The sequence below is a fragment of the Jeotgalibaca sp. A127 genome (assembly GCF_052266745.1).
Lineage (GTDB): Bacteria > Bacillota > Bacilli > Lactobacillales > Aerococcaceae > Jeotgalibaca.
Window position 1 is genome coordinate 403,700 of record NZ_JBQPRC010000001.1, and the last position, 41,961, is coordinate 445,660.

Consider the following 41,961-nt stretch of genomic DNA (forward strand, 5'->3'; position numbering starts at 1 on the left):
ATGGATTTGTAGTGTTTGATTCAATACCTGTCTTTTGGCTTCATCGGCAAAAATAATCGAACCTAACTTTTTCCGGTTTAAGGTGCCATCCATATTTAAGATAGCAGGACCAAAATGGGAAACGATACCTGCCAGTCCTTCTGTTCCCGGTTCAACGACTTTCCGTGCCGCCAAATCAGCATCCACCACCGGAATGCCCTTTTCGGCAAAATATCGCGACACCGTTGATTTACCGGTCGCGATACCGCCTGTTAAGCCTAGTATAAATGTCATCCTTTGGGCTCCTTTTTTTCATACAAATCGATGGAACCTTGGCAATGCGGGCAATAGTGGGTCCCACGCTGCGCCACTTTTGTCTTTTCAATCGGCGTGCCACATCTCGGACAAGCCTGGTTTGTTTTACCATAGACGTTCAATTTTACCTGGAATTTACCCGCTTCACCCAGCGTATTCTTATAGGTACGGATAGTCGTCCCGCCGGCTTCCACCGCATTGGCAATGACGTCGATAATCGCATCACGAAGGCGCTTGGTCTCCCCTTCGTTCAATTGATTCGCTGGTTTCATGGGGTTGATTTTTGCCTGAAATAACGACTCGTCTGCATAAATATTTCCGACCCCTGCAACCACATGTTGATCTAGAATCACTGTTTTAATCGAGCGTCCGGTCCGCGAAAGTTTATCGTGGAAATTATCCAAGGTAAATTGGATAGGTGTCGGCTCAGGACCCAGATTCTCAATGGGTGCATATTTTTCTTTTTTATCAATCGGCACTAAGGAAAAACGGCCAAATTTTCGAACATCCAAGTACCGCAAATCGCGGTTATCCGCTAAATGAAAAACAACATGGGTATGTTTTTGATACGGCTCGCCCGTTTTCGTAACGGTAAATTTGCCTTCCATCCGTAAATGGGAAATCATCGCCCAGTTATCCAATAAAAAAATTAAATACTTGCCACGCCGTTCAATCGTATGAATCTGCTCCCCGATCAATTCTTCCTGAAAGCGTTCAGAAGAAAACGGAGGGGTAATCATACGATTCCAAAAAACATCCACACTCGTAATGGTTGCGCCCGCCACGAGTTGGTTCAAGCCTTTTCGAACCGTCTCAACTTCTGGTAGTTCCGGCATATGCATCTCTTCTTTCTTTTTCAAAATTCGTGATTTGATACTTTTGACTCAACTTAAGGGCTGGTAGCCACATCACCAATACCAGTGAAGCCAAGACTATAAACAATGTCCAGGCTACTTGATATCCTCCGGTTAAATCGAAAATCGTTGCCACAGTAATCGATCCCAGGGTCATCCCTGCTTGTTGGGCACTTTGTACCATGCCATAGGCGCCCGCGTAATTTTCTGGTGTATACAGTGAAGCCACCAATAAGGGTCCCACTACGGTTCCAATGGAATTGGCTGTCCCGAACAAAACAGCGGCTAAAACAGCAGCCCATGCCTGGCTCGAAAATAACATAAATGCATAAACCAGTGCCAGTGAGCCCGCACTGTATATGATCGCTACTTTAATGCCAAATTTATCATCCAGCCAGCCCAACAACAATTTACCAAAAATTCCGACAATCGAATAAATCGAGATTAATAACGACCCAAACGCAGCACCGTGCCACAAAGTGAAAGCCCGGGGAAATTGTCCCAGTCCCCCACCATTTATCAATCCCGCAAATAACATGCCGATAATCAACAAAGTGAAAAATGATTTACCTACTGACTCCCGTCCACTCAGATAAATTTGCAGACTATCAAGAACCGGGGATTTATTTATTTTTCCGTTGCCAGTCAACTTCGTGAGCCCTTTGTCTTCTGGTAGGCGCTGATAAATAAAAAGCGAAACAGGTATACCAATTGCAAGCAACATCATCCCATAAATCAGATACGTATTTCGCCAGCCATAGTTTGAAATCCATTTGGAAACGAGTGGACCAAAGATGGCCCCACCCACGCTCAAGCCAGTCATGGCTAGGCTCATGGCTTTTCCACGTTGAAATTCAAACCAATTACTGACCATCATGGCAACCGGAATGATACCGACAAAAACATATGAAATGCCCATTAGAATCGAGATTAAATAATAGACCAACAGATGATTCGAAAAACCCAGCGAGGCAATGGCAACACCATAAACGATTGTCATTGCCAAGTGAATTTTCTTGAAATGCCTCGTACTCAGTAAGCGAGATGCGACAGGTGCCAACAATATACCGACACCTTGCATCATGGTATTCGCCAATGTAAATTGGCTTAGTGAAACACCCGTGTCTTCTGTGATGGCTGTGGCAAATAATCCCGTTAAAGAAACAGCGATTGGTGCCGAAAGAGCTAAATATATGACCGCTCCTAGAACAATCATCCATCCGTAAAAAGGTGATGCCTTTTTCATTTGAATCTCCTCCTTGGAAACGACCCCGTGCCTTTAACTACTTCGCTTCGTACCAGCTATTTCCATAATGACTATCCACCAACAAAGGTACCGATAAAGAGACTGCGTTTTCCATAATTTCCGGCACCAGTTTTTCAAGTGTTTCAATTTCTTCAGGTGGACATTCAAAGATCAACTCATCGTGTACTTGCAGTAACATGCGTGTTTTCAGATTATTATCTTTTAAAGCTTTGTTCATCCGGATCATCGCTACTTTCAGAATGTCCGCCGCTGAACCTTGAATAGGTGAATTGATTGCCGTTCTTTCGGCAAAAGAACGCAAGTTGAAGTTGCTGCTATTGATATCCGGTAGATAGCGACGACGGTGGAACAAGGTTTCCACATAGCCTTTTTCTTTCGCTTCCGCAACGATATCCGTCATAAATTGTTTAATACCGGGATATTTTTCAAAATAAGTGTCGATGAACGCCTTTGCTTGTGGTCTGGAAATGCCCAAGTTTTGGGAAAGGCCATAATCGGAAATCCCATAGACAATCCCGAAGTTTACAGCTTTGGCCTGACGACGCACATTGCCGGTTACTTCCTCTTCGTTTTCAATACCAAAGACGCGCATTGCTGTAGAGGTATGGATATCCTGACCTTCAACAAACGCCTCTTTCATGTGTTCGTCTCCAGAAATATGGGCTAATACCCGTAACTCGATTTGCGAATAGTCAGATGCAAAGATTTGCCAGCCCGGTTCTGATGGCACGAATGCCTGACGGATTTTACGTCCTTCTTCCATCCGGACCGGAATGTTTTGGAGGTTGGGATCATTGGAACTCAAACGACCGGTCTGCGTCAGTGTCTGTGTATAAATGGTATGGATTTTTCCAGTTTCAGGTTTGATGAATTTCAACAGCCCTTCAACGTAGGTTGATTGCAATTTGGCCAATTGGCGATAATCCAGAATCATTTGGGCAATCGGTGCCGAGGCACTTAGTTTTTCCAAAACATCCACAGCTGTTGAGTAGCCTGTTTTTGTTTTCTTGATAACCGGTAAGCCCATTTTTTCAAAGAGGATCACACTCAGTTGCTTAGGCGAATTGATGTTGAATTCTTCACCCGCTTCTTTATAAATATCGGCCTCAATATCAGACAAACGAATGGCGAATTCTTCTTTCATGGTTTCCAGTCGTTCTGGTTGAACAGTAATACCGGTCATTTCCATTTCCGCTAAAATAATTGCCAAAGGTAACTCCATATCAAAGTACAAATCGGTCAAGTTATTCTTTTCAAACTCGGCAAGCAATTGTGGTCGGAGAGTCTGGATAGCCTTGATTTTACGGGCCAAATGTTCGAAAACAATAGCTTTATCTTCAGGAACAGCTTGTTTTGCCCCTTTACCGTAAACCGTTTCGTCATAAGAAACTTCCGTGTAGCCATATTCCTGTGCAATCGCCGCAATATCCCGACCTGTGTCTTTGGTATTGATGATGTAGGAAGCCAATACCGTGTCAAAGTCAATCCCGTTCAGTTCGATGCCTGCATAGTGCAACATGACTTTCGTGCGTTTTGCATCATAGACGGCTTTTTTCATTGTGGCATCATTCGCCCAAGTTTTGAAGACCTCACTATTTTTGACAGTTTCGGGTGTAGCGGTATAAATGGTGTTTTCATCTCCCCATGCCACAGCCACAATCTTTCCATAGTGATAATTATCTTCCAACATTTCAACATACAAAGTCATTTCTTCCGTAAAATGTGCCTCAGTAATAGCATCCAGTGCAGTGTAAGTAATGGTTTCGAAAGAATCGGAAACATCCTCTTCCGTATGATCCAATTCGCGCAGGAACGTGTTAAAGTTCATTTCGCGGTAGAAAGTAGCTAATTGCTCTTTATCTTCCCCTGAAAGTTTTAAATCTTCAAGTGCGTAGTCAACAGGTGTAGCGAGGTCGATGGTCGCCAGTTTTTTACTCATGAAGGCTTGCTCTTTATCGTTGATCAGGTTTTCCTTCATCTTGCTTTTTTTCATGGCGTCGATATTTTCATAAAGGTTTTCGATACTGCCATATTCCTTCAATAGTTTCAATGCTGTTTTCTCACCGACTTTGGTTACGCCGGGGTAGTTATCGGAAGAGTCACCCATCAGGCCTTTCATATCAATGATTTGAAGGGGTTCTATACCCATTTCTTCACGGATTGATTCCGGTGTGTAACTTTTTAAATCGGAAACGCCTTTGACAGTGATATCAACCCGCGTTTTATCGGTCGCAAGTTGCGTCAAATCCTTGTCGCCGGTAATGATTACGACTTCGTAGCCTTCTTTTTCAGCCATGCGGGCATAGGTTCCGATAATGTCATCAGCCTCGTAATTGGCAAGTTCATAGGTCTTGGAACCCTTGGCTTCGATCAAAACATTAAAGTAGGGCCACTGCTCTGCCAATTCGGATGGCATGGTCTGGCGACCGCCTTTATAGTCTTCAAAAAACTCGGTCCGAAACGTTGTTTTACCCGCATCAAAAGCGACCAACATATGTGTCGGTTCTTCAACTTCGAATAGACGAGTCAAGATACGGTTAAATGCGTATAGTGCATTGGTATGGAGTCCGTTTTGATTTTTGAATCGGTTCAGATCCAAAAGTCCGTAAAACGAACGGAAAGCAAGACTGCTCCCATCCAACAATAATAATTTCTTTTTATCTGCCATTTTATTAACATCCTAACTTATTTATTCTGATTTCTATTCATTGGGTAAAATCAGTTTTTGCGGGGTTGCAACAATTAATTCCGCTTCAACCAAACGCGTCCCTTCCAAACTATTTCCTTCGACAAAAATGGTCACTTGTTCACGCCTTTCGTCAAGCCGTTTCACCGTGAAGTCAAAGGTGATGGTTACGTTGTGGTAAATAGGTTCGATCAGGTCAATGGACAGGTCCACAATGTGTGAACCAGGTCCAGGTAGGTGCTTGGAAATATTGCTCGTAATAATGCCAACCAGCAAGACGGTTGGTACTAACGGTTTATGATAAGTCGTTTCCTGAGAATAATCGTACTGGATGTACAACGGATTGTCGTCGTTGGTCAGTCCCAGATAGAGCAGCACATCCCGGGTCTCAATTATTTCAGTTACCGTCAAGGAATCCCCTTCCTGAATTTCGTCAATTGTTTTTCCAATTTTTATATCTTTCAGTGCCATGCCATCCTACCTTTCCGTACTCAATGAGATTACTTCTATTTTAACAAATAGCGAAGGGGTTTCAAAGGATGTGAGTTGATTTCATTTTGAAGTCTGCATGGCTATGCCCATTTTCCATTACTACGTGCAGACTTTTTTAAATAGTCTGCATGATGCGGGCTATTTTAGCAAAAGATGCGCAGAATTAAAAAAAGCCAGGACATTTTTGCCCTGACTCGAAATGCTGTTTATTAATTTACACGTTTGATGCTGTGATTCAATAATTCTTCATATGCTTTTCCGAATTTTTGAACGTCGCCCGCTCCCATGAATAGGATAACCGCATTTTTGTATTGCATTAACGGTGACAGGTTTTCCAAAGAAAGCACTTCTGCTCCCTTTTCAACTTTGTCAGCCAAATCCTGAATCGAAACGGTACCGCTTTGTTCCCGTGCTGATGCAAAAATATCACATAGATAAACAGCATCTGCCACATTCAATGATTCCGCAAATTCGCTCAACAATGCGATGGTACGTGTGAATGTATGCGGTTGGAAAACGGCAATAATTTCTTTTTCTGGATATTTTTGTCTCGCTGCATCCAGTGTAGCCTTGATTTCTTGGGGGTGATGCGCATAGTCATCAATCAAAACCATGTCCCCTACAGTCTTTTCACTAAAGCGGCGTTTTACGCCCCCAAAAGTGTCCAACTGTGCCTGTACGGCATCTTTTGGCAAACCTTCCAAATAAGTGAAAGTGATAACTGCCAATGAATTCAAGATGTTGTGGTTTCCGAAAGTCGGAATAGTGAAACGACCGTAGAATTCGCCACGAATCGTAACATCAAAAGTGCTACCTTCTGTTGTTTTTTCGATATTCGATGCCACGACATCATTGTTTTCACCCAACCCATATAGATAGATGGGCGCTTCTGCTTTGATTTGGTCCATGTAAGGATCATCGCCGCATGCAATCAAACCTTTACCAACTTGATGTGAAAACTCTTCAAAAGCCGAAACAACGTCATTAATATCTTTATAATAATCAGGGTGGTCAAAATCAATATTGGTAATAATTGCATAATCAGGAGAATATGCCAAGAAATGGCGACGGTATTCACAAGCTTCCAAGACAAAGAAATCCGCATCTTGGCGACCGAATCCTGTTCCATCCCCGATTAAGTAACTTGTTGGTTCAATCCCACTTAAAACGTGTGACAATAAACCAGTCGTACTTGTTTTACCATGTGAGCCAGTAATAGCCACACTCGTAAAATCTTTAATAAATGTTCCGATAAAATTGTGGTAGCGAACGACTTCCAGTCCCAACTCCTTCGCACGAACAATCTCTTCATGCGTATCAGGAAATGCATTCCCAGCAATCACAATCATACCTGGTTTGATATTTTCTTTTGTAAATGAGTAGATAGGTATGTTTAAATCGTCCAGACCTTTTTGTGTAAAAAAGTAGGTTTCAACATCTGAACCTTGTACGTTCAATCCTTTGCCATGCAAGATGATAGCCAATGCACTCATACCGGATCCTTTTATACCAACAAAGTGGTATATATTTTGATTATTCATTCGATTCCTCCACTAAACTAAAGCCAACTTCACTGATAAAATTTCCCACGAAATTATAACACTTATTTTGCAAAAAGCAAATGCTAGTTTTCATTCATTTCATCAAAGAAAGATTTTACTCCATTGGTTACCGATGGTTTTTGAACGACCTGGCGCTGTGTCCACGTACGCGCCTGTTCTTGTTCCATAATCAAACCAAGTGAGCGATGCAGTGCTTTATTAGTTCTTTTATTTACTGTTGCCGGTCTTTTCTCTGTCTCTCTGGGCGGATAAAGATCAATCAAAATTAAGTCATCCGGAGCAACATACAGTTGTTCCTTGATTTCGCCGTAGTCAATTCCGCGTTTCTCTTCCCGTGAACTTGCATTCCAAATGGAAGGGAGTTCCGAAGCTCTGAAGGGACGCCGACTTTTATAATAGGCATACGATTGCTTCGTTTTTTCCCGACGCTCTTCACGTTGACGAATGCGTTCCTGAGAAGCAAGTTCTTTCCGGATTTGCATGTCAAGATTTTCCTTTTGATGGCGTTGAAAAGAATTTTTATGCTCACGCAAAAATGGAACGGAAGGAGTAACACTGTGCATGCCAGACGCAACGAACGATGATGGTTGCTTCTGTAGGCCACCTTTTTCAGGTTCTTTATTATCTTCTGTATTCATTAAATAGTTAGGAAATTTTCCTTTATTTTTGACCACTGCACTTACTCCTTCCTGTTTCATTTTTACTCAAAAAAGGCTTTCCCAGTCTCAGTATCCGAATCAAGTACTAAAATACCTTTTTTACCCGTTGGATTTTCAACTCCGAGCTCTTTAGCGGAACAAATCATGCCATGACTGGCCACGCCGCGTAGTTCTCCTGGCCAAATGACCAAACCATTAGCCATGACAGCACCCGGTTTAGCCACAACAACTTTTTGGTCTTTCTTGATATTGCTGGCACCACAAACAATTTGTAACACTTCGCCGTTATCGACTTCTGTTTGGGTGATGTTCAGATGGTCAGAGTCTTCATGAGGGACACACTCTTTTACGTAACCAACCACAAACTTAGGCGAACGGTCAATTGTAATCGTATCATTGAAACCAACAGCCTGAATGACCGTATTTAGTTTTTCAACTTGTTCATCAGTCAAGAAAACTTGACCGTTACCGTTCGGTTCAAAAGTTTCTGAAATGGAAAAAACATTGTAACTGACTGTTTCCCCGGTTTCCGTTCTGAAAATGCGCGTTACATTTCCTTTTGATTCTGTCGAAAGTTCGGAGCGTGTAATATCTCCATTCGTCAACATCAATGTATCGCCAACTGCTTCTTTGTTATAAAAACTTAACCACATAATCCTAAACTCCCTTAAATTTTTTCGCGTGTTTCTGAAAAATAATTTTCAATTTCTTCTTGTGTCTTGCGATCGCCATTTACCCAACGGCTGACTTCTTCACCATTATTATACGTGATAAAACTTGGAATGCCCATCACACCATGCTCTTGTGCAAATGGCATAAACTCATCACGGTCCACTTCGATGATGTTAAAGTCAGAAAACTGTTCTTCCACTTCAGGCATGAAAGGCTTGATATAGTGGCAATCACCACACCAAGTCGTGGTAAAGAGAAAGGTTGTTTTCTCCGCTTGCTTTAATTCTTGTAGTTTTTCCAGTGTTAATTTTTCCATATTTATACCCCCTAGTTTCGTTCCATGATGGTTTCGTATGTGCTTTTATCGAGTGTTTTCGCCACTTGGATGACCATTTCTTTTGCTGCTTCATAGTCATCGATGTGGAACATGGATTGGTGCGTATGGATGTAACGTGCGGAAACGCCGATGACCGCACTTGGCACCCCATTATTCATGGTATGCGCTGCCCCAGCATCCGTTCCACCTTTGGAAACGAAATACTGATAAGGAATTTTATGGGTTTCGGCGGTGTCCAATAGGAATTCACGCATGCCCCGCAAGGTAATCATGCCCGGATCCTGGATGCGAAGCAAGAATCCTTCACCCAGATGGCCGAAAGTACCTTTTTTCGTTTTCGAATCATCTGCTGGTGAACAATCAACCGCAAAGAACAAATCGGGATTGAATTTATTTACTGAACCGCGTGTGCCCCGTAGCCCCACTTCCTCTTGCACGTTGGAACCGGCAATCAGTGTATTTGGTAATTTTTCATCTTTCAAGGCTTCCAAAGCTTCCAGTACTACCACGTTTCCGTAACGATTATCCCAAGCTTTGCCGATGATTTTCTTTTTATTGGCTGTCCAGATCGTTTCCACTTGGGGCACGATTGGGTCACCAGGACGCACACCAAACTCTAGCGCTTCTTCGCTGGAATCAAAACCAGCATCAAAGAGGATATCCTCCACTTTTACTTCCGCTTTGTTGGCCCCGCCACGTAATAAATGCGGAGGGACAGAAGATGAGATTACAGGGATATCTTGGTTACGGGTTTGCAAGGTGAAGCGTTGTGCTGAGACCACATAAGGATTCCAGCCACCTAATGAGACAACTTTTAACATGCCATTATCGGTAATTTGGGTGACCATGAACCCTACTTCATCCATATGGGCTGCAACCATGATACGTGGCGCTTCTTTGTCTTCATTTTCGCGAATACCAAATACCCCACCAAGTCCGTCAGTTTCTACTCGGTCGACGAAAGGTGTCATTTTTTCATGCATATATTGACGAACGTTGCGTTCATTTCCGCTCGTACCTTGTATTTCGGTTAAGTCTTTGATCAGTTGAAATGTTTTATCTTCCACTTTGACAACCCTCCTGTTAATTCTTCTTTTCATTATACATAATCTAAAGAAAACGGGCAATGATGCGGTTTTCAAATCATTAACAAACGAAGTTCTTTTATGCTATACTTATGTTAGAGAATTCACAGTTAGCAATCAGGAGGGATCATGATGTTTTGCAAAGAAAAAGAAACTTTTTATGACCTAAATAGAGAACGCATTCTATCAGGCATCCTATTAACATCAGGGATTGTCATTGGTGCTTCCCTTACCGCTCTTTGCATGGGTAGAAAAAGAAAAGTTAACGGCGACAAGATTCTGGAAACAGTAAAAAAAATGTTCTTGGCAGACGGCCCCATCGAAGGCTCCTGGATTGAATTGCACCCCGTACCACTCACACGTTTCTCTTCCGAAACCGATGTCTACTACGGTGGTATCTCACGCAAAGAAGATGATGAGTTAGTGCAGTATGAATTCATTGCAGACGCCTATACAGGTACTGTTTTGGATATTTATAAACTATAAGTTCGTTCCCATTAAAACGGCCTCGGTAAAACGAGGTCGTTTTTTTCTATCTAGGTGCTAGGTGCGGCGTTCCCGTGAGTTGTTTCCGCGTATCGCCGCACTTCTTAATAAATAAACGCAAAAAAATTCGTCCCACATCAGTAGGACGAACTTTTTTTATTCTGCAGGAAAATGGGCCTCAACACGATAAATCGGTTGGCCTTTTGCTGCAAATTTTTCTTCGTATTCCGTTTGAACATTACCTTCAAAATCAGAAGCATGTAAATCCAACCATACTTGGTCAATGATCATCCCAAATTGTGAGAAGCTGGCCAATGAGTATTCGAACAAGCCCATGTTATCTGTTTTAAAATGAACTGCACCATTTGGTTTCATGATGGTGCGGTAGTTTTCCAAAAATGATTTATATGTCAAACGACGTTTCTCATGACGGAATTTTGGCCATGGATCGGAGAAGTTCAAATAGACACGGTCAATTTCGCCGGCTTCGAAATAATCGGATAGCAAGCCCCCATCCGTATTCAACAACTTCACATTTGGTAAACCAGACTCCAACATTTTATCCAATGCTGTTACTGCTACACTTGTTTGCAGTTCAATCCCTATATAATTGATACCTGGGTTTTGAGCAGCCATTCCAACGATGAACTGACCTTTACCTGATCCAACTTCGATGTGAATCGGCCCCTCATTTTTGAAGCTTTCTTGCCACTTACCTTTAAATGACATCGGTTCTGTGATGACGTACTCCGGATGTTCGGCTAATTTTTCCGCAGCCCACGGTTTATGTCTTACGCGCATAATATCCTCCTTACTCTTTTCAAAAAGAAATCCTACTCCAATGACGACTTAGCGGAATAGGATATTATAAATTTTTATAAAATCTGTCTTCATATGATTTCTTCATTCCTAAAATCTGTTGGTTCATTTTATGATAATCGCCTGTTGTATGGAATCGTTTTGCCAATAGCAAGCGATTCATCAAATTATACCACTCCAAACGAGCATCAATACCTTCCGTACGGGTAATACCATATTCCCTTAACCACTCCGGCCAACCCTCAGGCTCTATATATTGAATCAACAAGAGCGAAATATCAGCCATTGGATCAGCAATCTTAACACTTTCCCAATCCACCAAATATAACCGTTTATTATCAGTCAGGAAAAAGTTTTTCCGGTTCAAGTCACCATGGCAAACCGTATATTTAGCACCTTTCACCAAATACAAGGTCGCTTCCAGATAAGCAACAATCGTGTTCAAAAATGAGTTCGTTGCCAAACTTTCATCCAAATCCAACTTGTACTCCTCCAAGAAAGTTTCGGGGTCGTATACCTCGCCCTTCACTTTCCGGAGCATGCTCAACAAGTGATCGGAATGATGAATTTTATTAATGATATCTGTCACGCCTTTGGAATGCATTTCCTGCCTTGTCAGAACTCGGCCGTTCAGCCACTCCTGCGCGGTCAGGACATCACCATTGCCAATCCGCTTCGTCCAGATGAGACGCGGGGTTATCCCCTCAACGGAGAGCGCAGCTAAAAAAGGTGAGGAATTGCGTTTCAAAAACACTTTTTCCTCAGCCCGAATTCCCATATAAGCATGACCGGTATCTCCGCCGATTGGGTGCAGTTTCCACCCCGAATCCATCTTATAGTCCATTTATTTCAGTCCTTATTTGTTGTTTAAATTAAATAACGTGAGCATAGAAAACGAGATGCGAAAGTGACCTCCCCTTTAAACATTCTACAGGAAAAGTCACTCGGTTCCATGTTGTTCAACTAATTGCTCACTTTTGTAAAAATCGTCCTGAATCCAGAATTTTCCTATTCTGAATACACTACTGTTATTTTAGGTTCATTTTCCGCTTCCGTCAAGGTAAACATACAGATAATTAAACAACTTTAATGACTATAGACTGACACCACGACGTTTTTTGATACGATTCACCACATAAATTTTTGCAAAAAAGAAGATAAAAACACTATTTACCACCAAAGCAATGGCACCTGTCATCAAATTCGTACCCCAGACGGTAGCCAAAGAAAAAATAAATCCTTGAACAAACAAGATGCCCATCATTAACCTTGAGAATCCCTCTTGTTTCTTTTCTTCCGGCTGCGGATACAAGCGCACCATCACATTTTCCCCAACGTGCCTGAAGAGTGGCAACATCTGAAATCCAGTTAAATACACTAAAAGTACACCTAAAACGATATTAAAAGCGGGCATTTGTGACATCGCCAAAACCAACGTCCCGATCAGTGTCAGCCGGACATAGAGACCGAAATAGCTGCTTCCCCGCATGAAAACTCGTGCGAACAAATATTGATACGGATTCAAAGAACCCGACAAAATCCGCACTACACCGTCCAAATACAAGCGGCGTTTGCTATTTTCTTTTCCAGTCGGAGCATCAATGAATAGATTGATGAAACGGTTGATTTTTGCCATGCGCGTTGTTTCGGTCGTAACCATTTTTTCCCAATCCAGTAAACGAGAGCGTAAGGGACGCATCTGGCTTTCAAAAATGAAAACACCGACCAAAGCGAGCGCCAGGCCCCCTATTGGATGAACGAAGAACGCCAACAAATAACTCGCCACACCCCATCCATACAAAAACCATTTAAAAGATTTCACCTTGGCTATGGTACCAAACCGCAGTGCCACTTCTTCAATGCCGAGGTGCACCCACTTCAATGATAAACCTATGAAAAAAATAACCGTGACATCAGCCAGCGCAATCGCTTGCCCCACAAATATAATCGGCAGGAACACTGCAGTCAGCAATAATAACAATACCCCAGGCACCACCATACTGCGCTTCTTAGCCTCTTTGATGACTGTTTGCCACTCTGCTTCCTGGGTGACCAAAAAGACCTGGTCAGCCGCCGTTGCCATGGTAGCGATTCTGCCGAAAAACAACAGGATTGCCAAAAGAAAAGCGGCCACTATTTTTCCCCAGAAGAAGTCGGGTGTTAAGGTTTTAATGAAGTTTGAATATTGATAAGCCAGAGCACCCAACAAAAACATTAAGGCAATAACGAAATGGTCATTCATGACGTATTTCGCATATTTACTTAATTTTTTTTGATAAGTCGAGCGGCGTTTCGCTAATACTGTTTCCAAGGTCATAACGCAATCACTTCTTCCGTCAAACGGAAATATAAATCATCCAGGCTCGCACCCGGCATATCAAGAGCCGCCTGCATTTCTGCCAATGTTCCGCTTTGGTTAACCTCACCCTTGTGGAGCACCACAAAACGATCACAATCCCGCTCTGCCGCACTCAACACATGCGTGGACATCAAAATGGCCGCTCCTTGTGCTTTTTTCTCTTTGACGATTTCACGGAAAGTGTAAATTCCCAGTGGATCCAGTCCCAAAAATGGTTCGTCAATTACATAAACAGGTGCATCCACCATAAATGCACACACCAACATGACTTTCTGCTTCATTCCTTTGGAAAAATATGCCGGAAACCAATCCAGCTTTTCTTCCAAACGAAAAGCTTTGATGTAGCGAATCGCCTTCGCCATGGCTGCTTCTTTTTCAATGCCATAAGCGAGCGCAGTCAGTTCAATATGTTCTTTAAAGGTTAATTCTTCATATAAAACCGGTGTCTCCGGTACAAACGCAAAAGATTGGCGATAGGCCTTCGGATTTTGTTTAATATTCATATCATTAATGGTGATGGTACCTGCAAACGGCTGCATTAAGCCGATGATATGTTTGATAGTCGTACTCTTTCCTGCGCCGTTCAAGCCGATTAATCCTGTTAATTCGCCTGCCTTTACAGAAAAGGAAATATTATTGAGGACGGGAATGGCTGAATAGCCACCTGTCAAATCCGTTATATAGAGTGTCATAATCTGTAACCACTTCCTCATTTTTTCTTGTTTCATTATAGCATAGCCCTTTTTGGTATGGTAAAGTAAATACAAATCGAAGAAAGAGGGATCCTTAATGACAGATTGTATTTTTTGCAAGATCATTAACCACGAAATTCCAAATTATACGGTTTATGAAGATGAGAATGTTTTAGCCTACTTGGATATTTCTCAAGTGACAAAAGGCCATACATTGGTCATCCCCAAGAAACATGTCGCTGACATTTTCGAATACGATGAAGAGTTGGCCGCTCAAGTTTTTGCCAAGATTCCGATGATTGCTCGGGCTGTAAAAAAACATGATCCGACTATCAAAGGGATGAATATTTTGAATAATAATGGTGCATTTGCGCACCAATCCGTTTTCCATTCCCATGTGCACTTAATTCCGCGTTATGAAAACACATCAATTGACGGATTCGGTTTGAAATGGGAAACTCATGGTGAGGACTATTCGTCCGAAACATTTAAATCTGTTGCTGAGGCAATTCAATCAGANGATGATTGCTCGGGCTGTAAAAAAACATGATCCGACTATCAAAGGGATGAATATTTTGAATAATAATGGTGCATTTGCGCACCAATCCGTTTTCCATTCCCATGTGCACTTAATTCCGCGTTATGAAGACACATCAATTGACGGATTCGGTTTGAAATGGGAAACTCATGGTGAGGACTATTCGTCCGAAACATTTAAATCTGTTGCTGAGGCAATTCAATCAGAATTGGAGGAAGCATAATGAAAGATTTTACTCAGGGATTACTTTTCGGTGTGATTGTCGGCGGTTTGGTTACGTTACTGAACACACCGCGTAGTGGGAAAGAAAATCGCGTACGTCTACAAGAATACATTGAAGACAATACGGAATCGTTTGAAGTGTTAAATGAGGACCTGGTGCGTTTGAAAGCATCCATCAATCGTTTGACAACGGAAGGTTTTGGCGTCGTGAATACAGCCACACAGGAAATTACCGCCTCAGTGGAGGATTTCACAGTCAAAAATGAACCGCGGATTCGTCGGGTTACGGATCGTTTGACTGAGTTAACGGAAACTGTAGAACGTGAAACTGCGAAGTATGAAATGCCGAAAGCGTAAGTATGACCACCGACTTCCCTGCCCTGCAGGGAAGTTTTTTTAATAAAAAAGTTTGAAGAAACCTTGAATTTTTACCAAATGAAAGTTGTTTGTGATATAGTTAAAAAGGTTATTTTATAAAGAAATGGAAGTGTAGAAACGTATGAAAAAATGGGCTTTATCGGCTTTGACATTTGCAGCAGCAGCTACTTTGGCTGGTTGCGCGGATAACAGTGAAACAGTTGCAACTTCTAATGGTGGAGATGTAACAAAAGAAGAATTATATACAGCAATGAAAGATTATATCGGTGAAGAAACATTACAACGTTTGATTATCGTTGATTTGTTGGAAGCTGAAGTTGGCGAAAATGAGTATCTGGCAGAAGCGGATGCTGAGGCCCGTTCAACAATGGCGAACTACGGTGGCGAAGAACAATTCATGTACATCTTGAGTCAATCAGGATTCTCTTCTGTTCAAGATTATACGGATCAACTTTACATGAATAAATTATTGGTTGACGTTGTGGAAAGCCGTACTGAATTTACTGATGAAGAAGTTCAAGCGTTTTATGATGCAATCGAACCAAACATTCAAGCTTCTCACATTTTGGTGGAAGATGAAGCATTGGCAAAAGACATCATCAAACAATTGGATGGCGGCGCTGATTTTTCTGAATTGGCAAAAGAACATTCATCTGATACAACCGCTGAAAAAGGTGGCGATTTAGGTTCATTCGGTCGTGGCCAAATGGTTGCGGAGTTTGAAGAGGCGGCATTCGCATTGAAAGATGGCGAATACACGAAAGAACCGGTTCAATCACAATATGGCTATCACATCATCAAACGTAACGGAACAGATGAAAAAGAAGCCTTTGATGCAGAAGCTGTGAAACAAAAAATGATGGATGAAACGTTGGCTGACTATGCAAAATTACAAGAAGTAATGGTTGCATTGGTTGAAGAAGCGGACATCAAGATCAAAGATAGCGACTTAGAAGGCGCAATGGATTCTTACAAAGCAAGTGAAGAATTAGAAGAAGGTTCTGATGCAGCGACTGAAGAGTCTGCTACTGAAGAATCAGCTGAATAAAATTTATTTTAAATCCCCGGACTAGGTTCTGGGGATTTTTTGTTTTGTCCTGAGTGGTTCCCGCATAAATCACTGCAAAATCAAAATAATTGTGCAATTGTTCAAATAACAAAACTCCCCAAACCTTAAACTGGTTCGAGGAGTCTCATCTTACTCATTTTCTGGTTTTACATGTCCCAATGGTTTGTAGAATGAACGGTTTTCGAGGCCAAAAATACGCTCGCTGAATGTTCCTTCTGTCGTCCGTTGCAAGGCGGTGTCAATCATGTTGATGGAAGCATCCAGCAAGTCCAAGTGATGGATAATTTGAGCTTCCAATAGATGTGGAACCACAGGCGAACCGAATTCCAGCTTCCCATGATGCGCCAGCACGATATGTTTCAACAAAATCACATCTTCGTTGTCTTCACTGATTTTCAAAACTTCACAGGCTTTGGTAATTTCCTCGTCCATCAAAACGATATGCCCAATTAGATTTCCTTTTAACGTATATTCTGTCGACATACTGCCAGACAATTCAATCGTCTTTCCGATATCATGCAAAATCACGCCACCCAATAAGAGCGACTGGTTCACGCTTGGATAATTATTAATGACTGCTTTCGCTAGCCTTAAAATCGACACCGTATGGTAACTTAACCCGCCTGGAAACGCATGATGGTGGCGTTTTGCCGCCGGAAATTCGAAAAATGCTTTGTGATACTTATTCAAAATATGGCGCACAATGCGGTTCACCGGCGCACTCGTAATCTCGAATAAAGTTTGGTTAATTTCCTCTACCATATCTTCCGTCCGCATCGGTGCGCGTTCCATGAACATCTCCGGCGTATAGGGTTCGCTATCTGTAATCGGACGTAGTTTCGTAATACGCAGTTGCGGATTATTTTGATACAGTTCCCGTTTACCGGTCACTTGCACAACGGTCCCGGCCTGGAAACGCGCAATATCCTCATCCTTGGCATCCCAAAACTTCCCATCAATCTGTCCGCTCTTATCCTGAAACGTAAAGGCGATGAAAGGTTTATTATTTTTAGCTTTACGCACATCGGCCCCTTTAATCAATGCAAAAAGTTCCAAAGGCTCATCAATCTCAAATTCATATATTTTCTTGGCCACACTACCGCTCCTCTCTCATCTTTTAACTTAGTTTAGCACACTGATTTGCTCGGACGAAAACTTTTCTATCACCGTTCGATCAAATGTAAAGAAGAAAACTTGCACCTTATCACTCAACTCACCCAGCAATTCATAAACAACGCCTTTTCGCTTCACATCGAAGTTCACGAAGCCATCATCGACCAATATCGGCAAGTTGGCAATATCCGCCGTATTCTTTATAAACGCAAACCGCATGGCAATGTACAACTGCTCAATCGTCCCTTGCGATAATTCAAACGGTTCGAACACCGTGCCATCTTTTCGGCGAATTTTTAAACCCGATTTTTGGAAAACAATCTGCGTATACGCACCTTCCGTTAATCTTACAAAGTAGGCAATCATGTCTTCCAGGATGTGCGGCAAACGATCCTCTTTACCGTGGCGCAGGGTATCTTCCAACCACTCAGCGGCTACAATTTTCTTGCCCCACTCAACAATCAAGTCATACACTTCCGTTTCCAAAATCGCATACTCTTGCAAGAGACTACTATAGGTCCCACCATCTTCCAGGATACTGATTTCGTGGCGTAAGGACACTTCCTCTTCTTGCAAAGCAGTCCGGTTTTCCTGGAAACTTCTGATTTGACTTTGGTTTTTCAGTAGTTTATTTTCGGCTTTTTGCTTGTCGGGATAGCGTTCGAGCAATCGCTCTTTCCCCGCCAATTGTTCTGCCAGAAAATCGCGACGCTGCTTTTGCTTAGCCTGTTCTTCCTTGGCTTGCATCAATTGGTAGAATTCAGCTTCGTTTTCCACATTGGCATTGTCCAACATAGTTTGGCGCTTGGCATTTATTTCATCCAAACGGTTTTGGATTTCCTTACGTTCTACTTTTAAATCACTGATCTTATCCGAACTATTCTTGGCCTGTGTTCTTTCCACTTCCAATTTACGGTGCAGTTCCGGGAAACGTTCAAAGAACATTTTAGGTTCCAGATGATTCAATTGGAAATGTTCGCGAATAAATTCCGTACGCGTTTGCCAATCGGCTAAAGATAACTCGACTTCTTCCAAACGGGCCACTGTTCGGGCAAGGTTCGTTTCAAGGTTTTCCAACTGGACAGCCGGATTTTCTTCCAGCACACGCCGCAATGAGAAACTCGTTGGATAATGTGCCTCTGCCAGCCAAGTCCGTTGTTGCTCCTGGAGCTGCTCCATCTTCGTTTCCAATGCTTCTTGCTCATTCAAAAATTGTAGCAGGCGTTCTTGCGCAGCCTCTTCGTCTTCACGTAAATCACGCAAACGGCTTTCCCGCGTTTGTTGGGCGATATAGGCTTCCGTTTCGGTAGGTGGTTTAGGCTTGACGAACGATGCTCCAACAGCGACCGCCGCCACCAGCAAAGCATATATGCGCAAACTTGGTAACAAGACCGCCACCAGTAAAGCAGCGATGGCAAGGCCCCACCAGGCAAAATTGGCTTTGTTAGTGGGTGTTACTTGGGGTTTGATTGTCTCACTTTTCCCGGTTACTTCCTTGATTCGTTTTTCCAATGAGTCCAATTCGGTATAACAGGTTGCAATTCGTTGATTTACTAATTCAATCTGACCGGCAATTTTTTCTTCTTCAGCCAATAATTCCCGAATGATTGCTTCGTTTTCCGCATCCACTTTCACCATATTATCCCCGAACCCGTATTGGCGTTTGAACATGACCAAGGCGGCTTCTTCTTGATTCATTTGATTGGTTAACGCATAGGCATTCGTAAATAAGTCCTGTGTTTTGGTATAAGCGTCCTGCAAAGCATGCCAGTCATGCCGATGTTCGTCGTACCAAATGGCATTCGTAAATGCTGCATACACTTTTTGTTCGTTTTGTATTTGGGCGTTCACTGCGGACAATCGTTTTAAGTCATCCGTAATGGCGGTTTGCAGTCGTTCCCAACGTTTCGCCGCATCCGGTGGCAAGAATCTGGTATCCACTGCTTCAATTTTTTCTGAAAGTTGTAGCCATTCTTGATAGTAATCCCCCAGTCGGATTGCTTCACTCAGTTCACGGTTCTCCCGTTCAAATCCAGTGATTTGTTCGTTGCCCTGTTGCAATTTTTCCTGAATCGATTCCAGCCGCAACAACAAGGTCTGGTATTCATTGTTTTTACGTTTGGCTACTTGCAGCTGTTCCCACAACTTTTCCGTCTCTGCCAGTTTTTTGTTCAACTCAGGATTTTTTCCGGAAGGCTTGAATTCTTTCTGGCCTTCCTTGCGATAGCCGTCAGCTAAATTAAGGAAGAGTTCACTTCCGGTCGCGCCGATCCCCATCAAATAGCGATTGAGCTCTTCTTTTTTTACATGCCGTAAGTGTAGGAGGCGGTCGATTTGAAAGGTGTACAAATCATCGTACGTGGCACTGTCGACCCCCAATAAATAACGCGGCAAGTTCTCGACGATTTCCTGGACCCCGTTTTGATGGGTCAAAGTAGCCCGGTCACGATCACGGTTTTTAATTCGTTCGATGGTCACGTTTCCGAAACGTGTGTTTGATAGCGTGAGACGGCCACCGTAACGTTCGCCCAGCTTTGGTTCATACGTATTCGTGTCTTTTTTTCGACGGGAAGGAAAACCAAAGAAAATCGTATGGATAAAGGATGCAATTGTGCTCTTGCCGGCTTCATTGCTGCCGAGGAAAATTTGTAGGTCCTTTAGGTCAGTGAATGTAGCTTGGGTCCATTTGCCATAGCCGTAGATTTCGATTTTTTCAATCTTCATTAATTGATTCCCCCTCCTCGAAAACGATATCCTCGAGGAGTAATTCCTCTGCTTCCTGTAAAATCGTGGTTTTTAAGTGCCTATCTTGCTCCAAATCCGCAAAGCGCGTGCGCACGGTTGGATGTTTGAATAAATCCTGGAGCACGCGGCGATAAGTTTCGTCGTGGGATAAATGCTCCTTGCTGCGGTTGAAACTTTGTTGCATGCGATCGTCCGCAGAAAAGACGAGGCGCTCTTTTTTCGGTGCCAAGGAAATACGGTACAAGTAGACATTTTCCGACTGGGAGATACCAGCCAGGAGGTCCCCGTTGTGGATACGCGTGATAACGTCGTCAGGCAATGCTTCGCGGTCATCGAGTTTGAGGGACAACAGAATGGTCTGGTCCGGTTTTTCTGCACGGGCAATTTCCTCAGCAATCTTAGTGTAGAGCACATCAAGGGTGTGAATGCCCAACAATGAAATTGTCTTCTCTTTCCACCATATCGGTGCGGTATTCACGAAAGTTAAGGTCGGTTCCATACCTTTTTGTAAAGTGACCAAAAAAGCACCTTTTTCGTCCAATTCGTTTGGATTGCGCCCTTGCGTGTTGCCGGGATATACGATAGGTGGTTGTTGGATGAGTACTTGCCGCTTGTGGATATGGCCAAGTGCCCAATAATCGTATTGTTTATTGAGTAAATCCGTGATGGTAAAAGGTGCATAAACGTCTTCGGCCGAGGCAGACCCTTCAAGGTAGCCGTGTAAGAGGCCAATATGAAATTCGGTATTGGCGCGTTTGGGATATTTATCGATCATACGCTCGGTGACCCAGCGTTTTGGATAACTGAACCCCGTGATAGCTGTATTGTTAAGGTAATGTGTTTCAGGCTGGTTTCCAAGTACCGTGACGTTTGATGGCATTTGCAAACGCGACGTGCCGTTATCCATAAAATCATGATTTCCGTGTGAAAGGAAAACCGGAATTTGGGCCGTCTTTAAACGTGTCATTTGGTCGCGAAAAAATGCCTGAGCCTTGACACTTTGGTTATCACCATCGTAAATGTCCCCTGCTATGACCATGAAATCAACCGCTTCTTGGATAGCAAGCGTCACAAGACGCTCGAAAGCTTGAAATGTCGATTGATAAACCCGATCATATAGTTTTGGATGTAACTGCTTCAAGCCTTTGAACGGACTGTCCAAATGCAAATCAGCAGTATGTATAAAGCGAATCAAACCCTTCCCCCCAATCTTGCATCAATTAAACCATTTCACTCGTATTTTTTGCTTGAAATGGTTTAATTATGGTTTATTAAACCATTTGTGCTTCAAAATTTAATCGAAATGGTTTAATAACTGTTAATTAGACCATTTTAATGAATTTACAGTTATAAAATGGTTTAATTCCAACAAAAAAAGCTTTGTCTCCTTTGATCAGCTGGCTTTCTTGCTACCAACTTTGATCTCGAAAGACAAAGCCCGCTATTTTAATAACGATTAATTTTCATTTCCAGGATTTTGTGCGTACATTTCTTGAAGTGGACGAACAATAATCTTGTTGATATCTTCAATAACCGTGCTCAATTGTTGCTCAGCAGTCATCATTTTTTGAATCATTTCGTTTTCGCCGGCACGGCCTGCGATTTCTTGTGCTTTTTGGATGAACTCATCATCCAAGCCTTCACCTGACATTTGTTTCATTTGGATTTGTTGTTGAATTCCTGTGAACTCACCAAACAATGAACGTGCTACTTCATCTGCTTGAACAGCAGTATAAGCTTCCGTCAATGATTTAAATGCAGGTTGCTCGCGCAAGTTACTTTCTAATTCATAAGCAATATCATAAATGTTTTTCATGTCTTCATTCCTTTGTCTTTTACTAGTTCTATTTTAACATTAATACCGTCAGATGCAAAGATTTAATCGAAAATACGTTCGTTTTATCTAAACCAACCCGTCGCCCAGTCCAGGAATTTCTGCGATTCTTCCTCTATTTTCTGACCAAAGTCGTTCAGGTCATCCAGGAAGCCCCCGCTCGTTTCTGCCTGTTCTTCAATGCCCGCAACCGCGAATTCGGTTTGTGGGCTGACGCTCAATAGATTCCCGGTTTCCGCACTGAATAAATCATAGAACATGTTCCCGGTACTGCTCAAGTTATGTTCCGCATCGGTATGGTCGAAGCCGATCCATGTCGCAATCGCGATATCCGGAGTGTAGCCAATCATCCATTTCGTTCGGTCATATTCGCCCCCGTCCCCTTCGGATGTCCCGGTTTTACCAGCCAGCAACATGCCATTATAAGGCTGGGCACCATAACCGGTACCGCCCGGAGCATACGTCCCCATCATCATACTCGTCATTTCATCGGCCGTCTCTGTGGAGGTAATCCGTTTCGTTTTCGGCTTGGTATTATCCACAATGACCGCTCCCGTCGCATCCACGATTTTGGTGATGAAACGCGGCTCAGCCTTCACCCCACCGTTGGCAAATACGGAATACGCACTCGCCATCTGTAAGGGTGACACACCGTCCATTGCCCCAAGAGCAATGTCGCCTAATTCTTTTTCATCTTCTTCACGTATGGTGAAGCCAAATTCTTTCAGTTGTTTGAGTCCTTTTTCAATACCCATTTCATTCAATAAATAAGCAGCCGACGTATTCTTACTTTCCACTAATGCTTGATACATCGGAATGCCTTGGTACTCACTATAGAAGTTGTAGTTGGCAACGAAATAATCCTTGTTTTCACCATATCCGATGGTGTCATCATCCATGATCAAGGAATCCACTTCGTAACCATTTTCCAAAGCTGGCAAATACACCGATAGTGGTTTAATCGTCGAAGCTGGTGGCACCCGCATTTGAGTAGCCCGGTTAAAGCCACGGAACATATGCTCACCGCGTCCACCCACAATAGCCATGACATCACCTGTCCCCGGTTCAATGGCAACTGACGCACTTTGAAGCAAGGTCCCATCTTCTGCATCGGTGAAATAGGCTGTTTCATAGGTCAAATCCATTTGTTGCTGGTATTGTTGATCCAGGCCGGTATAAATTTTGTACCCTTTGTTCAACAAATCTTCTTCATCAATATTGTATTCCGCGATGGCCTCCTCGATCAACGCATCGAAATAATACGGATAATTATAGGCATCATTATTGTCGTAACCATCTGTCAAATAAATACCTTCCGCAATCGCTGCATTAGCCGTTTCCTGGTCTGTAAAACCATTATCAACCATCAATTGTAAAATTAAATCCCGGCGCTCGATACTATTGTCATAGTAATCAATCGGGTTGTAGTTTGACGGAGCTTTCAAAATACCCGCCAAAACCGCTCCTTCCGCCAAGGTTACATCTGAAGCGGGTTTGCCAAAATACTTCCAGGAAGCATCCTCAACGCCCCACACGCCACTACCGAAGTAGGAATTATTTAAATACATTTCCAAAATATCGGCTTTTTCATACTGTTTCTCAATTTCTAAAGCCAGGAATAATTCCTTCGCTTTTCTAATCAGTGTTTGATCGAGAGTCAGATAGGCATTCTTCGCTAACTGCTGGGTCAGCGTCGATCCCCCTCCCACGATATTTCCACGGTTCATGACATAACCAACCGCTGCCCGTCCAATCCCAATCGGGTCAAAGCCATTATGGGAATAGAACCGCTTGTCCTCAGTCGAAATTACCGCATCCTGGATGTGGGCCGATATTTCCTCAATCGAAACGAATGTCCCTTTTTGCGCATACAACTCACCGGCTTCCTCACCATAGCGGTCATATACCACGGTTGTCTGTCCCAACCCAGCCTTTAAATTTTCAACATCCGCTGTTTTTGCTAAAAAAACCAAATAAGTGCTACCGATGAGCACTGCTACCAGCGAGAGCAGGACCATCAATTTATTAATGCGGTAACGACGCCAGAAGTTTTTGAGATTTACCATTTGGCGATGGTACCAATTTTTAATTTTTATTTTCCATTCTTCTTTCATATTCATCATTCCTTTACCTTACTGTTAGCTTACCAAAACTTAGGTCATCTGGTAACCCATCTTAGGTCTGATTCCTTCAACATTGCAAAATTGTAAATTTGATTTATAATTTTATCATAGATACCAATGTTGCGTGGAAATTTTTTATTAAGAAAGAGGTGAAGCCTTTGGGACAGAGCAATTCAGACGATTATTCTCTATAGACCAAAAGATTACATCCAAGTTATCTTTTGGTCGCATCCATCGCTTTACCAAAAGTATGCTTGTGACTACCCACTAATAGGAGGCACATATGAGTATTACGACAGGATTAATACTATTCTTTATTATTTTAGCAGTAGCCGCTTTTTTTGTTATGTCAGAATTTGTACTGGTCCGCATTCGCCCTTCGCGTTTGGACTACTTAATCGAAAACGGCAATAAAACAGCTGAATTGTTAAAAACAATGACGGTTAAATTAGATACCTATTTATCCGCAACCCAGTTAGGTGTAACCATCACCTCACTTGCTCTTGGTTGGTTAGGAGATCCAACCTTTAAACGTATTTTTGATACGCTATTTGCGAATTTCGATATCCCGGAAGGTGCTTCAACGATTTTATCATTTGTCGTTTCCTTCGCTATCTTGACAGCGCTGCAAGTTATTATTGGTGAATTAGTTCCCAAAAATCTTGCGATTACCAAGACTGAGAAGCTGGGCATGAAAATTGCTCGTCCCTTGCATATCTGGTACAAAATCATGTACCCGTTTGTTTTTATTTTGAATAAAGCAGCAAATGGTATTTCAAAAGCTTTGGGACTGACCACTTTCGCCGAATCGGACGATAATGTTTCCGAAGAAGAGCTACGCTTGATCATGAGTGAGAGTCTAAAAAGTGGTGAAATCAATTTCGAAGAATATCAGTTTGTGGAAAATGTATTTGAATTTGACGAAAGAATGGCGCGGGAGATTATGGTACCGCGGACGGACATGGCAGTTGTGTGGAGCGATGACACGTTGGAAGATATCGGAATGCTCCTTCAAAAAGAAAAGTACACCCGCTATCCGGTAGTCGAAGGCGATAAAGATAATGTTCTGGGTGTCATCAACGCCAAGGAAATTTTTGGTGCTTATGTGGCCGCTACGCAAGGGAAAACGACGGAAACCTTTAATATCCAGGATTATCTGCGCCCGGTCATTACCGTAATCGAGACACTGGCTATCAAGGATTTATTATTTAAAATGCAAAAAGAACGCCACCAAATTGCGATTTTGGTTGATGAGTATGGTGGGACCAGTGGTTTGGTTTCAATGGAAGATATCGTCGAGGAGATCGTTGGGGATATTTCCGACGAATATGAATCCGAAAACATTCCCGACTACATCCACCTGGGCCAAAACCACTACCGCCTGGGAGGCCGGATGCTAACTGACGATGTAAATGATGTCTTCGGGCTGGACCTTGAAGAAGACACGGTTGATACAATCGGTGGCTGGATTCTAAATGAAAAGTACGATATCAAAGTCGGCGAAGAAATTGCTTACAAGAATGTAATCTTTAAAGTCATTCAAAAAGAAAAAAATTCAATTGAAGCGATTGATGTGTTTTTAGAGACTAATAAAGATACAATTACTGAAGAATAATAGAAGCGCGAACTACTAGTAAAAAGTAGTTCGCGCTTTTTATGTGCCAGATACGGCGATTAAAAATATTTGTTGGGCTAAACGCCGCACTTTGGCTCTAAGTGCGGCGTTCCCATTTCACATTTCTTCTAATCGCCGCATTTTTGGTCCAAATGCGGCGTTCCGGCCTCGAGATTTTTCTAATCGCCGCATTTTTTCAAAAATTGCGGCGTTCATGCGTTTATTCTGAGCTAATCGCCGCACTTGGGGTATATATTTCGTTTACCACTCAAATCCGGTATTCTCTGGGTCACGGCCGTAGCGGGTTTCCAGATTAATTTTGGCGATGGCTACCAAGTCTTCATCGTTTAGCTTGAAATCAAATAATTCAAAATTCTCGTGAATCCTGCCTGGGTTCACGGACTTAGGAATCACGATTGATCCGCGGTCGATATGCCAGCGCAAGACAACTTGAGCTGGTGTCTTTCCGTATTTTTCACCGATTTCTGCCAACAAGGGATGCAGCAATAAATCCGATTTTCCTTGGCTCAGTGGGCCCCAAGACTCATGACGGATATTTTCTTTTTCCAAATAAGCTCGTAATTCATCTTGTGGGAAATACGGGTGGGTTTCAACTTGATTCACCATCGGCATGATAGTCGCATATTCTTTCATCGCTTCCAGATGATTAATGGAAAAATTAGAAACGCCAATCGCTTTTACTTTACCCGCTTGGTACAATTCTTCCATTGCACGCCAGGTGTCCTTCACATATGGACCATGCCAGTGAATCAAATAGAGGTCCAGATAATCGGTTTGTAATTTTTCCAGAGATTCCAAAAAAGCTTGCTTCGTTTTTTCATAGCCCTGCATGTCATTCCAAACCTTTGAAGTCAGGAATAACTCTTCGCGTGCAATCCCCGCATCTTTAAGGGTCTGCCCTAAAACAGCCTCATTCCCATAAACAGCAGCCGTGTCAAAATGACGGTAGCCAACTTTCAAGGCATGCTTGAGGGCCCATACCGTTTCTTCTTCGTCGGTCATCAAAAAAACGCCAAGTCCTACTTGTGGAATTTCAACGCCATTTGTCAATGTAACGATCGGTGTCACCATGTAGCAGCCTCCTTATTTTCTGATAATATTTTCGCGGTCCAAAGCGCCCTGTTCCATGAAAAATGGCATGATTTGCTCAACTAAAGGCGTAATTTCCCCTGCCTTGTCACTTTCCAACGTCCAAACCAACAACGGTTCATGCAGACTCATCCGCAAGATAAACCATCCGTCCGCAAAATTAGCCCGTACCCCTTCTAGATGATCAGGAATCAATTGAATATCAGCCTGTTCAGCCAAAAATGCCTTAAAGCGATCAATCACTGCCAAACCATTTTCCTGAATCGGTTCTTCAACAATCACAAAACGATATTCCGTAGTTTCTTCAGGTTGTTTCAAATCTTTTATCAAAGCCGGTAAGTCCGTATTTGCCATCAATAATTTGGCGACCAAATAAGCCCCGTCATCCAAATAGTAATTTTCTTTCAAAGCGGCATGTCCACTCGTTTCAATTGCCAAAGCCGCGTCAAGTGCGATTGCCCGGTTGATGACGTTGCGATAGCCGGTTAAATAACGATCCTGTTTCCCGCCTAAACCGACGATAAAATCTTCCACATGTTGGGAAGTTGCGGAGTTGGTTACAATCGTTGCACCTGGTTGCTCTTTCAACAACACTGCTGAAATCAAGGCAATCAAGTTATTACGGTTCAAAGCTTGCCCCTGGGAGTCCACTAACGCCGAACGGTCAACGTCGGTGTCAAAAATGATCCCTAAATCAGCCTGATTACTTAAAACGGCATCTTTTAAAGCTTGCATGGCAACTTTGTTGTCGGGATTGGATTCATGGTTCGGGAACATCCCGTCTGGTTCAAGGAATTGGCTACCTGTGGTATTGGCACCCAGTGGCTGCAATACTTTCTCGACAAAGAAACCACCTGCCCCATTTCCGGCATCCACAACAATATGTTTCCCTTCCAAAGGCTTAAATCCTGCATCAATGCCCTCGCGGATTTTTCCCACCAAATCTTCGGCATAAACCGTCAACAAATCTTTTTCTACAATCACAGCCTGATTACCCGCTTGGAAAGCAGATTCGGTAGCCAGTTCCAGAATTTCGTCGATGTCCTCGTGCTCGGCCCCGCCTGTTGCCGTAAAAAACTTCAAGCCATTGTATTGAAACGGCAAGTGACTCGCAGTGATCATAATGGCACCGTCTACCCGGAAATCATCATACAGAGTTGCCATAAACATGGCAGGAGTCGTTGCCATCCCACAATCGATAATGGTGACAGCGGCATGCGCCATCCCCTCGAATAATGCTTGTTTCAAATCTGGACCGGAAATGCGGCTATCCATTCCGATTGCGACAGTTAATTCCTTGCCCGGAACCCGTTTTTGCAACCAAGTAATGAAAGCTTGACCAATCTTTTTCGTTCTTTCCACCGTTAGGGTTACTTCTTGTTGCGGTGTTGAAATAGCGATTCCGCGAATATCGGAACCGTTTTGTAAAGCCAGCATTGCTTGTTTTTCAGACATACTCATATGACCTCCTAAGGAAATGTTAATTACATTATAACCTTTTCGCCATACCATTTCACTGCCAACCTGTATAATAGAGGTAAGATAAATATTTGAAGGAGGTTCACCATGGCTTTAACAAAAGAACAACTTCAAGCAGTCCGGAAAGTCCACCTGCTAATCGAAACGGTGAATGCAATCATTATCGGAAAAGAAAACATTACGAAACTAACCATTACCGCGATGTTGGCAGGCGGCCACGTCCTTTTTGAAGATATCCCCGGCGTCGGCAAGACGCTCTTGGTAAAAACAATTGCTACTTGTATGGGGGCCGATTTTTCGCGGATTCAATTTACCCCCGATCTCGTGCCAAGTGACATCATTGGTTTCTCGATGCCGCAACGTGGAGCAGAAACGTTCCAGTTCCGGAAAGGGCCTTTATTTTCTTCGATTATTTTAGCGGATGAAATCAACCGAACTTCCCCACGTACCCAAGCTGCGATGCTGGAAGCAATGGCTGAGCATCAAGTAACAAGCGATGGGGTTACTTATGATTTACCAGATCCCTTTTTTGTCCTGGCAACGCAAAACCCGATCGAGTATGAAGGAACCTATCCCCTACCGGAAGCACAATTGGACCGTTTTTTGATGCAGTTGTCCTTGGGCTACCCAACCCCTCAACAAGAAGTCAGGATGTTGGCGGCACCTGATAACCGAGAAGCTTTGGCAAATTTAGAACCGATTTTGGATAAACAAACCTTTCATCAATTAAAAGCACTGGTACCTACGATTCATGTGGAAGAAGCCTTACTTGACTACATCGTCCGATTGGGAAATCAAACGCGGGAAGACCAACGGATTCGTTTGGGAATCAGTCCCCGTGCCAATCAGTTTTGTCTGCTTGCGGCCAAAGCCTATGCGCTTTTGGAAGAACGCAACTACGTGATTCCAGATGACATTTTGGCCGTTTTGCCAGCCGTATATCGCCATCGTTTGTTGTTTTTTGAAAATCTGACGACAAAACAAATTGATGATTATATCGCATCTCTGGTAAGGAAAGTTCAACCCCCGATGAGGAGGTCTTAATATGGTTTACAGGAGAATGGCCAAGCAAATCGCTATCCTCTTAGGCTTCTTCATTCTGTTTATATACACAATGGCATTTCCCGGAACAACTTCCTGGTTTATTTTATTGTTTTTTAGTTTGGTGGTCGTAGTATTGTGGCTATCGACCCTGATAGTTTGGCAACGGGTGGAGGCTGATGTGAATCGGCTCCGCTTGGTAGCGGTCTGGCCTTTATTTTTACCGGATTTAAAGATTCGGGTGGAAAATATGGAAACGCAAATGTCCGCCCTCCTCAGTCGGCGCTTCGATTTGGCGATGAAGTTACCACGGGGGCACTATGATACGTTGACAGTGGAAACAGCGGGAGACGATTATTTTGGTTTTTTCCGGCATCGGGTGCTTAAGCGCGTGCCAGTAAATTTGGATGTTTATCCAGACATCGTGCCCATTCATAAGTTATCCCATCACCCGGAAATCAGGCGTTATTTGAAATTAAGCGCACCAGAAATCCGGCAGATCCGGGATTATTTGCCACAGGATCCTTTGAAACATGTGGATTGGAAGGCTTCGTTCCGCCGTGAAAAATTGATGGTCAAGGAATTTGAAAAAGAAGTGGAACCCCGTTTGCATCTGGTGTTTATAGGATTTCAGACACCACGTTTCGAGCAGCTATTGGCGCTTAGCTATAGTGCCAAAAAGGAATGGGAAGAACAATTGGTTGTGCGGGTTGATTTGATTGGTGGGGATTCATTTTTGACGATTCAACCGAGTTGGGACAAAGCGGCTTTGTTGGCCCAATGGCAACAGCTTGATTTGAAGCATGGCAAGGCGATTGTCTTTGTTCCGGAAGCACTGGTTGATGAGCTCCGTTTGAGTCGCCATGAGCCATTTATGATGGTGACGGAAGCAGGTGAAGCGCGATGAAATTTGTGAAACGCCTGTTTTTGGCAGTCGGGTTCGTGGGATTGTTTTACCCGGTTTTGACGGTTTATGTACCTTTGAGTGAGTTTAGTGATGTGGGCGGCATTCTCTATTATTTGGTGGGAACAGCCTTGGTGACTTTATTATTGCCGTTTTGGTTTACGTGGATTCCATTTCAAATTGGCTTGGTGATTGTCTGCTACCGGTATTATCTGCCCTCGGATTTATCGGGAATGGCCTGGTTTCAGAATGAAATTTCACAAGTTGGAGCGAGTTTGGCGCAATTTTTTACCGGTGCTTCCGCAATTTTTCCAACCAACGTGAGTTTGGTGATGATGCTATCGTTAATCGCATTGTCGGGATATTTGCTGATTGTGCATTTGCGACCCGTAGCTGGAATCATGGCGGCAATGATTTATGTGATGATTTTGCAGGTCTTTACCAAATACGATTATTTTGCAGCGATGGTCCAAATTTTGGGTATGGGACTTTTTGTACTGGGGGTTTCGGGGATTTCAACGACAGTGGGCTGGAAAAAAGCGTTGGGCTCCTTGTTGATTGTCACCGGTATGAGTGCGGGCTTGACCCGGGTGGCGGTTTGGGCGACCGAGAGTTTGGTCTCGCAACAACAATGGGTTGAAAACCAAGCGAAAAATGTCAATCGGTCGCTGGATGAGGCTGGGCTGTTCGATTTGGTGGATTATTACAATTCCGGGGGTAGCTTGACTCGGATGGGCTATGATGAGGATGATTCCCAATTGGGCGGTCCTGTGCAACAAAATTTTGACCCCGCATTTGCGGCGTATGATGATGAACCGCATTACTGGCGTATTTCAACGCGTTCGGTGTATACCGGCGTTGGCTGGGAAAATCCCGATACGTTAAATTTGCTGCCGGTTGAGTATGGTTTTGTAGAATCAACCGGGGAAGAAGAGACGGTTGAAATAACGATCGACCGCGAAGGTGATTTCCCTTATTTTCCATACACCTATCAGATGGTGGGTGCAAATATCGAAGGGGGTGCGTTTGAGTACGTAGTGCCTTCGAACGAATTGTACGTTGATAATGTTGGGGGTGTGGTGCCCTATTCATTGACGTTGGTGGACCTTGAGATTGATTTTGCCGGGTTGAACAGTGTTTCGATTGAGAATGAGTTGGGATTGGAAGAGTATTTGGTGGTACCGGAAAGTGTGCCGCAGCGCGTGTGGGATTTGGCAGCCGAGTTGACGGCCGGTCCGGGAACGATGTACGAAAAAGTACGGGCGTTGGAGCAGTATTTGAGCTCGGACGGCGGCTTCCGGTATAGTTTGCGGGAAGCGTCGGTGTTGCCGGACGGAGCGGATTATGTGGACCATTTCTTGTTTGAATCGGGCGTGGGTTATTGTGATAATTTTTCCACGGCGATGGTAGTAATGGCGCGGATGGCTGGAATTCCGGCACGATGGGCAAAGGGATTTAACAGTGGAACAGCGGCGGTTGACGCGGATGGTGTCGCTTATTATGAGGTAACGAATGCAAATGCGCACTCATGGCCGGAGATTTATTTCCCTGAACATGGATGGGTGCCGTTCGAGCCGACACCTGCATTTAACCAACCGCTTACTAGTGTGGCCAGCAATGAAGATGCGGTTCTTCCGGATGAGGACGATGTTTTGAATCCGGATGAAGTTTCAAAGGAGCCTGAAATGCCTGTTTCCGAGTCTTCATCGCGCGAAGTGCCGGAGAGTACCGAGGTTGGTGAAGAAGCACGTGCTACTGAAGAGCGATACCTGCCGGAATTAGTTGGTGTGTTGCTGTTGGCAGGGATTATAGCGGTCTATTGGTGGCGGCATAAATTATATCCGTTAGCGGCCGAATGGTTGTTGCGACTCCCGCGTATGGATAAGCGTCGGGTGATTCTGTGGCTGTTTGATTTGGAGCAACCACGTGCCAGTGCGCAGACGTTAAGGCAGTATTTTGGCGAAATTGAACGTCTGGCACCGATGCACCGTGCGGTTATTGAACGGTTTGTGGCATTGAATGAAGCAACCTTGTATGGACCTGACGAAACGATTATTGTGGATGATCAAATCTACGAGGATATGATTGCCGTGTATCGGGATATCCAGAAAATGAAAGAGAAGAGTAGTTTTTAAATTGAAACCCTCGCAGATGGAATTAAACCATTTGCGAGGTTTTTTTAAGTTGAAATGGTTTAATTAATCTTTATTAAACCATTTCAACGATATTTTTGGGTCCAAATATTTTTATTATCACTAATTAAACCATTTCACTCGTTATTTTAGGGGCAAATGGTCTAATTATGAAATAAGCTCCCTTGGTCGTACCCATTTGCTCAAAATGTTTACGCAAACTTCGTTGAATTCTTCTAACTTCAAACTGATTATCACAAAAATCACCCACTAGCCTACTCGTCACTTTCACTTTCGGAAACAACAACTGCAATTCCACTGCCCACCTCACGATTGCAGTTTCTGCCCTTTCTTCGCAACCACACTCAAGGCAACGAACCCGCTGCCCAGCTACTCTTGTCCCAAACCCGCCACAATTCTGACAGTCCATTCCTTTCTTCAATTTCTTAAATGTATACACAGGTAGCAAATCATAGTCGACTTTCGCGGGGCAATGACGAGCAACCAACAGTTCACCCAAGCGACGATGCGACTCCCCAATCCAACCATCAAAGCGATTCAGGGCTTTTACCCATTCATTCAACTCGGGGACAAATAAAAATGGCAAACCAATCGGGGCGTTGTACAAATAAAAAGTCGGATCGATAAACACTACCCGCCCCACCACTTCGAAATCAAACCCCCAAGTCTTTAATAAATACTGTAAATTCACGACACAACGATTTAACTGCTCGCGCGGATTTTTGTAGGGCTTGCCCGACTTTTTGCTCACAATCTGTCCATCCGCATATTCAAACGCACCACCCCAATTTTTCACCTCAAATACAATCACTTGTTTGCCCGTCAGCAACAACGCATCTATTTGAAAAAAATTTGCATCCAGACGTAACCGTACATCACGCAACAACACATGCGCACCAACCCTTCCAAAACCTCTCTAAAGCAATCTTCCCCACCTAACCCCCGATCCAAATTTGCCAAATAGGACTGTAACTCCGTCGGCAGCACAAACCGCCGTTCTAACACATGCAAAATTTGATGTATTTCCGTCTTTACGCCATTAACCAAAAAAATCACCCCTTTCTACATATATATATATGCAAAAAAAGGCGAAAAGTTTTATTTTAATTTATCTTTTTCATAAACATGCGTTTTTTCCAAATTTGGGAACCCTTGTTGACGCAATGCCTCATAAACAATCATGCAAGCCGTGTTAGACAAATTCAATGAGCGTACGTGTGTATCATTCATTGGAATCCGTAAACAATCCTCCCGGTGCTCCTGCATGAACGTTTCCGGCAACCCAGTCGTTTCCTTACCGAATATAAAGAAAACATCCTCGTCCGCAGTAAAATCAGCATCCGAATAAACGGTCTCAGCAAACTTGGAAATCAAATATAATTTCCGGTCGCCCAAATAGGCCATGAACGCATCCAAATCCGCGTGTTTCACAATATTAACATCGTTCCAATAATCAAGACCAGCCCGTTTCAAATGCTTGTCATCCGTCGAGAATCCCAGCGGCTCAATCAAATGCAACGGCGTATTCGTCGCCGCACAAGTCCGGGCGATATTTCCCGTATTCGCCGGGATTTGTGGTTCAAATAAAACTATATGATTCGTCATCTATTCCGTTTCTCCTTCAAGCTTCGCGAGCGCCATTTCCATTTCCGCCCGCGCTTCCGCGTCTTCTTCTTTTTCAATGCATTCCTGGAAAAAGGCCAACAGCTCCGCATTCACATCGCGCACAATCTGACCGATGGCCCACGCTGCCGTCCCTCTTAAAACCGGCCGCACGTCCGTCTCCATCACGCGCAGCAATTCCGGCACCGCACTCCGATCGCGGTAGTTTGCCAACGCAATAATCGCATTCCGTTGCAACGGCTTTTTCCCACGCCACGAGCCGGCCAAAATACCAAACTGACTCTTAAATTCCTTATTCGACATCGTCAACATCGGCTGCAGAACCGGTGTTTCCCGGTCCGGCTCTGGTTCCATCTCGGGATGCAGATGGAAATTTTTCCCCGCATTATATGGACACGCCTGTTGGCAAATGTCACAGCCATAAATCACATGCCCCATCTTCCGGCGAAACTCAAGCGGCATATTCCCTTTTGTTTGCGTTTGGAACGACAAACAAACCTGTGCATTCAACCGACCGTCCCCCAACAATGCTCCCGTTGGACATGCCGTCACACAACGATAACAATCCCCGCAACCAAACACGCCCGGAGCATCCGGAGCAAGTTCAATATCGGTGATAATTTCACCTAAATACACATAGGTCCCAAACTCTTCTGTTATCAACAACCCATTCCGGCCGATAAACCCGAGCCCGGCCCGTTGCGCCACCACCGTGTCCATCAATTCACCCGTGTCGACCATCGGCTTAAAGCGTGCTTCCGGCATCTTTTCCGCCATGAACGCCACCAACTGGTCCATTTTTTCACGTAAAATGAAGTGATAATCCACTCCCCACGACGCACGCGCGAAAGAACCGCGACGCACCCCTTTTTCCCGCTCCGGTTTTACGAGCGGTTTGGAAGGATAAGCGAGGGCAATTGAAATAATCGACTTTGCCCCGGGGAAAATAAGTTCTGGATACAGCCGTTCATCCAACACCTGATGTTCAAAACCCGATGTATGACCGTTGGCTTTTTGTTCTAACAATGATTCTTTCATGTCATCAAACGGATCGGCAGTTGTAAAGCCAACTTTATCGATTCCGATTTCTTGACACGCTTCGATAATCTGTTCTTTCAAAGTTGCGTTTACCACCCTGCATTCCTCCCTTTGTTTTGACTAAATTATAGCATAAAAAAAACGTATAGACTCGGTGGCTAGCACGGCGAATCAATACGTTGGATAAGATCATTTCGACTAATATAAAATGGCAATGATATACTCCCAAAATGATACATCTAATATAACACCGTTATGTTCATTTGTAAACCTTTATGGGTCCACTTATCAACAATGAAACCGCAACAGAAATTGTTTTCAATGGTTTTTTTATTATTTTTTCGATGTCAGCATCGGTTGCACCCCATGTGAGTGGTGTCATCTCAACCAACCAACGGAAAGTTGACTCGGTGAGTTCTACTTCGTACCTCACATGTTCATGTAATGCTTCCGGATATATTTCTTTGAAACGCTTCACCACATCCTGATTATTATAGCTACGGTCTCCATACAATAATTCACGCAGCTCGATCAAATAATCCGCATCCGGTACAACTTTGTACACCCGACCATCCGGTTTTAAAACGCGATTAAATTCCTGGTAATGGGACGGCGAAAAGATATTCAAGATGGCATCGAACTGTTCTGCCCCAAAAGGTGACTGGGCCAAATCCGCCACACACCAAAAAGCATCGTCAAAGAAGTGGGCTGCTGCCAGTTGAATCGCATCCTTGGAAATATCAAAACCAATTTTCTCCCCTGATAAACCTTTTTCGGTCAAATAATGTAAATGCGAGCCTTCGCCACAACCAACATCCAAAATCGTCCCTTCTTTGGGGATATGATTCAAGATGGCATCCAAAATCGGATGGAAAAATCCCGTATCCGCCAACGCCTTACGACTCGACAACATTGCCTTATCATATTCGTTTTGGCCCCCTTTTAACAATAAATGAAGCGTCCCTTTTTTGCCCAAATCAAAGCGGTGATTATTGGCACACACCACACCTTGACCTGACACGTCCTGGAACGCTTCTTTACAGACTGGGCACTGGAACAGCGCCAGATTTTCTTTTAAGAATACTGCACTACGTTCAATTTTTTTCACGACTCACCCTCCAACTTTATTCTATCACATCAAGTCCTTGACCGCTTGTGGCAATTCGAATCTCTTCATCTGTCAATTCCACCAAAGGCCGCATCATCGTCAGAAAATAAGCGATCAAAGCCGCCACCACCATGCAACTGATGGCAACAAATAGATTCCCGGAATCATCCACAAAGGCAGGCAATGAAGTGATATTTGGATTGACAAATTGATAGATCCTTAAATCAAACAACCCGGCCAACAATCCTCCGGCCCCGCCACCGATCATCACATACCACAGCAAATTCTTTAAAATTAATTCGCCCCCGTACATAATGGGCTGGGTTACACCAAAGAGAGACAATGCAAAAGAGAGCCCCGTATAATAACGATAAAGTTTTTTCCGGCTCTTCATTGTCAATGCGAGTGCCGCCCCTGCATGGGCAGCATTGGAAATGAGCATACCTGGTCCCAATAACATATCATAGCCGGTTGATTCAATCGCCTGAGTCGCTGTCTCAAAAAAGGAATAATGCGACCCCGTCAAAACGAATAACGGCCCCAAAAAGCCCATTAATGCCGTTGCCAAGAAAGGGATTCTTTCCGCCATCATGATGAACAACGAGACGGAGATATGACTGGCCAAAGCCATCAATGGCAACAAAATGATGACGCCAAAAATCAGACCCAATCCCATCAGGATACATGGTCGGATTACAGGCAACAGGGTCCCAGTCATCAGTTCAGTTAGCTGACGATTAATATAGGCTAAAAACGGAACCAGAATCAAAACAGGTAGAATCGTGTTGAACTGGTGGTTTTGGATAAGAGGGAATTTAAGGAACTGATTTAAAATTCGGTCTGCAACAAAATTGGTAATGGTTGGCTGGATCATAATCCCTGCGATTGCAGCAGCTATATAAGGGTTTGTTTTAAAATAGCGGGCACTGGAAAAAGCAATGAGGACAGGTAGGATCATAAAAACGAGGGTATAAATAACTGAAAGGGTTTCGGTGGCGCCTACAGCTGATCGGTAAATGGCGAATGACAATAACAAGACCATAAAGCCCTGTATGACGCCACCGGCCATAATCGTAGATAATAGTGGAATAAACAATTTACGCAAGAGATTTGTAAGCTTAAACGGCGGATCTTCTACTTCCATCCTGCCGGTTTCTGATAAACGTAACCCTGAAACCAACGCTTGGGCTGAACCATCATTTGTCAAGATACTGACACTGGTCAATCCAATTAACACTTCAGACACAAATGGTGCTGCTTGAATACGTTGGATTTCTACATATTCCATATGAGCAACACGAATGACAAGAAGCTGTTCGCCTGCTTCCGTTCCGACAATGTTATCAACACCACCCAAGCTAGCGGCTAGCTTATTTGCACGAAGCTGAAAATTCATTGATGTCCCTCCTCTCAGCCTATTTCGTCTCTAATATAACATTTTTGAGTAAAAAAAGACACTGACAGTAATCGTCAGTGTCATGGATATTAGTGAATAGCGCCGCCAACACGCTTTAAATCTTCTTTGTCATGGAACTCAACCATTGCTTCAATGGCAGCTGTCAGACCTTTCGCCATGTCTTCCAAACTCATTGCTGGTTGATTTGGTTTATTAACCACTTGCTCCGGGATATATGGGACATGGATAAATCCGGCCTGGATGCCGCCCAATTCCTTCTCCGCTAAATAGAGAGCGTGATACATAATGTGGTTGCAGACAAAAGTACCTGCCGAGTTGGAAACAGCTGCCGGCACTCCCGCTTCTTTTATTTTTTCAACCATTGCTTTAATTGGCAAAGTTGCAAAATATGCAGGTGCTCCGTCTTCCTTGATGACTACGTCGATCGGTTGGTTGCCTTCGTTGTCTTCGATACGGGCATCATCTTGGTTGATCGCCACGCGTTCAGGTGTGATGGCAAAACGGCCGCCCGCCTGCCCGATACATAAAATCATGTCAGGTTTAATTTCCAAGGCTTTTTCACGCATGACATCTGCTGATTTGTGGAAGACAGTCGGAATTTCCAACTTCACAATTTCTGCGCCGGCAATTTCGTCTGCCAACAGTTTTACGGCTTCAAGAGCCGGGTTAATTTTTTCGCCACCGAATGGGTCGAAGGCTGTTACTAAAATTTTCATCGTATTATTCCTTTCTTTTCCTAGAATGCCCAGAAATACATCAGTGCGATATGTACCACGATTAAAATGAGTGCCATTGGCGTTTGTGCTTTAATCACGCCGTTTGGATTTTTCATTTCCAATAATGCAGCAGGCAGTGCGTTAAAGTTGGCTGCCATTGGTGTCATCAAGGTTCCACAGAAACCAGCTGTCATCGCGAGCGCACCTGCAATAACAGGATCGGCACCTTGTGCGATCACGAATGGAATCCCGATTCCAGCTGTAATAACCGTAAAGGCAGCAAATGCATTCCCCATGATCATTGTAAAGATAACCATACCAAACACATATGCCAAAACGCCAATCAAACGATTGCCTTCAGGTACGAAACCGGAGATCAAGTCAGCGATAACATCGCCTACTCCAGCTGTCGTGAACAACACTCCAAGTGCTGCCAGTAGTTGCGGTAAAATACCGGTCGTACCAACTTGTTGCACCATACGATCGGATTCAGCCAATGTTTGGTTTGGTGTTGCCCGGAAAATAGCCATAGCAACAATAAGTGAAAGGACTGCTGCAGCCCCGATACCCACTTGACCGCCGAATGGTGTAAATTGAGCGATTAATACCGCTGTTAAAGCCAAAAGGATAGCCGGGATGAATATTTTATTGCCAAAACGGTTTGCATGCGCTGTTTGTTCCTCTTCGGTGTTGGTCTCGATTTTACCGATTTTCACTTGTTTAAAGAGCGTCAAGAGACCCATGATCAACAAGAAAACCCCGCTGAAAACTGCAGGCATAAAGTTTCCAAACCCAAATACCACACCTAACAGTGCCCAGAACAAAGCAGTTCCGAAACGAGTCGGGTGATCCGGTTGTTTCAACACGCGAAAAGCTGTATAAAATAACTGAAGTCCGATAAGCAAATAAAAGAACTCAAGAATCATAGGAACGAGCGTTTCAGTAATGTAAGCTGTATCCATTATTTACGCCCTCCTTTCTTCCCGTATTTACGGTCCATTTTTCTATCCGTCAAAATGTTGCTACCTGCGGCTAATGCCAAAGCAATTAACGCTACTGGAATAGAAGCAGATGCTACTGCAACAGGTGAAATTTCATAGCCCAAAGACTCCATTGTTCCGGAAATCAACAAAACGCCAGATGCTGCAATAAATGTATTTTGTGCGAAGAAATTACCAAAGTTTTCAGATGCTGCAGATTTTGCTTTCAACATTTCCACGTCATCTTCATCAATCTCATCGTATTTCAGTTTTGCTGCAGCTTGCACCATTGGGTCAACAATCGGACGTACAAACTGTGTTTGCCCTTGTACCCGAATGGAGAAAAAGGCCGCAATCTCGCGGATGAATTGATACAAGGTCAACATTCTTCCGGATGTCAGTCCTTTTAATTTTTGAATCAAATTGGTAGCCTGCACTTTTAGTCCAAAACGTTCAGATAAGCCAATCATAGGTAACGTCAAGAAGAACAACGTTACTAAACGGTTATTCACAAATGCCGATCCCAGAATTTCCAAAATTTCGACAAAAGAAATGCCGGATACTAACCCTGTTATAACTGCAGCAATTAAAACAACCGCAATAGTATCCAGTTTAAGAACAAAGCCGATGACAATAATAGCAATACCAATCAAACGTATCCATTCCATTGTTTATCACTCCTAATAAGTATTTTATAATCAACATATTATATCAGAAAGTAGTGCATTATAGTAAAGATATGTTGCTGTATCTGGGGAGCTGAGTAAAAAAAATTACGTCCTTGCCTATGTGCGGCGTTAAGCAGGTGGTAGCATTTTAATCGTCGCACTTTATGTCCCTAGTGCGGCTTTAAGCGCCTGGACGAGCGCAGAAAGCCGCATTTAACCCCCGTAGTGTGGCGTTCCCATAAAAATTCGCAACGGAACGCCGCATTTTTCCGGAAAACGCGGCGTTTATGTCTAAAATATATTTTAATCGCCGCACCCGGCTATACGTGTGAGCATCAAAAAAGTTCTTGGTTATCTGGTGTCGGTGAAGGAAATGCCCTTCGGGATTTCCGCGAAGAATACCTACCAACACCATAAATAATAGAATCCAAAAAAACACCAACCTCTCCGAAGAAAGATTGGTGTTTAGTATACCGGCGGCCGGGGTCGAACCGGCACGCCCTCGCGGGCACTGGATTTTGAGTCCAGCGCGTCTGCCTATTCCGCCACGCCGGCATAACGAGTATGTAAATGAGGTTGCAATTTTTTTATTCTTTTCAATAAGGCGGTAACCGGATTTGAACCGGTGATGAAGGTTTTGCAGACCTGCGCCTTACCACTTGGCTATACCGCCATAATCAAAAAACTGGGGTAGCTGGATTCGAACCAACGAGTGACAGAGTCAAAGTCTGTTGCCTTACCGCTTGGCTATACCCCAATGGGGCGACTGATGGGAATTGAACCCACGAATGCCGGATCCACAAACCGGTGCGTTAACCACTTCGCCACAATCGCCATAAAACTAACAGGGGTAGTAGGATTCGAACCCACACTGACGGTTTTGGAGACCGTAGTACTACCATTATACTATACCCCTAAAAACAAAAAAAGATGGAGGGGGGCAGATTCGAACTGCCGAACCCGAAGGAGCGGATTTACAGTCCGCCGCGTTTAGCCACTTCGCTACCCCTCCATGGTGGCTTGGGACGGAATCGAACCGCCGACACCTTGAGCTTCAATCAAGTGCTCTACCAACTGAGCTACCAAGCCATTTTAAAAAATAAAACTACGGTTCCGACGGGATTTGAACCCGCGATCTCCTGCGTGACAGGCAGGCATGTTAACCCCTACACCACGGAACCAATGGAGGTTGACGGGATCGAACCGCCGACATCCTGCTTGTAAGGCAGACGCTCTCCCAGCTGAGCTAAACCTCCATGTATTATAAAAATACATCGCTGAAATATGACCCGTACGGGAATCGAACCCGTGTTACCGCCGTGAAAGGGCGGTGTCTTAACCGCTTGACCAACGGGCCATGATAATATTCTAGAACGGAGAGTAAGGGATTCGAACCCTTGAGACGGTTACCCGCCTACACGGTTTCCAACCGTGCTCCTTCGGCCACTCGGACAACTCTCCAGACATTGCTATTAGACCTCTTAAAAAAGAGAACTCCGCAAGTAGGACTCGAACCTACGACATCTTGATTAACAGTCAAGCGCTACTACCAACTGAGCTATTGCGGAATAATGTTGATGCGCGGCAGCGTCCTACTCTCACAAAGGGAAACCCTTCACTACAATCGGCGCTAAGAAGCTTAACTTCTGTGTTCGGGATGGGAACAGGTGTGGCCTTCTCGCCATTGCCACCGCACATCTATTTAATTGGGGGAACACCGTTCCCTCAAAACTGAATCCATAACACGTGGTAACGGCCGACCAAAGCCATTCCGCGCTTGCTTTTTTGAATCTTCAATCGTGGTTAAGTCCTCGACCGATTAG

38 protein-coding genes, 12 tRNA genes and 1 rRNA gene (1 of these 51 running past the window's edge) are annotated in these 41,961 nt (G+C 43.7%); 9 read left to right on the forward strand and 42 right to left on the reverse strand.

What is annotated here, in order from left to right; translation table 11 throughout:
- The 10 genes from coaE to pepA all read right to left on the reverse strand — a co-directional run.
- On the reverse strand, positions 1-273 hold the beginning of the coding sequence (gene coaE / locus ACTVAI_RS02030) for a dephospho-CoA kinase (protein ID WP_443485755.1). The gene continues 324 nt to the left of window position 1, outside the view; 273 of the gene's 597 nt are visible here — the first part of the coding sequence; the start codon lies at positions 271-273; its stop codon lies beyond the left edge, outside the window.
- A complete protein-coding gene (mutM, locus tag ACTVAI_RS02035) occupies positions 270-1,130 on the reverse strand; it encodes a DNA-formamidopyrimidine glycosylase (RefSeq protein ID WP_443485756.1) in 861 nt (286 codons plus the stop codon). The genes coaE and mutM overlap by 4 nt, the downstream gene beginning before the upstream one ends.
- On the reverse strand, positions 1,108-2,394 hold the full coding sequence (locus tag ACTVAI_RS02040; RefSeq protein ID WP_443485757.1) for an MFS transporter: 1,287 nt from the start codon (positions 2,392-2,394) through the stop codon (positions 1,108-1,110). Before ACTVAI_RS02040 ends, mutM begins: the two co-directional genes overlap by 23 nt.
- Before the next feature lie 37 nt (positions 2,395-2,431).
- Positions 2,432-5,083, reverse strand: a complete 2,652-nt coding sequence (gene polA, locus ACTVAI_RS02045; protein WP_443473630.1) for a DNA polymerase I — start codon at positions 5,081-5,083, stop codon at positions 2,432-2,434.
- A 33-nt stretch (positions 5,084-5,116) separates the two neighbouring features.
- Positions 5,117-5,572: an enoyl-CoA hydratase gene (locus tag ACTVAI_RS02050; protein ID WP_443473629.1), complete on the reverse strand. Its 456-nt coding sequence runs from the start codon at positions 5,570-5,572 to the stop codon at positions 5,117-5,119.
- Positions 5,573-5,802: 230 nt separating this feature from the next.
- On the reverse strand, positions 5,803-7,134 hold the full coding sequence (murC, locus tag ACTVAI_RS02055; RefSeq protein ID WP_443485758.1) for a UDP-N-acetylmuramate--L-alanine ligase: 1,332 nt from the start codon (positions 7,132-7,134) through the stop codon (positions 5,803-5,805).
- An 83-nt stretch (positions 7,135-7,217) separates the two neighbouring features.
- On the reverse strand, positions 7,218-7,829 hold the full coding sequence (locus ACTVAI_RS02060; protein ID WP_443485759.1) for a hypothetical protein: 612 nt from the start codon (positions 7,827-7,829) through the stop codon (positions 7,218-7,220).
- A gap of 26 nt (positions 7,830-7,855) precedes the next feature.
- A complete protein-coding gene (gene ytpR, locus ACTVAI_RS02065; RefSeq protein ID WP_443473626.1) occupies positions 7,856-8,467 on the reverse strand; it encodes a YtpR family tRNA-binding protein in 612 nt (203 codons plus the stop codon).
- A 14-nt stretch (positions 8,468-8,481) separates the two neighbouring features.
- Positions 8,482-8,802, reverse strand: a complete 321-nt coding sequence (locus tag ACTVAI_RS02070) for a thioredoxin family protein (protein WP_443473625.1) — start codon at positions 8,800-8,802, stop codon at positions 8,482-8,484.
- A gap of 11 nt (positions 8,803-8,813) precedes the next feature.
- Entirely contained in the window at positions 8,814-9,890 is a 1,077-nt protein-coding gene (gene pepA / locus ACTVAI_RS02075; protein WP_443485760.1) for a glutamyl aminopeptidase, read from the reverse strand.
- Positions 9,891-10,040: 150 nt separating this feature from the next.
- Between pepA and ACTVAI_RS02080 the strand changes: the two genes are divergently transcribed.
- On the forward strand, positions 10,041-10,394 hold the full coding sequence (locus tag ACTVAI_RS02080; RefSeq protein WP_443473623.1) for a PepSY domain-containing protein: 354 nt from the start codon (positions 10,041-10,043) through the stop codon (positions 10,392-10,394).
- Between the two features lie 156 nt (positions 10,395-10,550).
- On the opposite strand, the gene trmB is transcribed toward ACTVAI_RS02080, so the two are convergent.
- From trmB to ACTVAI_RS02100, 4 genes are all read right to left on the reverse strand, one after another.
- On the reverse strand, positions 10,551-11,195 hold the full coding sequence (gene trmB / locus ACTVAI_RS02085; RefSeq protein WP_443473622.1) for a tRNA (guanosine(46)-N7)-methyltransferase TrmB: 645 nt from the start codon (positions 11,193-11,195) through the stop codon (positions 10,551-10,553).
- A gap of 64 nt (positions 11,196-11,259) precedes the next feature.
- The gene (locus ACTVAI_RS02090) at positions 11,260-12,057 is read right to left on the reverse strand and encodes a phosphotransferase family protein (RefSeq protein WP_443473621.1); all 798 of its coding nucleotides are present in this window, start codon (positions 12,055-12,057) and stop codon (positions 11,260-11,262) included.
- Between the two features lie 249 nt (positions 12,058-12,306).
- Positions 12,307-13,530 (reverse strand): ABC transporter permease, encoded by a 1,224-nt coding sequence (locus tag ACTVAI_RS02095; protein ID WP_443473620.1) that lies wholly within the window; start codon positions 13,528-13,530, stop codon positions 12,307-12,309.
- Positions 13,527-14,264: an ABC transporter ATP-binding protein gene (locus ACTVAI_RS02100; RefSeq protein ID WP_443473797.1), complete on the reverse strand. Its 738-nt coding sequence runs from the start codon at positions 14,262-14,264 to the stop codon at positions 13,527-13,529. The genes ACTVAI_RS02095 and ACTVAI_RS02100 overlap by 4 nt, the downstream gene beginning before the upstream one ends.
- 97 nt (positions 14,265-14,361) lie before the next feature.
- On the opposite strand from ACTVAI_RS02100, the gene ACTVAI_RS02105 reads away from it, so the two are divergent.
- From ACTVAI_RS02105 to ACTVAI_RS02120, 4 genes are all read left to right on the forward strand, one after another.
- A complete protein-coding gene (locus tag ACTVAI_RS02105) occupies positions 14,362-14,814 on the forward strand; it encodes an HIT family protein (protein ID WP_443485761.1) in 453 nt (150 codons plus the stop codon).
- A 25-nt stretch (positions 14,815-14,839) separates the two neighbouring features.
- A complete protein-coding gene (locus tag ACTVAI_RS02110) occupies positions 14,840-15,025 on the forward strand; it encodes an HIT family protein (protein ID WP_443485762.1) in 186 nt (61 codons plus the stop codon).
- A complete protein-coding gene (locus ACTVAI_RS02115) occupies positions 15,025-15,381 on the forward strand; it encodes a YtxH domain-containing protein (RefSeq protein ID WP_443485763.1) in 357 nt (118 codons plus the stop codon). Before ACTVAI_RS02110 ends, ACTVAI_RS02115 begins: the two co-directional genes overlap by 1 nt.
- 142 nt (positions 15,382-15,523) lie before the next feature.
- Positions 15,524-16,450 (forward strand): peptidylprolyl isomerase, encoded by a 927-nt coding sequence (locus ACTVAI_RS02120; RefSeq protein ID WP_443473617.1) that lies wholly within the window; start codon positions 15,524-15,526, stop codon positions 16,448-16,450.
- A gap of 150 nt (positions 16,451-16,600) precedes the next feature.
- On the opposite strand, the gene ACTVAI_RS02125 is transcribed toward ACTVAI_RS02120, so the two are convergent.
- The 5 genes from ACTVAI_RS02125 to ACTVAI_RS02145 all read right to left on the reverse strand — a co-directional run bounded on the left by ACTVAI_RS02125 (position 16,601) and on the right by ACTVAI_RS02145 (position 24,277).
- Positions 16,601-17,566 (reverse strand): 3'-5' exoribonuclease YhaM family protein, encoded by a 966-nt coding sequence (locus ACTVAI_RS02125; RefSeq protein ID WP_443473616.1) that lies wholly within the window; start codon positions 17,564-17,566, stop codon positions 16,601-16,603.
- Positions 17,567-17,593: 27 nt separating this feature from the next.
- Entirely contained in the window at positions 17,594-20,308 is a 2,715-nt protein-coding gene (locus tag ACTVAI_RS02130; RefSeq protein WP_443485764.1) for an AAA family ATPase, read from the reverse strand.
- A complete protein-coding gene (locus ACTVAI_RS02135; protein WP_443485765.1) occupies positions 20,298-21,524 on the reverse strand; it encodes a metallophosphoesterase family protein in 1,227 nt (408 codons plus the stop codon). The genes ACTVAI_RS02130 and ACTVAI_RS02135 overlap by 11 nt, the downstream gene beginning before the upstream one ends.
- Positions 21,525-21,785: 261 nt before the next feature.
- Entirely contained in the window at positions 21,786-22,145 is a 360-nt protein-coding gene (locus ACTVAI_RS02140; protein ID WP_443485766.1) for a YlbF family regulator, read from the reverse strand.
- A gap of 83 nt (positions 22,146-22,228) precedes the next feature.
- Positions 22,229-24,277 (reverse strand): PBP1A family penicillin-binding protein, encoded by a 2,049-nt coding sequence (locus tag ACTVAI_RS02145; protein WP_443485767.1) that lies wholly within the window; start codon positions 24,275-24,277, stop codon positions 22,229-22,231.
- Between the two features lie 292 nt (positions 24,278-24,569).
- Here ACTVAI_RS02145 and ACTVAI_RS02150 point away from each other — a divergent pair, with 292 nt between their 5' ends.
- Positions 24,570-25,901, forward strand: coding sequence for a hemolysin family protein (locus ACTVAI_RS02150; RefSeq protein WP_443473611.1), 1,332 nt, complete (start codon positions 24,570-24,572; stop codon positions 25,899-25,901).
- Positions 25,902-26,162: 261 nt separating this feature from the next.
- On the opposite strand, the gene ACTVAI_RS02155 is transcribed toward ACTVAI_RS02150, so the two are convergent.
- Together ACTVAI_RS02155 and ACTVAI_RS02160 are read right to left on the reverse strand one after the other, a co-directional pair.
- Positions 26,163-26,993, reverse strand: coding sequence for an aldo/keto reductase (locus ACTVAI_RS02155; RefSeq protein ID WP_443485768.1), 831 nt, complete (start codon positions 26,991-26,993; stop codon positions 26,163-26,165).
- Positions 26,994-27,005: 12 nt separating this feature from the next.
- Entirely contained in the window at positions 27,006-28,472 is a 1,467-nt protein-coding gene (locus ACTVAI_RS02160) for a phosphomannomutase/phosphoglucomutase (RefSeq protein WP_443473609.1), read from the reverse strand.
- Positions 28,473-28,577: 105 nt separating this feature from the next.
- Between ACTVAI_RS02160 and ACTVAI_RS02165 the strand changes: the two genes are divergently transcribed.
- Genes ACTVAI_RS02165 through ACTVAI_RS02175 form a run of 3 tightly spaced genes read left to right on the forward strand, consistent with a single transcriptional unit; the run spans position 28,578 to position 32,570 of the window.
- Positions 28,578-29,534 (forward strand): AAA family ATPase, encoded by a 957-nt coding sequence (locus tag ACTVAI_RS02165; protein ID WP_443473608.1) that lies wholly within the window; start codon positions 28,578-28,580, stop codon positions 29,532-29,534.
- Position 29,535: 1 nt separating this feature from the next.
- Positions 29,536-30,438 carry a DUF58 domain-containing protein gene (locus tag ACTVAI_RS02170; RefSeq protein WP_443485769.1) on the forward strand — a complete coding sequence of 301 codons (903 nt, stop codon included), beginning with the start codon at positions 29,536-29,538 and terminating at the stop codon, positions 30,436-30,438.
- Complete coding sequence (locus ACTVAI_RS02175) at positions 30,435-32,570, forward strand: DUF4129 domain-containing transglutaminase family protein (RefSeq protein ID WP_443485770.1); 2,136 nt, start codon at positions 30,435-30,437, stop codon at positions 32,568-32,570. Before ACTVAI_RS02170 ends, ACTVAI_RS02175 begins: the two co-directional genes overlap by 4 nt.
- A gap of 124 nt (positions 32,571-32,694) precedes the next feature.
- On the opposite strand, the gene ACTVAI_RS02180 is transcribed toward ACTVAI_RS02175, so the two are convergent.
- The 21 genes from ACTVAI_RS02180 to rrf form a co-directional block, all read right to left on the reverse strand.
- Positions 32,695-33,474, reverse strand: coding sequence for a nuclease-related domain-containing protein (locus ACTVAI_RS02180; protein WP_443485771.1), 780 nt, complete (start codon positions 33,472-33,474; stop codon positions 32,695-32,697).
- A 212-nt stretch (positions 33,475-33,686) separates the two neighbouring features.
- The gene (gene trmL / locus ACTVAI_RS02185) at positions 33,687-34,193 is read right to left on the reverse strand and encodes a tRNA (uridine(34)/cytosine(34)/5-carboxymethylaminomethyluridine(34)-2'-O)-methyltransferase TrmL (RefSeq protein WP_443473604.1); all 507 of its coding nucleotides are present in this window, start codon (positions 34,191-34,193) and stop codon (positions 33,687-33,689) included.
- Entirely contained in the window at positions 34,194-35,345 is a 1,152-nt protein-coding gene (gene queG / locus ACTVAI_RS02190; RefSeq protein ID WP_443473603.1) for a tRNA epoxyqueuosine(34) reductase QueG, read from the reverse strand.
- Positions 35,346-35,508: 163 nt separating this feature from the next.
- Positions 35,509-36,357: a methyltransferase domain-containing protein gene (locus tag ACTVAI_RS02195; protein WP_443485772.1), complete on the reverse strand. Its 849-nt coding sequence runs from the start codon at positions 36,355-36,357 to the stop codon at positions 35,509-35,511.
- 16 nt (positions 36,358-36,373) lie between these two features.
- Entirely contained in the window at positions 36,374-37,753 is a 1,380-nt protein-coding gene (locus tag ACTVAI_RS02200; RefSeq protein WP_443485773.1) for a PTS transporter subunit EIIC, read from the reverse strand.
- A gap of 89 nt (positions 37,754-37,842) precedes the next feature.
- Positions 37,843-38,490 carry a pyroglutamyl-peptidase I gene (pcp, locus tag ACTVAI_RS02205; protein WP_443473600.1) on the reverse strand — a complete coding sequence of 216 codons (648 nt, stop codon included), beginning with the start codon at positions 38,488-38,490 and terminating at the stop codon, positions 37,843-37,845.
- Positions 38,491-38,510: 20 nt separating this feature from the next.
- Positions 38,511-39,452 (reverse strand): DUF979 domain-containing protein, encoded by a 942-nt coding sequence (locus tag ACTVAI_RS02210; protein WP_443473599.1) that lies wholly within the window; start codon positions 39,450-39,452, stop codon positions 38,511-38,513.
- Positions 39,452-40,138 (reverse strand): DUF969 domain-containing protein, encoded by a 687-nt coding sequence (locus tag ACTVAI_RS02215; RefSeq protein WP_443485774.1) that lies wholly within the window; start codon positions 40,136-40,138, stop codon positions 39,452-39,454. The genes ACTVAI_RS02210 and ACTVAI_RS02215 overlap by 1 nt, the downstream gene beginning before the upstream one ends.
- 471 nt (positions 40,139-40,609) lie before the next feature.
- Positions 40,610-40,693: transfer RNA gene (locus ACTVAI_RS02220), tRNA-Leu, on the reverse strand.
- A gap of 47 nt (positions 40,694-40,740) precedes the next feature.
- A tRNA-Cys gene (locus tag ACTVAI_RS02225) sits at positions 40,741-40,811 on the reverse strand.
- A 12-nt stretch (positions 40,812-40,823) separates the two neighbouring features.
- Positions 40,824-40,895: transfer RNA gene (locus ACTVAI_RS02230), tRNA-Gln, on the reverse strand.
- A gap of 1 nt (position 40,896) precedes the next feature.
- A tRNA-His gene (locus tag ACTVAI_RS02235) sits at positions 40,897-40,972 on the reverse strand.
- Between the two features lie 11 nt (positions 40,973-40,983).
- A tRNA-Trp gene (locus tag ACTVAI_RS02240) sits at positions 40,984-41,054 on the reverse strand.
- A gap of 15 nt (positions 41,055-41,069) precedes the next feature.
- A tRNA-Tyr gene (locus ACTVAI_RS02245) sits at positions 41,070-41,150 on the reverse strand.
- 1 nt (position 41,151) lies between these two features.
- Positions 41,152-41,227, reverse strand: a tRNA-Phe gene (locus ACTVAI_RS02250).
- A gap of 19 nt (positions 41,228-41,246) precedes the next feature.
- Positions 41,247-41,319 (reverse strand) — tRNA-Asp (locus ACTVAI_RS02255).
- A 2-nt stretch (positions 41,320-41,321) separates the two neighbouring features.
- Positions 41,322-41,394 (reverse strand) — tRNA-Val (locus tag ACTVAI_RS02260).
- 29 nt (positions 41,395-41,423) lie between these two features.
- Positions 41,424-41,495: transfer RNA gene (locus tag ACTVAI_RS02265), tRNA-Glu, on the reverse strand.
- Positions 41,496-41,512: 17 nt separating this feature from the next.
- Positions 41,513-41,599 (reverse strand) — tRNA-Ser (locus tag ACTVAI_RS02270).
- 33 nt (positions 41,600-41,632) lie between these two features.
- Positions 41,633-41,706 (reverse strand) — tRNA-Asn (locus tag ACTVAI_RS02275).
- Positions 41,707-41,717: 11 nt separating this feature from the next.
- Positions 41,718-41,833: ribosomal RNA gene (gene rrf, locus ACTVAI_RS02280) — 5S ribosomal RNA — on the reverse strand.
- Positions 41,834-41,961 lie beyond the last annotated feature (128 nt).

What these genes read in the sequence shown, in the direction of transcription:
- mutM (WP_443485756.1), bottom strand. Translation starts at nt 1,130, where the DNA reads ATGCCGGAACTACCAGAAGTTGAGACGGTTCGAAAAGGCTTGAACCAA.
- ACTVAI_RS02080 (WP_443473623.1), top strand. Translation starts at nt 10,041, where the DNA reads ATGTTTTGCAAAGAAAAAGAAACTTTTTATGACCTAAATAGAGAACGC.
- ACTVAI_RS02175 (WP_443485770.1), top strand. Translation starts at nt 30,435, where the DNA reads ATGAAATTTGTGAAACGCCTGTTTTTGGCAGTCGGGTTCGTGGGATTG.
- murC (WP_443485758.1), bottom strand. Translation starts at nt 7,134, where the DNA reads ATGAATAATCAAAATATATACCACTTTGTTGGTATAAAAGGATCCGGT.
- ACTVAI_RS02115 (WP_443485763.1), top strand. Translation starts at nt 15,025, where the DNA reads ATGAAAGATTTTACTCAGGGATTACTTTTCGGTGTGATTGTCGGCGGT.
- ACTVAI_RS02210 (WP_443473599.1), bottom strand. Translation starts at nt 39,452, where the DNA reads ATGGATACAGCTTACATTACTGAAACGCTCGTTCCTATGATTCTTGAG.
- ytpR (WP_443473626.1), bottom strand. Translation starts at nt 8,467, where the DNA reads ATGTGGTTAAGTTTTTATAACAAAGAAGCAGTTGGCGATACATTGATG.
- ACTVAI_RS02040 (WP_443485757.1), bottom strand. Translation starts at nt 2,394, where the DNA reads ATGAAAAAGGCATCACCTTTTTACGGATGGATGATTGTTCTAGGAGCG.
- ACTVAI_RS02120 (WP_443473617.1), top strand. Translation starts at nt 15,524, where the DNA reads ATGAAAAAATGGGCTTTATCGGCTTTGACATTTGCAGCAGCAGCTACT.
- ACTVAI_RS02170 (WP_443485769.1), top strand. Translation starts at nt 29,536, where the DNA reads ATGGTTTACAGGAGAATGGCCAAGCAAATCGCTATCCTCTTAGGCTTC.
- polA (WP_443473630.1), bottom strand. Translation starts at nt 5,083, where the DNA reads ATGGCAGATAAAAAGAAATTATTATTGTTGGATGGGAGCAGTCTTGCT.
- ACTVAI_RS02145 (WP_443485767.1), bottom strand. Translation starts at nt 24,277, where the DNA reads ATGAAAGAAGAATGGAAAATAAAAATTAAAAATTGGTACCATCGCCAA.
- ACTVAI_RS02070 (WP_443473625.1), bottom strand. Translation starts at nt 8,802, where the DNA reads ATGGAAAAATTAACACTGGAAAAACTACAAGAATTAAAGCAAGCGGAG.
- ACTVAI_RS02090 (WP_443473621.1), bottom strand. Translation starts at nt 12,057, where the DNA reads ATGGACTATAAGATGGATTCGGGGTGGAAACTGCACCCAATCGGCGGA.
- trmL (WP_443473604.1), bottom strand. Translation starts at nt 34,193, where the DNA reads ATGACGAATCATATAGTTTTATTTGAACCACAAATCCCGGCGAATACG.
- ACTVAI_RS02155 (WP_443485768.1), bottom strand. Translation starts at nt 26,993, where the DNA reads ATGGTGACACCGATCGTTACATTGACAAATGGCGTTGAAATTCCACAA.
- ACTVAI_RS02095 (WP_443473620.1), bottom strand. Translation starts at nt 13,530, where the DNA reads ATGACCTTGGAAACAGTATTAGCGAAACGCCGCTCGACTTATCAAAAA.
- ACTVAI_RS02050 (WP_443473629.1), bottom strand. Translation starts at nt 5,572, where the DNA reads ATGGCACTGAAAGATATAAAAATTGGAAAAACAATTGACGAAATTCAG.
- ACTVAI_RS02100 (WP_443473797.1), bottom strand. Translation starts at nt 14,264, where the DNA reads ATGACACTCTATATAACGGATTTGACAGGTGGCTATTCAGCCATTCCC.
- ACTVAI_RS02130 (WP_443485764.1), bottom strand. Translation starts at nt 20,308, where the DNA reads ATGAAGATTGAAAAAATCGAAATCTACGGCTATGGCAAATGGACCCAA.
- ACTVAI_RS02140 (WP_443485766.1), bottom strand. Translation starts at nt 22,145, where the DNA reads ATGAAAAACATTTATGATATTGCTTATGAATTAGAAAGTAACTTGCGC.
- ACTVAI_RS02200 (WP_443485773.1), bottom strand. Translation starts at nt 37,753, where the DNA reads ATGAATTTTCAGCTTCGTGCAAATAAGCTAGCCGCTAGCTTGGGTGGT.
- pcp (WP_443473600.1), bottom strand. Translation starts at nt 38,490, where the DNA reads ATGAAAATTTTAGTAACAGCCTTCGACCCATTCGGTGGCGAAAAAATT.
- ACTVAI_RS02165 (WP_443473608.1), top strand. Translation starts at nt 28,578, where the DNA reads ATGGCTTTAACAAAAGAACAACTTCAAGCAGTCCGGAAAGTCCACCTG.
- trmB (WP_443473622.1), bottom strand. Translation starts at nt 11,195, where the DNA reads ATGCGCGTAAGACATAAACCGTGGGCTGCGGAAAAATTAGCCGAACAT.
- ACTVAI_RS02150 (WP_443473611.1), top strand. Translation starts at nt 24,570, where the DNA reads ATGAGTATTACGACAGGATTAATACTATTCTTTATTATTTTAGCAGTA.
- ACTVAI_RS02160 (WP_443473609.1), bottom strand. Translation starts at nt 28,472, where the DNA reads ATGAGTATGTCTGAAAAACAAGCAATGCTGGCTTTACAAAACGGTTCC.
- ACTVAI_RS02215 (WP_443485774.1), bottom strand. Translation starts at nt 40,138, where the DNA reads ATGGAATGGATACGTTTGATTGGTATTGCTATTATTGTCATCGGCTTT.